Annotated in this window: 54 protein-coding genes and 2 tRNA genes (2 of these 56 cut by a window edge); 20 read left to right on the top strand and 36 right to left on the bottom strand. The window is 68.8% G+C overall.

Annotated features, from left to right (window positions below; genetic code table 11):
• On the bottom strand, positions 1 to 1,136 hold the 5' portion of the coding sequence (locus tag ACP7AS_RS01830; protein WP_426027117.1) for a cation:proton antiporter. 697 nt of this gene lie to the left of the window's left edge; the window shows 1,136 of its 1,833 coding nt (coding positions 1-1,136); its start codon is at positions 1,134 to 1,136; its stop codon lies off the left edge, out of view.
• A 151-nt stretch (positions 1,137 to 1,287) separates the two neighbouring features.
• Between ACP7AS_RS01830 and ACP7AS_RS01835 the strand changes: the two genes are divergently transcribed.
• A complete protein-coding gene (locus tag ACP7AS_RS01835) occupies positions 1,288 to 3,414 on the top strand; it encodes a M13 family metallopeptidase (protein ID WP_426027118.1) in 2,127 nt (708 codons plus the stop codon).
• Positions 3,415 to 3,903: 489 nt separating this feature from the next.
• On the opposite strand, the gene hisS is transcribed toward ACP7AS_RS01835, so the two are convergent.
• From hisS to ACP7AS_RS01860, 5 genes are all read right to left on the bottom strand, one after another.
• Positions 3,904 to 5,397 carry a histidine--tRNA ligase gene (gene hisS / locus ACP7AS_RS01840; RefSeq protein WP_426027119.1) on the bottom strand — a complete coding sequence of 498 codons (1,494 nt, stop codon included), beginning with the start codon at positions 5,395 to 5,397 and terminating at the stop codon, positions 3,904 to 3,906.
• Positions 5,398 to 5,448: 51 nt separating this feature from the next.
• Positions 5,449 to 6,705 carry a DUF418 domain-containing protein gene (locus ACP7AS_RS01845; RefSeq protein WP_426027120.1) on the bottom strand — a complete coding sequence of 419 codons (1,257 nt, stop codon included), beginning with the start codon at positions 6,703 to 6,705 and terminating at the stop codon, positions 5,449 to 5,451.
• Positions 6,706 to 6,794: 89 nt separating this feature from the next.
• Positions 6,795 to 7,364: a phthalate transporter gene (locus tag ACP7AS_RS01850; RefSeq protein ID WP_426027121.1), complete on the bottom strand. Its 570-nt coding sequence runs from the start codon at positions 7,362 to 7,364 to the stop codon at positions 6,795 to 6,797.
• Positions 7,365 to 7,372: 8 nt separating this feature from the next.
• Positions 7,373 to 8,251 (bottom strand): 3-hydroxybutyryl-CoA dehydrogenase, encoded by an 879-nt coding sequence (locus ACP7AS_RS01855; RefSeq protein ID WP_426027122.1) that lies wholly within the window; start codon positions 8,249 to 8,251, stop codon positions 7,373 to 7,375.
• Positions 8,252 to 8,377: 126 nt separating this feature from the next.
• Positions 8,378 to 8,683, bottom strand: coding sequence for a YggT family protein (locus tag ACP7AS_RS01860; RefSeq protein ID WP_426027123.1), 306 nt, complete (start codon positions 8,681 to 8,683; stop codon positions 8,378 to 8,380).
• A gap of 163 nt (positions 8,684 to 8,846) precedes the next feature.
• Here ACP7AS_RS01860 and ACP7AS_RS01865 point away from each other — a divergent pair.
• Positions 8,847 to 8,922 (top strand) — tRNA-Ala (locus tag ACP7AS_RS01865).
• Between the two features lie 88 nt (positions 8,923 to 9,010).
• On the opposite strand, the gene ACP7AS_RS01870 is transcribed toward ACP7AS_RS01865, so the two are convergent.
• From ACP7AS_RS01870 to ACP7AS_RS01910, 9 genes are all read right to left on the bottom strand, one after another.
• Complete coding sequence (locus tag ACP7AS_RS01870) at positions 9,011 to 9,250, bottom strand: ammonium transporter family protein (RefSeq protein ID WP_426027124.1); 240 nt, start codon at positions 9,248 to 9,250, stop codon at positions 9,011 to 9,013.
• 11 nt (positions 9,251 to 9,261) lie between these two features.
• Complete coding sequence (locus ACP7AS_RS01875) at positions 9,262 to 9,645, bottom strand: copper resistance CopC family protein (protein WP_426027125.1); 384 nt, start codon at positions 9,643 to 9,645, stop codon at positions 9,262 to 9,264.
• A gap of 300 nt (positions 9,646 to 9,945) precedes the next feature.
• Positions 9,946 to 11,973, bottom strand: a complete 2,028-nt coding sequence (locus ACP7AS_RS01880) for a TonB-dependent receptor (RefSeq protein ID WP_426027126.1) — start codon at positions 11,971 to 11,973, stop codon at positions 9,946 to 9,948.
• Complete coding sequence (locus ACP7AS_RS01885; RefSeq protein ID WP_426027127.1) at positions 11,970 to 12,944, bottom strand: rhodanese-related sulfurtransferase; 975 nt, start codon at positions 12,942 to 12,944, stop codon at positions 11,970 to 11,972. Before ACP7AS_RS01885 ends, ACP7AS_RS01880 begins: the two co-directional genes overlap by 4 nt.
• A 33-nt stretch (positions 12,945 to 12,977) precedes the next feature.
• Positions 12,978 to 13,250, bottom strand: a complete 273-nt coding sequence (locus ACP7AS_RS01890; protein WP_426027128.1) for an HPr family phosphocarrier protein — start codon at positions 13,248 to 13,250, stop codon at positions 12,978 to 12,980.
• Entirely contained in the window at positions 13,247 to 13,651 is a 405-nt protein-coding gene (locus ACP7AS_RS01895; RefSeq protein WP_426027129.1) for a PTS sugar transporter subunit IIA, read from the bottom strand. Before ACP7AS_RS01895 ends, ACP7AS_RS01890 begins: the two co-directional genes overlap by 4 nt.
• A gap of 112 nt (positions 13,652 to 13,763) precedes the next feature.
• Positions 13,764 to 14,192 carry an HPr kinase/phosphorylase gene (locus ACP7AS_RS01900; RefSeq protein WP_426027130.1) on the bottom strand — a complete coding sequence of 143 codons (429 nt, stop codon included), beginning with the start codon at positions 14,190 to 14,192 and terminating at the stop codon, positions 13,764 to 13,766.
• Positions 14,189 to 15,826 carry a HAMP domain-containing sensor histidine kinase gene (locus ACP7AS_RS01905; protein WP_426027131.1) on the bottom strand — a complete coding sequence of 546 codons (1,638 nt, stop codon included), beginning with the start codon at positions 15,824 to 15,826 and terminating at the stop codon, positions 14,189 to 14,191. Before ACP7AS_RS01905 ends, ACP7AS_RS01900 begins: the two co-directional genes overlap by 4 nt.
• Entirely contained in the window at positions 15,795 to 16,499 is a 705-nt protein-coding gene (locus ACP7AS_RS01910) for a response regulator transcription factor (RefSeq protein WP_426027132.1), read from the bottom strand. The genes ACP7AS_RS01905 and ACP7AS_RS01910 overlap by 32 nt, the downstream gene beginning before the upstream one ends.
• Before the next feature lie 219 nt (positions 16,500 to 16,718).
• On the opposite strand from ACP7AS_RS01910, the gene ACP7AS_RS01915 reads away from it, so the two are divergent.
• Entirely contained in the window at positions 16,719 to 18,437 is a 1,719-nt protein-coding gene (locus ACP7AS_RS01915) for a hypothetical protein (protein WP_426027133.1), read from the top strand.
• Between the two features lie 270 nt (positions 18,438 to 18,707).
• Here ACP7AS_RS01915 and ACP7AS_RS01920 read toward each other — a convergent pair whose 3' ends face one another.
• The 3 genes from ACP7AS_RS01920 to ACP7AS_RS01930 all read right to left on the bottom strand — a co-directional run bounded on the left by ACP7AS_RS01920 (position 18,708) and on the right by ACP7AS_RS01930 (position 20,188).
• Positions 18,708 to 19,043: a zf-TFIIB domain-containing protein gene (locus ACP7AS_RS01920; protein WP_426027134.1), complete on the bottom strand. Its 336-nt coding sequence runs from the start codon at positions 19,041 to 19,043 to the stop codon at positions 18,708 to 18,710.
• A gap of 90 nt (positions 19,044 to 19,133) precedes the next feature.
• Positions 19,134 to 19,751 carry a DUF6655 family protein gene (locus tag ACP7AS_RS01925; protein WP_426027135.1) on the bottom strand — a complete coding sequence of 206 codons (618 nt, stop codon included), beginning with the start codon at positions 19,749 to 19,751 and terminating at the stop codon, positions 19,134 to 19,136.
• The gene (locus ACP7AS_RS01930) at positions 19,748 to 20,188 is read right to left on the bottom strand and encodes a VOC family protein (protein ID WP_426027136.1); all 441 of its coding nucleotides are present in this window, start codon (positions 20,186 to 20,188) and stop codon (positions 19,748 to 19,750) included. The genes ACP7AS_RS01925 and ACP7AS_RS01930 overlap by 4 nt, the downstream gene beginning before the upstream one ends.
• 147 nt (positions 20,189 to 20,335) lie before the next feature.
• Here ACP7AS_RS01930 and ACP7AS_RS01935 point away from each other — a divergent pair, with 147 nt between their 5' ends.
• From ACP7AS_RS01935 to ACP7AS_RS01945, 3 genes are all read left to right on the top strand, one after another.
• Complete coding sequence (locus ACP7AS_RS01935; RefSeq protein ID WP_426027137.1) at positions 20,336 to 20,911, top strand: YqaA family protein; 576 nt, start codon at positions 20,336 to 20,338, stop codon at positions 20,909 to 20,911.
• Between the two features lie 139 nt (positions 20,912 to 21,050).
• Positions 21,051 to 21,584 (top strand): disulfide bond formation protein B, encoded by a 534-nt coding sequence (locus ACP7AS_RS01940; protein ID WP_426027138.1) that lies wholly within the window; start codon positions 21,051 to 21,053, stop codon positions 21,582 to 21,584.
• Complete coding sequence (locus ACP7AS_RS01945) at positions 21,562 to 22,170, top strand: demethoxyubiquinone hydroxylase family protein (protein ID WP_426027139.1); 609 nt, start codon at positions 21,562 to 21,564, stop codon at positions 22,168 to 22,170. Before ACP7AS_RS01940 ends, ACP7AS_RS01945 begins: the two co-directional genes overlap by 23 nt.
• Here the strand turns inward: ACP7AS_RS01945 and ACP7AS_RS01950 are convergent.
• The 3 genes from ACP7AS_RS01950 to ppa are packed head-to-tail and all read right to left on the bottom strand — an operon-like array spanning position 22,154 to position 25,642.
• Positions 22,154 to 23,158, bottom strand: a complete 1,005-nt coding sequence (locus ACP7AS_RS01950; RefSeq protein ID WP_426027140.1) for an esterase-like activity of phytase family protein — start codon at positions 23,156 to 23,158, stop codon at positions 22,154 to 22,156. The genes ACP7AS_RS01945 and ACP7AS_RS01950 overlap by 17 nt on opposite strands.
• On the bottom strand, positions 23,155 to 25,029 hold the full coding sequence (cobT, locus tag ACP7AS_RS01955) for a cobaltochelatase subunit CobT (RefSeq protein WP_426027141.1): 1,875 nt from the start codon (positions 25,027 to 25,029) through the stop codon (positions 23,155 to 23,157). Before cobT ends, ACP7AS_RS01950 begins: the two co-directional genes overlap by 4 nt.
• Before the next feature lie 46 nt (positions 25,030 to 25,075).
• Positions 25,076 to 25,642 carry an inorganic diphosphatase gene (ppa, locus tag ACP7AS_RS01960; RefSeq protein WP_426027142.1) on the bottom strand — a complete coding sequence of 189 codons (567 nt, stop codon included), beginning with the start codon at positions 25,640 to 25,642 and terminating at the stop codon, positions 25,076 to 25,078.
• Between the two features lie 197 nt (positions 25,643 to 25,839).
• Here ppa and ACP7AS_RS01965 point away from each other — a divergent pair, with 197 nt between their 5' ends.
• Positions 25,840 to 26,523, top strand: a complete 684-nt coding sequence (locus ACP7AS_RS01965) for a DUF599 domain-containing protein (protein WP_426027143.1) — start codon at positions 25,840 to 25,842, stop codon at positions 26,521 to 26,523.
• A 246-nt stretch (positions 26,524 to 26,769) separates the two neighbouring features.
• Here ACP7AS_RS01965 and ACP7AS_RS01970 read toward each other — a convergent pair whose 3' ends face one another.
• Entirely contained in the window at positions 26,770 to 27,630 is an 861-nt protein-coding gene (locus ACP7AS_RS01970; protein WP_426027144.1) for an N-formylglutamate amidohydrolase, read from the bottom strand.
• Between the two features lie 126 nt (positions 27,631 to 27,756).
• On the opposite strand from ACP7AS_RS01970, the gene cpdR reads away from it, so the two are divergent.
• The 6 genes from cpdR to scpA all read left to right on the top strand — a co-directional run bounded on the left by cpdR (position 27,757) and on the right by scpA (position 33,196).
• The gene (gene cpdR / locus ACP7AS_RS01975) at positions 27,757 to 28,113 is read left to right on the top strand and encodes a cell cycle two-component system response regulator CpdR (RefSeq protein ID WP_426027145.1); all 357 of its coding nucleotides are present in this window, start codon (positions 27,757 to 27,759) and stop codon (positions 28,111 to 28,113) included.
• A gap of 407 nt (positions 28,114 to 28,520) precedes the next feature.
• Positions 28,521 to 28,595: transfer RNA gene (locus ACP7AS_RS01980), tRNA-Val, on the top strand.
• Positions 28,596 to 28,677: 82 nt separating this feature from the next.
• Entirely contained in the window at positions 28,678 to 28,938 is a 261-nt protein-coding gene (locus tag ACP7AS_RS01985; protein ID WP_426027146.1) for a hypothetical protein, read from the top strand.
• 51 nt (positions 28,939 to 28,989) lie between these two features.
• Positions 28,990 to 29,418, top strand: a complete 429-nt coding sequence (locus ACP7AS_RS01990; protein WP_426027147.1) for a hypothetical protein — start codon at positions 28,990 to 28,992, stop codon at positions 29,416 to 29,418.
• Between the two features lie 239 nt (positions 29,419 to 29,657).
• Entirely contained in the window at positions 29,658 to 31,058 is a 1,401-nt protein-coding gene (locus ACP7AS_RS01995; protein ID WP_426027148.1) for a methylmalonyl-CoA mutase family protein, read from the top strand.
• Complete coding sequence (gene scpA, locus ACP7AS_RS02000; protein WP_426027149.1) at positions 31,055 to 33,196, top strand: methylmalonyl-CoA mutase; 2,142 nt, start codon at positions 31,055 to 31,057, stop codon at positions 33,194 to 33,196. The genes ACP7AS_RS01995 and scpA overlap by 4 nt, the downstream gene beginning before the upstream one ends.
• 16 nt (positions 33,197 to 33,212) lie before the next feature.
• On the opposite strand, the gene ACP7AS_RS02005 is transcribed toward scpA, so the two are convergent.
• The 5 genes from ACP7AS_RS02005 to ACP7AS_RS02025 form a co-directional block, all read right to left on the bottom strand.
• Complete coding sequence (locus ACP7AS_RS02005) at positions 33,213 to 33,629, bottom strand: DUF6491 family protein (protein ID WP_426027150.1); 417 nt, start codon at positions 33,627 to 33,629, stop codon at positions 33,213 to 33,215.
• A 74-nt stretch (positions 33,630 to 33,703) separates the two neighbouring features.
• The gene (gene mnmD / locus ACP7AS_RS02010) at positions 33,704 to 35,473 is read right to left on the bottom strand and encodes a tRNA (5-methylaminomethyl-2-thiouridine)(34)-methyltransferase MnmD (RefSeq protein WP_426027151.1); all 1,770 of its coding nucleotides are present in this window, start codon (positions 35,471 to 35,473) and stop codon (positions 33,704 to 33,706) included.
• 46 nt (positions 35,474 to 35,519) lie between these two features.
• A complete protein-coding gene (locus tag ACP7AS_RS02015; RefSeq protein ID WP_426027152.1) occupies positions 35,520 to 35,810 on the bottom strand; it encodes a hypothetical protein in 291 nt (96 codons plus the stop codon).
• Between the two features lie 175 nt (positions 35,811 to 35,985).
• Positions 35,986 to 36,246: a hypothetical protein gene (locus tag ACP7AS_RS02020; RefSeq protein WP_426027153.1), complete on the bottom strand. Its 261-nt coding sequence runs from the start codon at positions 36,244 to 36,246 to the stop codon at positions 35,986 to 35,988.
• 238 nt (positions 36,247 to 36,484) lie between these two features.
• Positions 36,485 to 37,327, bottom strand: coding sequence for an HAD family hydrolase (locus ACP7AS_RS02025; protein WP_426027154.1), 843 nt, complete (start codon positions 37,325 to 37,327; stop codon positions 36,485 to 36,487).
• Positions 37,328 to 37,429: 102 nt separating this feature from the next.
• On the opposite strand from ACP7AS_RS02025, the gene ACP7AS_RS02030 reads away from it, so the two are divergent.
• On the top strand, positions 37,430 to 37,813 hold the full coding sequence (locus ACP7AS_RS02030) for a hypothetical protein (RefSeq protein ID WP_426027155.1): 384 nt from the start codon (positions 37,430 to 37,432) through the stop codon (positions 37,811 to 37,813).
• 3 nt (positions 37,814 to 37,816) lie between these two features.
• Here ACP7AS_RS02030 and ACP7AS_RS02035 read toward each other — a convergent pair whose 3' ends face one another.
• Positions 37,817 to 40,141, bottom strand: a complete 2,325-nt coding sequence (locus ACP7AS_RS02035; RefSeq protein ID WP_426027156.1) for an ATP-binding protein — start codon at positions 40,139 to 40,141, stop codon at positions 37,817 to 37,819.
• A 161-nt stretch (positions 40,142 to 40,302) separates the two neighbouring features.
• Here ACP7AS_RS02035 and ACP7AS_RS02040 point away from each other — a divergent pair, with 161 nt between their 5' ends.
• From ACP7AS_RS02040 to ACP7AS_RS02055, 4 genes are all read left to right on the top strand, one after another.
• Entirely contained in the window at positions 40,303 to 40,704 is a 402-nt protein-coding gene (locus ACP7AS_RS02040; RefSeq protein WP_426027157.1) for a metallopeptidase family protein, read from the top strand.
• Positions 40,705 to 40,894: 190 nt separating this feature from the next.
• Positions 40,895 to 42,052 (top strand): 23S rRNA (adenine(2503)-C(2))-methyltransferase RlmN, encoded by a 1,158-nt coding sequence (gene rlmN, locus ACP7AS_RS02045; RefSeq protein ID WP_426027158.1) that lies wholly within the window; start codon positions 40,895 to 40,897, stop codon positions 42,050 to 42,052.
• Between the two features lie 455 nt (positions 42,053 to 42,507).
• A complete protein-coding gene (locus tag ACP7AS_RS02050) occupies positions 42,508 to 42,951 on the top strand; it encodes a DUF350 domain-containing protein (RefSeq protein ID WP_426027159.1) in 444 nt (147 codons plus the stop codon).
• 4 nt (positions 42,952 to 42,955) lie between these two features.
• A complete protein-coding gene (locus ACP7AS_RS02055) occupies positions 42,956 to 43,786 on the top strand; it encodes a S1 family peptidase (RefSeq protein ID WP_426027160.1) in 831 nt (276 codons plus the stop codon).
• Between the two features lie 86 nt (positions 43,787 to 43,872).
• On the opposite strand, the gene ACP7AS_RS02060 is transcribed toward ACP7AS_RS02055, so the two are convergent.
• From ACP7AS_RS02060 to ACP7AS_RS02090, 7 genes are all read right to left on the bottom strand, one after another.
• Entirely contained in the window at positions 43,873 to 46,710 is a 2,838-nt protein-coding gene (locus tag ACP7AS_RS02060) for a M16 family metallopeptidase (protein ID WP_426027161.1), read from the bottom strand.
• Positions 46,711 to 46,857: 147 nt separating this feature from the next.
• Positions 46,858 to 47,745, bottom strand: coding sequence for a hydrogen peroxide-inducible genes activator (locus ACP7AS_RS02065; protein ID WP_426027492.1), 888 nt, complete (start codon positions 47,743 to 47,745; stop codon positions 46,858 to 46,860).
• Between the two features lie 103 nt (positions 47,746 to 47,848).
• Positions 47,849 to 50,089, bottom strand: coding sequence for a catalase/peroxidase HPI (katG, locus tag ACP7AS_RS02070; RefSeq protein WP_426027162.1), 2,241 nt, complete (start codon positions 50,087 to 50,089; stop codon positions 47,849 to 47,851).
• Between the two features lie 105 nt (positions 50,090 to 50,194).
• Positions 50,195 to 50,605, bottom strand: a complete 411-nt coding sequence (locus ACP7AS_RS02075) for a VOC family protein (protein ID WP_426027163.1) — start codon at positions 50,603 to 50,605, stop codon at positions 50,195 to 50,197.
• 23 nt (positions 50,606 to 50,628) lie between these two features.
• The gene (locus tag ACP7AS_RS02080; RefSeq protein ID WP_426027164.1) at positions 50,629 to 50,925 is read right to left on the bottom strand and encodes a BrnA antitoxin family protein; all 297 of its coding nucleotides are present in this window, start codon (positions 50,923 to 50,925) and stop codon (positions 50,629 to 50,631) included.
• A gap of 38 nt (positions 50,926 to 50,963) precedes the next feature.
• Complete coding sequence (locus ACP7AS_RS02085; protein WP_426027165.1) at positions 50,964 to 51,227, bottom strand: BrnT family toxin; 264 nt, start codon at positions 51,225 to 51,227, stop codon at positions 50,964 to 50,966.
• Between the two features lie 74 nt (positions 51,228 to 51,301).
• Positions 51,302 to 52,087, bottom strand: a complete 786-nt coding sequence (locus ACP7AS_RS02090; protein ID WP_426027166.1) for an EcsC family protein — start codon at positions 52,085 to 52,087, stop codon at positions 51,302 to 51,304.
• A gap of 110 nt (positions 52,088 to 52,197) precedes the next feature.
• Here ACP7AS_RS02090 and mdh point away from each other — a divergent pair, with 110 nt between their 5' ends.
• On the top strand, positions 52,198 to 53,160 hold the full coding sequence (gene mdh, locus ACP7AS_RS02095) for a malate dehydrogenase (RefSeq protein WP_426027167.1): 963 nt from the start codon (positions 52,198 to 52,200) through the stop codon (positions 53,158 to 53,160).
• 99 nt (positions 53,161 to 53,259) lie between these two features.
• On the opposite strand, the gene ACP7AS_RS02100 is transcribed toward mdh, so the two are convergent.
• The gene (locus ACP7AS_RS02100; RefSeq protein ID WP_426027168.1) at positions 53,260 to 53,808 is read right to left on the bottom strand and encodes a hypothetical protein; all 549 of its coding nucleotides are present in this window, start codon (positions 53,806 to 53,808) and stop codon (positions 53,260 to 53,262) included.
• Between the two features lie 337 nt (positions 53,809 to 54,145).
• Here ACP7AS_RS02100 and ACP7AS_RS02105 point away from each other — a divergent pair, with 337 nt between their 5' ends.
• A protein-coding gene (locus ACP7AS_RS02105) for a hypothetical protein (RefSeq protein WP_426027169.1) crosses the window boundary here: on the top strand, positions 54,146 to 54,442 show its 5' portion. Its footprint extends 498 nt past the window's final position; 297 of the gene's 795 nt are visible here — the first part of the coding sequence; its start codon is at positions 54,146 to 54,148; its stop codon lies off the right edge, out of view.

Consider the following 54,442-nt stretch of genomic DNA (forward strand, 5'->3'; position numbering starts at 1 on the left):
CCCTCGACCAGGCCGGCACCGAGAATGACGAAGGCGAACTCTCCGGCAGGGCCGAGCACGAGCGCCGTCTCGATCGCCGTCCGGTTACCCAGTTTCCAGGCCCGCGCGGCCCCATAGATCAGACCGGCCTTCAGCAAGGTCATCACGGCGGCCAGGCCGAACACGGCGACCGGATCGGCGGCGACGGCGTCGACGTCCAGCCCGATGCCCACACCCACGAAGAAGACACCGAGCAGCAGGCCCTTGAACGGCTCGATCGAGACCTCGACCTCGCGCCGGAACTCGGTCTCGGCCAGCAGCAGGCCGGCGATCAGGGCTCCCAGGCTCATGGACAGACCGGCGGCCTGGGCGGCCAGACCCGAGCCGACCACCACCAGCAGGCTGGCGGCGATGAACATTTCCTGCCCCTGACCCTTCGCCTTGGCCTTGGCGACTGAGCGGAACATCGGCCGCAGCACCAGCCGGCCCAGCAGCACCAGCAGGAACAGACCGACGGCGGCGGGGATCAGGGTGAACAGGGCCGGGCCGAGGGTAGAGGGGTCGAAATCACCGCTGCCGATGCCGCCCTGGGCCAGGGCGGCCAGCACCGTGACGGTGATCAGGATCGGGGCCACCGCCAGGTCCTGGGCCAGCAGGATGGCAAAGGTCGCGCGGCCGGAGACGGTGGAGATGCGGCCGCGCTCGGCCATCACCGGCATGACCACGGCCGTCGAGGACAGGGCCAGCCCCATGCCAAGCACCGCGGCGGAAACCAGCGGCTGGCCCATGGCGACGAAGACCGCGCCCAGGGCGACGGTGCAGGCCGCAACCTGGGTCAGGCCAAGGCCGAACACCAGCCGGCGCATGGCCTTCAGCCGCTCCCACGAGAGCTCGAGCCCGATCATGAACATCAGGAAGGCGACGCCCAGTTCCGACAGGGAGCGGATCTGGGCCGCGTCCGAAATCGTCAGCCAGGACAGCCAGGGCAGGGTATCGGACAGGCGCGCGAGGCCGTTCGGCCCCAGCAGCACCCCGGCCGCCAGAAAGCCCAGAACCGGGCTGATCTTCAAACGGTTGAACAGGGGCACAACGACGCCGGCCGCCGCCAGGAAGACGACCAGATCGCGATATTCGCCGCCGCCGCCGTGAATCGTCATCGCTTCCCCAATGACGCTCAGCCTACAGGCTGAAACGCCTGTCCGCCCGGGTTTCCGTCGCACATGACAAAAAATTCAGGCGACAGGCGGGAACCGGGGCGTAGGGTCGCCGCGACGCTGTCCGTAGAGAAGCGAAGCCGAGGAAATCCCCATGAAGAAACTGCTGATCGGCGCCGCGCTCGGCGCGCTGCTGCTGCCCGCCTCGCTGGCTGCGGCCCAGGATCACGACCACGCCTGCGTCGACGAGAGCTGCACGGTCTTCGAACTGTTCCAGACCCCCGCCGAGGGTGCCACAGTGATGGGTTTCCAGGGTACGGAAGCGCCGAAATACGGCACCTGGGGCTTTGACCTGGCCGGTCGCGACACCTCGGTGAACCCGGGCGACAGCTTCATGCGCTACGCCAACGGCACGGCGCTGGACTCCATGCAGATCCCGTCGGACCGCACCAGCTACGGCTCCTTCGCCCTGCTGCGCGAACTGTCCGACAACCGCGTCAAGGCGATGATCGAGGGCCTGACCGCCCGCACCGACCTGACCGCCGGCTCGGACGAACAGAAGATCGCCGACGCCTACCGCTCCTACATGGACGAGGCCCGGATCGAGGCGCTCGACGCCGCGCCGCTGGCACCCTTCCTGGCCGCCATCCGCGCCGCCAATACCCGTGACTTGGCCGCCGTCTACATGGGCCAGACCCAGGGCCGCCTCGGCAACTCCATCTTCGGCACCGGCATCACCACCGACCAGAAGGCCCCGACCCGCTATGTCGTCTCGACCGGCCAGAGCGGCCTGGGCCTGCCCAACCGCGACTACTATCTGGAAGAGCGCTGGGCGGCCAAGAAGGTCCTCTACCAGGCCTATGTCGCCCGTATGCTGGGACTCATCGGCTGGGAAAACCCCGAACAGTCGGCCGCCGACATCCTCGCCTTCGAGACCCGCATCGCCGAGGCGCACTGGACCGCAGTCCAGAACCGCAACCGCGATGAGACCTACAACGAATACACCATCACCAGCCTGGCCGCCGAGGCCCCCGGCTTCCCCTGGCAGGACTACTACAATGCCGTCGGTGTGGGTGAGGTCCCGCGCCTGATCGTCCGTCAGGACACGGCCATGCCCAGGATGGCCGCCATCTATGGCGAGACGCCGATCGAGACGATCCAGGCCTGGCAGGCCTTCCACACCACGGACGACGCCGCGCCGCGCCTGTCGCGCCGTTTCTCTGACGCCCAGTGGGAGTTCCGCTCGCGGGACCTGAACGGCCAGCCGATGCAGCGCGCCCGTGACAAGCGCGGCATCAGCTTCGCCGAGGGCATGCTGGGCGAGGCCGTCGGCCGCCAGTATGTCTCGGAATATTTCCCGGCCGAGTCCAAGGCCAAGATGGAAGCCCTGGTCGCCAACCTGCGCGTCGCCCTCGGCAACCGCATCCGCACCTACAGCTGGATGAGCGCGGACACCCAGGCCCAGGCCCAGGACAAGCTGGACAAGTTCACGGTCAAGATCGGCTATCCGAACAAATGGCGGGACTACTCCGCTCTGGAGGTCCGTCCCGACGACCTGTTCGGCAACTCTGAACGCGCCGGCATCTTCCAGTGGAACTACCAGCTCAACCGCCTCAATGAGCCGGTCGACAAGACCGAATGGGGCATGACCCCCCAGACGGTGAACGCCTATTACAACTCGACCAACAACGAGATCGTCTTCCCGGCCGCCATCCTGCAGCCGCCGTTCTTCGATCCCGACGCGGACCCGGCCGTCAACTACGGTGGCATCGGCGGCGTCATCGGCCATGAGATCGGCCACGGCTTCGACGATCAGGGCTCCAAGTCCGACGGCGACGGCGTACTGCGCAGCTGGTGGACACCCGAGGATCGGGCCAATTTCGACGGTCTGACCCGGCGTCTGGGCGAACAGTATGACCAGTTCGAGCCGATCCCCGGCTTCAAGGTCCAGGGCGGACTGACCATGGGCGAGAACATCGGCGACGCCGCCGGCAATGCGGTGGGTCTGGAGGCCTATCACCTCTCGCTGAACGGCCAGCCGGCGCCCATCCTCGATGGCACCACCGGCGACCAGCGCTTCTTCTACGGCTGGGCCCAGGTCTGGCAGTCCAAGATGCGCGACGACGCCCTGCGCAACCAGATCGCCACCGATCCGCACAGCCCCGCCGAGTTCCGCGTCATCGGCCCGGTGCGCAACGTCGACGCCTGGTATGAGGCGTTCAACGTCCAGCCCGGCTCGAAATACTACCTCGCGCCGGCCGACCGGGTCCGCATCTGGTAGGGCGTTTCACCCGCTGATCGACGAAGGGCCGGAGCGGCAACGCTCCGGCCCTTTTTCGTTGTGGTTGACCTGCCCTCCACCGTGCACCCCGGCGAATGCCGGGGTGCAGATCAGGACAGGGTGGGCAGGGATGGGCGCCGCGATCCCTGAGCAGATAATGGCGCTCGCCATCTGGACCCCGGCATTCGCCGGGGCGCACGAATATAAAATGCAAGGAAGGGGCGCGACCTGCGCTCAAGCAGCGAGCCGCCGCGCGGCGAGCGATAGCGCCCAAACCGGGGATGAAAAAAAGCCCGCCGCGGGGGATAGATCGCGGCGGGCTTTCTTTCGCTCTTTGACGAGCGGACGTTTCCTCCCCGAAACGCCTTCGAGCCACTGAAGCGTCTGAACGCTGCGTTTCTCGAGTGCGTCAGATTGACGACATTTCATCGTTCAAGTCAATGAAGGCCGAGCGGAACCCACGGGAATTTCAAGGTTATCGGCGATAACCTACGCGCTCGCGCGGGCGCTTTCGACGATCGCCCGGACGTTCGCCACCAGATCCCCGCGCGGCACCAGGCGCTGGCCCGGGCGTTCGGACTTCCAGGCCTCGTTGTCGGTCACACCGGCGGCGAGCGCCCGACCCGCGTCGAGGTCCTTGATCGTCACCTGGCCGGCCGCGATCTCGTCCCCGCCGAGGATGACGGCGGCGGGGGCACCACGACGGTCGGCGTATTTCATCTGCGCCTTCATGCCCGCCCGGCCGAGGTAGAGTTCCGCCGCGATCCCGGCGTTGCGCAGCTCGGACACGGCGTCGAGATAGTGCTGCATGTCGGCGTCAGAGAAGACGATGACCACGACCGGTCCGCGTACGGACTCCGCCGCCCCCCGACCCGCCGCCTTGAGCGCCGAGGCCAGGCGCGACACCCCGAACGAAAAGCCCGTGGCCGGCAGGCGCTCGCCGATGAACCGGGCCACGAGGTCGTCATAACGGCCGCCGCCGCCGATCGAACCGAACCGCACGGCGCGACCCTTGTCGTCGGTCGTGTCCAGCAGCAGTTCGGCCTCGAATACCGCGCCGGTGTAATATTCCAGACCGCGCACGATGGTGGGGTCGAAGCGCACGGTCCCCTCGCCCACCTTCATCGCCGTCAGGGCACGGTCGATGGCCGCCAGTTCCTCCAGCGCCGCCTGGCCGGTCGCGCCCAGGCCCCCGGCCCGCGCGACGGCCTCGAGCGTGGCCGCCCGCGACAGATCCGCGTCGCCCGCCGAGGCGAGGAAGGCCTCGATGGTCGCGGCCACGCCGATCGGCAGGTCGGCCCCCTTGGTATAGTCGCCCGACTCGTCCAGCCGACCTTCACCCAGCAGGGCCGAGACGCCCTCCCAGCCCAGCCGGTCGAATTTGTCGATGGCCCGCAGCGCGGTCAGGCGCTGGCGCGGATCGGTGACGCCGCCGGCGTCGAACAGGCCGTCGAACAACTTTCGATTCGAAACGCGCACCACGGCCTGGTCGGTGCCCAGCCCGGCCGCGCGCAGGCCCTCACAGGCCATGGCGATGATCTCGGCGTCGGCCTCGGGCCGATCCGAGCCGACGGTATCGGCGTCGCACTGGACGAATTCACGGAAGCGACCGGGGCCGGGCTTTTCGTTGCGCCACACGGGGCCGAAGGCATAGCGGCGGAACGGCTTGGGCAGGGTCTCCCACCCCTGCGCCGCGAACCGGGCCAGCGGCGCGGTCAGGTCGTAGCGCAGCGCCATCCACTGATCGTCGTCGTCCTGAAGGGCGAAGACGCCCTCGTTCGGACGGTCGGCGTCCGGCAGGAATTTGCCCAGGGCATCGGCGTATTCGAAGGCCCCGGTCTCGAGCGGCTCGAAGCCCCAGCGCTCATAGACCTCGGACACGCGGGCGACGAGGCGGCGCTCGGCGATCAGATCGGCCCCACGACGGTCGGCGAACCCTCGCGGATTGCGGGCTTCGGGGCGGGTCGGCGTGTCGGTGCTCATGCCGCGCCGCTTAAGCCATCGTCAGCCGCCGGGCAACGACGCCGATCAGCCTCAGGCGACGGAGGCCTTCCGCAACGGCACCATCCGGCCGTAGCTCAGGCAGCGCCACAGCCACTCCAGCGGTCCCATGCTGAACACCGACAACCACAGCGGCGACCAGATCAGCTGGGCCACCCAGACGGCTATCACCACCATCCACATCTCGGCCGGACCATGCGTGCCGAACCACATCGGGCCCCACGGCGCATAGTAGAGGGTGACCATGATCAGGGTCTGGGTCAGGTAGTTGGTGAAGGCCATCCGTCCGACGGGCGCGAAGAGGGCGGTCAGGACCCTCAGTCCGAACCGGTTTATCAGGATCAGAACAGTGGCGTAGAACAGGGTGATCAAGGGTGCCATGCCGCCCGCGGCGGCAGCCAGGCCACGGGTCGGATCCGACCCCTCGGGGGCGATCGCCTCCTGCCAGCCGAACCAGGCGAAGGCCACCAGATTGGCCCCGCCGGTCAGGATCACCAGCAGATAGACCCAGAGCGGCGAACGGCCCGACAGATAGCCGGACTTGAACAGGCCCAGGCCCAGCAGCATCAGCGGCACGGTGACGAGGATGAGGAAGGGGCTGGCCATGAGCTGGAAGGTTGCCCAGGTCTCGAGATTGGCCAGCAGGCCCGCCGGCCAGCCGCTGCGATACAGCTCGATCGCCGCCTGGATGGCCGCGGGATCGGCGGACGGCATTCCGGCCTGCATCTTGGCCGCGAACTCGGCGGGCATATTGGCCATGCCCCACGAGGCGAGCGTGGCGACAACGCCCCACAGCAGGGTGATGGATCCGCCGACCCACAGCAGCCGGCGCGCGCTCCACGAGCGCATCAGCATGACCAGCAGGCCGCAGTAGGCGTAGTGCAGCAGGATGTCGCCGTACCAGAAGGCCGCGCCGTGGATCAGGCCGATCAGCCCCAGCCACAGCAGGCGCCGGCGCAACAGTCGGCCGCGCCCCTCATCGAACCGCTCGCCGCCGACCAGGAAGACCGACACGCCGAACAGCATGGTGAAGAGGGTGCGCATCTTGTCGGCGAAGAAGACGTCGGTGACCCACAGGCCGATGGTGTCGGCATGGCTGAGCGCCCCGGGAGGCGGGCCCCCGGCCATAGTCAGCTGGTATGGCCAGGCGAAGCTGATGGCGTTGACCGCCAGAATGCCCAGAATGGCCCAGCCCCGCAGCACATCCAGATTATAGATGCGGTCTTTCGGCTGGACAGGCGTCAATCCGGGCTGCGCCCGTGGCGCGGTTTCGACGTCAATAGCGGCCATGTTGTTCCCCCCGGTATGGCGAGACCCAGCTTGGCGGAATCGGCGGCGGTCTGAAACTGAATTCGCTGTAACCGGCCCCGCGGACGGCGTCAGCCCGACTCGCGGTCGCGCAGGACCCCCAGCCGGTCGCGGACCTCGGGCTGGGGCATGAAGGCGATGAAGGCGGCGCACAGGCCCGCCCACAGGGCATAGCTGACGCCCAGCAGCACGGCGATCGGCAGGCCGCCGACGCCGTAGATCAGCAGGGTCGTCTCGGTCGCGCCGGCCGCCTGGGCGACGTCTCCGGCCTCAAACCAGCCGACCACGGACACGATCAGGGCCAGCATGGCCTGAAGCCCCGCCGACAGCAGTCCGCCGAAGAACATGAAGCGCCAGACCACGCCCAGCCGCGTCGACGGTCGGCCGGTCAGATCGCGCTCGCGCGACAGCAGCCACAGCCCGCCCGGAACAGCGGCCAGACCGATGATCAGCACGATCAGCCGCCAGTCCGTCTCGAGACCGGGCAACCAGTTCTGCGGCGGCCAGATCATCAGGGTGATGACCAGTGGCGGCCACAGCGCCCCGGCGATCGCCGCCAGCACGATGCGATGCGGTTCGCGCCGCCAGGTGACGCGCTGCTGGCCGGGAAAATCCTCCGGCCGCTCGAGCGAGGGGATCATCGGCGCCTTCACCGGGTCGGGACCGGCTCGGCGCCGGAATAGTCGTAGAAGCCGCGCCCGGACTTGCGCCCCAGCCAGCCGGCCTCGACATATTTCACCAGCAGCGGGCAGGGCCGGTATTTGCTGTCGGCCAGACCGTCGTAGAGCACATTCATGATCGCCAGAACGACATCCAGGCCCATGAAGTCCGCCAGCTCGAGCGGCCCCATGGGATGGTTGGCGCCCAGTTTCAGCGCCTGGTCGATCGAGGCGACGTTGCCGACGCCCTCGTACAGGACATAGACCGCCTCGTTGATCATCGGCACCAGGATGCGGTTGACGATGAAGGCCGGAAAATCCTCGGAATTGGTCGTGGTCTTGCCCAGGCTCTCGGCGAAGGCGACGGCCGTTTCATAGGTGTCGGCCGAAGTGGCGATGCCGCGGACGATCTCGACCAGCTTCATCACCGGTGCCGGCTTCATGAAATGCAGGCCGATGAAACGCTCGGGCCGGTCGGTGGCCGAGGCCAGCCGGGTGATCGAGATCGAAGACGTATTGGAGGCCAGCAGAGTGTGCGCGCCCAGATGCGGCGTCAGGTCGGAGAGGATGGCCTTCTTGACCGCCTCGTCCTCGAACGCGGCCTCGATCACCAGATCGGCCTTGGCGGCGGCGGCGAGCGACGGGGCCGGGGCGATGCGTGACAGGGTGGCGTCGGCGGCGGCCTGGTCGATCAGGCCGCGCGCGACCTGACGCGCCAGGCTGGCGGCGATCGCGGCCTGCGCCTGGGGCACGCGGTCGGCGGCGGCGTCGTACAGCAGCACCTGATAGCCGCCCGCGGCCACGGCCTGGGCGATGCCTGCGCCCATCTGGCCTGCGCCGACGATGGCGACGGATCGGATCGTGGTCATGAAGTCCGGTTGGCTGGCAGGCACAGGGCCCGTTCGGAGCGGCACCTTAGGACCCTCGCCGGACGGCGCAAGGCCGGAAGCGCGGGTCCATGGCGAAGACGACAGGCCGTGTCGCCGCGGTCGCGTTTATCCCAGCATCTGGATCAGGAAGGGCGCGGTCATGCGGTTGAACAGGATGCGCACGAAATTGATCAGCAGCAGCACCACGATCGGCGAGATGTCGATCCCGCCCAGCGGGGGAATGATGCGGCGGAACGGCTCCAGCAGCGGGGCGGTGATCCGGTCAAGAAGATCGGCCACCTGATTCACGAACCGGTTGCGCCGGTTGATGACGTCGAAGGCGAACAGCCAGCTGATGATGGCCGACAGAATGATCGACCAGGTCATGATCGACAGGATCGTATTGACCAGCCAGACGATGGCGTAACCCATTCAGGGTCTCCCGAAACAAAATCAGTTCCGGTTCTAGCGTCGCCGCGCCGCAGGTCCAGCGATTCCGGTGCCGCAGGCCCGCAAGCGGCCAAGCCCGTTGACCACCGGGCCCGCCCCTCGTATGTCGCTCGCTCGCCTGCGCCCCACGGAACCGTGGGCAAGGGGGGCCGTAGCTCAGTTGGTAGAGCGCGTCGTTCGCAATGACGAGGTCAGGGGTTCGACTCCCCTCGGCTCCACCAGGCGTTATCAAACCCGGCCCCGGCTGGCGAGCCGGCTCGGTTCGGAGGCAGCGGCCAACCCGGTTGGCTGCGGCGCGACCCGCCGTCGTTATGGGTGATGGCTCTGTTCGGGTGCGTCCGGCGCGGCCTCATCCGCGCCGGGAGCGGGGGCAGGAGCCGCACCCGGAGCCGAAGCCGGAGCGGGTTCCGCCTTCATCTTGTCACAGCAGGACATCGCGGCGTCAGCCGCCATGTCCTTGCAGCATCCGCAGCCCTCGGCGGCGAGCGCCGCGCCGGCGCTCAGGGTCAGGATCGCGCCGGCGGCGGCGAGCAGGTTGGAAGCCTTCATCGTCGTTGTCCCTAGTGAACCATGAAACTGATGGAGCCCGACATCTTGTGGCCGTCGGCTCCTTCGGCGGCCCAGGCGGCCGTCCAGGTTCCCGGTGCGAGGCGAGGCAGGGCCACGCCGACGGTCGAGGCGGCGGGTGCCGCGGGCGCGGTCACGACGACGGGTGCCTGACCTTCGGCGGTCAGGGTCACGGTCTTGAGCAACATCGGGTGCGGGAAGGTCGCGGTGAACCGTTCGGGTGAACCCTGGGTCATGGCGCCGTCCGAGGGAACCGTGGCGATGCCGGACTGCGGCGTCGCCGCCTGGGCCTGCGGGTGGTGGCCGGCATGGGGATCCTGGGCAGCGGCTGTTCCGGCGAGGGCCAGTGCGGTGGTGAGGGCGAGCGTGCGGATCATGGGATAGTCTCCTTCAACAAGAGTCGGCCTTTGGGGCCAGCGACGAAGCGGGTGTCTTCAGGCTCTCCGTGTAGACCTTCTATACGCGCCGACCGGGCGCTCCCCTCACGAACGGCGATCGCGACCGATGGCATCATGAGCCCGGAAGAGGGGCTCTCCGGGACGAAGTCCAATCGGCGGCTGATTTCGCGCCGTCACCCGATCCGCCGTTGGGGCGCTGGTCCGGCTTCAGACCATGGGCAAGCTCGAACCTGACCATGGCGATGGCGTCCTGTCAGTGACAGGCAACCGGCCCCGGCCTCACCAGCGCATTGAGACGCCGGCCCGCAGGGTTCGCGGAGGGCCGAAGCCGGCGACGCCGTCGGCGGTGGCGGACACCGCGACATCCCGGTCGAACAGATTGTCGGCCGCGACGTACAGGACGACCCCGTCCGCCAGCTGCAGGTCCGCGCGTAGATCCGCCGTGACGGCGGGGCCCAGAACACGGCTGTTCAGATCGTCGTCGAACCGCCGGCTCTCGTAGCGGGCCCGGGCCCCGAGGGTCAGGCGATTGGCCACGCGCCAGTCCACGCCCGCCGTGGCGCTGACGACCGGGGCCTGGGCCGGCCGAAGTCCCGTCAGTTGCGGAGCGGCCGCGCCGCCGTCCAGAGTCGCGTCCGTCACCGAAATCGCGCCGACTAGGGTGGCCGTCTCAACCGCATGTTCGGCCGTCAGTTCCAGCCCGGTGGCGTCGATCACGCCGGCGTTCTGCCGCTGTCTCAGCACCCCGCCCGCAGGAATAAAGCCGGCGCGCGGCAGGGCGGCCACAATCCCCGGCCCCTGGCCGAGGGTGACGTTGACGATCGCATCGTCAATGCGGTTCCAGAATACGGTGGCGCCCAGGCGGGTGCCGCCCCCCTGCCATGACAGGCAGGTTTCGACGCCTTGCAGCGTTTCCGGCTCGAGCGCCGCATTGGCCTCGGTCAGGTCGTTGCCGACCCGGAACGGGCGGTGAAGCTCATTCAGCGTCGCCGGCCGGAAGCCGGAATAGGCCGCGGCCCGGACCGCCAGACCCTCAGCCAGATCGCGGCGCACGGCCAGCCGGGCACTGACCACGTCTCCGGATCGGTCGGGGTAGGTCTCGTCCAGGGTCGGCAGCCCCGTGGCCCTGTCCCGTTCCAGCCGGCGGCCGTCCACGGTCGTCCAGCGGTCGAGGCGGAGGCCGCCGGCGATCAGCCAGGGGCCGCCCGTCCACGACCCCTCGCCATAGCCGCCGATGACCGACGTCTCGCCGCCGGCGAACCGGTCGCGCGTGAACTGCCCGCCGAGGTAGCGGAACCGCTCCTGCGTCTCGCCCTCGGCGAAACGGGCGTCGGCGCCGACCTCCCACTCCAGCCGCCCGTTGCCGACCGTCAGGCCGGACCGGCGCAGGGCGAGATTGCCGCCCCAGCCGCTGGCCGGGGTGGCGTACTGATCATTGGCGGGCGTCGTCCCGATCCGCCCGGGGGCCACGGCCACGGCGGTGTTGGCGAAATCGCTCTCGCGCCGCCAGACCCGGGCGCGCCAGCCGAAGCGGTTCGGGCCCGACGTCCGTGCCAGGGCGGCGCTGTAGCCCTGACCACTGGCCGTCGACCGCGCCCCGGCCAGACCCGAGCCACGATCTTCCTCATAGGCCGCAACCCGCACGGACAGGGCCGTGGCGGAATCGAGGCCGAGATCGGCGCGCAGGGCGGCGCTGCGGGCCTCGAGGTCCAGCGGGGTGTCTGCGGCGCCCGCGGCGGCACCGCGCACCGGGACATAGCCGTCGGACCGGTCGTACAGCGCCGATCCCGTGATCGAGAGGCGGCCTTGGGTCAGGGTCGTCGCGGCCCCGAGGCGACCGCCCCCGTATTCGCCCGCTGAGGCGTCCAGCACCCCGCCTTCGCGGTCGCGCTCCCGCAGGGTGATCACGCCGGTCAGGGCCCCGGCGCCATAGGGGCCCGCGCCCGCTCCCCGCACGATGTCGACGCTTTCGAGGGATTCCGGCGCGACCTGGGACCAGATCACCCAGCCGCCGAACGGATCGTTCAGGGGTTCGCCGTCGAGGGTCACCAGCGTCCGGCCCGCGCCGGAGGGGGCGATGGCGCGCAGGCTGATGCCCTGGGTGGTCGGATTGGCTCCGAGGCTGGAGGTCCGCCGGAACAGCGACACGGCCGGCACCGTCGCCAGCGCCTCGTCAAGCCGCGTGGCGCGATCCAGTACGGCCTGGTCGAGCCGGATGACGGAAAAGGCCGCGTCGCCCGCGGCCGGCGGCAGGCGCGCGGCGGTGACGACGACCTCGGGAAGCTGGGTGGGAATATCCTGGATCATGTCTTGCGTCCGACCGCCGCCCCGATGTGAGCCACACCCCGGCCCGTCGCGATCGTCACCTGCCGGGCCCGTTCCAGATAGCGGGCGCGGTCCGCCCCGGTGCGGGCGTCGGCGCACCGGTCGCAGCTCACACCGTCGACAAAGCGGGGTGAGGCCCGACCGGCCTCGCTGACCGGCATCCGGCAGCCCCGACACAGGGAATGGCTGCCCGTCGCCAGACCGTGGCCGACCGCGACACGCTCATCGAAGACGAAACATTCGCCCGCCCACAGACTGTCCGCCTCGGGCGTCGTCTCCAGATAGCGCAGCACCCCGCCCTGCAGATGGAAGACGTCGGGCACGCCCTCGGCCTTCAGGAAGGCGGTGGCCTTTTCGCAGCGGATGCCGCCGGTGCAGTACATGGCCACCCGCTTCGCGCCCGTCTGGTCCAGCAGGGCCCGGCCCTCGGCGCGGAACCAGTCGGGAAAGTCCCGGAAGCTGACGGTGTTCGGCTGCACCGCCCCGGCGAAGGCCCCGACCGCGCCCTCATAGTCGTTGCGCGTGTCGATGACGAGGGTGCCGGGATCGCGGATCAGGGCATTCCAGTCCTGCGGTTCGACATAGGTGCCGGCGTTCCTGGCGGGATCGAGGTCCGGCAGGCCTATGGTCACGATCTCGGGCTTGATGCGGACCTTCATCCGGTGAAACGGCATCTCGCCCGCGGTGGCGCGCTTGACGTCCAGATCCGCGAAGCCGGGCAGGGCGCGGATGCCGTCGACCACCCGCTCGACCGCGGCCTGCGGTCCCGCGATCGTTCCGTTCAGGCCTTCATCAGCGACCAGCAGGGTACCCCGCACATCCGGCGCACACAGCGCTTCGAGGCGATCCCGCACCGCCTCCCGATCCGCGATCGCGGCGAACCGGTAGAGGGCGAGGATGTGGATCGCGCCGGCGCTCGGATCGGGGTCTGTTCGGTCGGCGGTCTGGGTCATGGCCATCAGGATCGCGGGTGCGCGCGGGCGAGGTTACTGATCTTCGTCGAAACGGCGTCCGACCAGATCGGTCAGCGCCGCCACCGCCGCGGCGGCGTCCGGCCCGTCGCCGGTGATGGCGATCTCGCAGCCGTTGCCGGCCCCCAGCATCAACAGGCCCATGATCGACAAGGCGTTCACCGTCACCCCGTCCCGGGTGACGTGGATCTCGGCGTCGAAGCCGGACGCCAGTTTGACGAATTTGGCCGAGGCGCGGGCGTGAAGACCCCGGGTGTTGCAGATGTTCGCCGTGGCCGTGACGCTCATTTCTCGCCCTGAAGCACCCAGCTGGCCACCGAAATATATTTCCGGCCGGCGTCTTGGGCATGGGCCACGCAGGCTTCCAGAGGTTCGCGGCCGCGCACGCTGGCCAGTTTGATCAGCATCGGCAGGTTCAGCCCGGCGATGACCTCGGCCTGGGTCTCTTCCATCACCGAAATGGCCAGGTTGGAGGGCGTGCCGCCGAACATGTCGGTCAGCAGAATCACTCCGTCGCCGTCGTTCACGGCATTGGCGGCGTCGACGATGTCGCGCCGGCGGCGTTCCATGTCGTCGTCGGGGCCGATGCAGATGGCCGCGACCCCGCGCTGCGGGCCCACGACATGTTCCATGGCCGCGAGGAATTCCGAGGCCAGTCCCCCGTGGGTGACGATCACCAGCCCGATCATGAAGGCATTACCAAAGCTCGCGCCCCAAAGTCCGCGCCCCCGTTCGACCGCCTGTTCGACCGGCGCTTGAGCGCATCGCAAGCGGGGCGGAATAGCCCAAGTCCGCGTCGGGTTAAAGCGGGCTGGTCAGCAGTGTGACCTTTTCGACCGCCGACGGCTCAAAACCACACAGCCGCACGCGCGGAAGCCGGACCCCCGCGATCCCGATATCGGCGGGCTCGGGCAGGCGTTCGACCGGGCCCGCCGACAGCTCGACCGCCAGCACCAGCCGAACCAGACCGAGGGCGCAGACGGGCACCACGCCCACGCCGCGGGCCTCAATGCGACCCACGATGGTCGTCGGGCAGGTGGCGTACAGAGCTCCGCCGGAGGCGAACACATGGGCATAGTCGTCGGCCACCAGCCGCCAGCCCGCGCCGATCAGACGCAGGGCCAGATCGCTCTTGCCCGCGCCCGACGGGCCGGTGATCAGAACCCCGCGCCAGCCCGCGGCCGGGGTCCAGCGCGCCGCGACCGTGCCGTGCAGCGGCGCATCCCTCACCCGCGCCGGCCCGCACCGGCCAGCGGCAGGGCCACCTCGAAGCGCGCACCCTGCGTCTCGCCGGTGCCGTCCGCCCGGTTTTCGGCCCGGATCGTGCCCCCATGGGCCTCGATGATCTGGCGCGCGATCGACAGGCCGAGGCCGGAATTGGCACCAAAGGCCGTGCCCTTGGGCCGGGCGGTGTAGAAGCGCTGGAACACCGTCTCGAGGTTTTCCGCCGGAATGCCGGGGCCGTCGTCGTCGATGCGCACCCGGGCCGGCCGCAGCGGGTCGACCGTGTCGCGCTCAAGGGTGATCCGGACATCGCCGCCGTCCGGGCTGAACGAGCGGGCGTTGTCGATCAGGTTGCGGAACACCTGACCCAGCGGCCCGTCCCGTCCCGTGACCATCAGGTGATCGCCCGCCGGAGCCGCAAACACGATGCGCGGTTGTCCGGCCTTCCGGCCCGCCTCATAGACTCCCACGATCTCGGTCAGCAGGGTGGTCAGATCCAGCGTCCGCGGCCGGTCACGCGCCAGTTCGGCATCGAGCCGCGAGGCGTTGGAGATGTCGGTGATCAGCCGGTCCAGTCGCCGGACGTCCTGCTGCAACAGGACCGTGAGCCTTTCCCGTTGGGCTTCGGTCTTGACCAGCGGCAGGGTTTCCAGCGCCGACCGGATCGAGGTCAGGGGATTCTTGATCTCGTGCGAGACGTCGGCCGCGAACCGCTCGATGGCGTCCATGCGGTCTGACAGGGTTTCGGTCATGGTCTCCAGCGATCGCGCCAGATCGCCGATCTCGTCCTTCCGGCCTTCGAGATCGGGCAGGGAGATGGCCCGGGCGCGCTGCAACCGGACCTCGTCCGCCGCCGCCGACAGACGCATCACCGGCCGGGCCACGAACAGGTGCAGCAGCAGAGACCCCAGCAGGTTCACAAACAGGGCGACCAGGGCGAAGGGCATCAGGGCGCGGCGCTGGGCGGCCAGGGTCTCGTCGACGTCGCCCGCCTCCAGCGTCAGGACGCCCAGCACCTGCCGCACGTGGCGCACGGGGATGGAGACCGAAACCACCCGGTCGCCGCTTTCGGAGCGTCTCAGGCCGGACTGGACCTCGCCACCCAGGGCTGCCTCGACCTCCGCAGCCAGCTCGGCGCGGGCCGCCTCGACACCGATCTCGTTGCGGCTCTCCTGAGCAGGTTTGACCTCTACCGGCGGGCTGCCGGCGGGCCGGGCGGGCGGGAGAGGCCGGCCAGGAATATTCTCGGTCACCGCATAGCTGTCGGCGACCAGCAGGCCGTCGAGGTCGAACAGGCGGGCCCTCTGTCCTTCCGGGATGAAGTCATCGACCAGCTGCCGCGAGGCCTCCACCGGATCGAAAGCGGGCGTGGGTTCGCCGGTAGTGATGCTCAGCTTGCTGAGCACGTTGGACAGAAGCTCAGCCTGGGCGACGAGGGTTTCTTCCCGTGCCGCGATCAGGCCGCGGCTCCATTCGTTCAGCAACAGCGCCCCGACGAACAGGATCAGCAGGCTGAGCAGGTTCAGCGCCAGAATCAGGCCGCCGAGCCGCGACCCCCCGAAGCGTTTCAACGGGCGGCGCGGTTCGTCCTCTCCCGACGGGAGCGGATCAGCTTTCGCGATAGCGGTATCCGACGCCATACAGGGTCTCGATGGCGTCGAACTCGGGGTCGACCACCCGGAACTTCTTTCGCATCCGCTTGACGTGGCTGTCGATGGTGCGGTCATCGACATAGACCTGATCGTCGTAGGCGGCGTCCATCAGGTTGTCGCGGCTCTTCACGAAGCCGGGGCGCTGGGCCAGGGCCTGAAGCAGCAGGAACTCGGTCACGGTCAGCTTGACCGGCCGACCCTCCCAGGTGCTCTCGTGCCGGGCAGGGTCCATCGACAGCTTGCCGCGCTTGATGGCCTTGGCCGAATTCTCGCCAGCGGGTTCGGGTTCGCCACCGTCGGCACCGGTCCGGCGGAGCAGCGCCTTGACGCGCTCGATCAGCAGCCTCTGGCTGAAGGGTTTGTGGATATAGTCGTCGGCACCGAGGTTGAAGCCGAGGATTTCGTCGATCTCCTCGTCGCGCGACGTCAGCATGATGACGGGGATCTGCGAGGTCTGGCGCAGGCGGCGCAGCACTTCCATCCCGTCCATGCGGGGCATCTTGACGTCGAGGATGGCCAGATCCGGCGGGCTGGCCTCCAGCGCCTCAAGCCCGGCCGCGCCGTCGTGCCAGGCCGTGACCTTGTGGCCATGGCTCTCCAGCGCCAGCGAGACCGAGGCGACGATGTTCTCGTCGTCGTCGACCAGGGTGATATTGGCCAAAGGCTATCTCCTTGCAGACTGTTCGTTCGCTGTGACAACGCGCGGCAAGCGGTACCGTTCTAATCCATGATTGTTCCGGGCCGGTCGACCAAAATCCCGGAACACCACCCCCGGACGCCGGGATGAAACGCAAAGATGGGGCGCATCGCCATAATCCACAACGAAACCCCGCCTTAAAGCCTTTGCGCGATGATGAGGACGAACAGTTAGAGCGTTTTGATGTCCGGCGCCGTCCACTACGAAGTCTATATCCGCAAGACCGCCCCGGCGCCCTGGACCCTCCAGATGGCGACGGAAGACCGTGCGATCGCGATCGAGACGGCCGAGGACATGCTGGCGGACCGTCGCGCCGCAGCGGTGCGGGTGACCAAGGAAACGCTCGACCCCGACACCATGGAGTTCGCCAGTTCGACCCTGTTGACCCGCGGCGCGCCCGAGGTCCGGCACAAGCGGGTCATACCCGAAGACCAGAGCGGGCCGCGCTGCAACGGCCCACAGGACCTCTACGCCGCACAGGCGCGCGAGACGATCGGACGGGTTCTGGAGGACTGGCTGGCGAGACAGGGGGTGACGGCGTTTGAACTTCTGCACCGCCCGGACCTGGCCGAGCGGCTGGAAGCCTCGGGTGTCGAACTTCAGCACGCCATCCAGAAGATCGCCGTGCCTGAAAGCCAGGCCGTGGGTCAGCCGGTGCACGATCTTCTGCGTCATTATCAAAAACTGGCGGACGCCGCGATCGAGCGCGTCATCGCCGCCGGCCGCCGCGGTCAGTTCCCCGATCTCGAAAACTGTTCGATCGCCGATCTGGCGCATCGGCTGGCCGGCCAGCCGGACCGCGGTTTCGTCATGGGCGGCGTGGTGTCCGGGGCCCTGAACGGCATCCGCGGCAGTCGCGCCCGGCTGGATCGGCTGATGGACATGGCCGATCGGGCACCGATGGACGGCCCCCCGCGCGCCATGGTGCTGGTGCCGATCGAACAGCTGCTCTGCGAGATGCTGGCGGCGCGGACCAGTCTGGCGAACCTCCTCGGGCCGGCGCTGGATCAGGGAGCCTCCCTGGCGGCCGTCGTGCGCATGGTCGCGCCCAATGAAATCGCCGCCCTGATCAGTCAGGACAGCCGTATGGCCCTGCAGGTCCCGACTGTCGAAGGACCCGCGGCCCGTCTCGGGGCCAGGCTGGAAGCCGGTGAGTTTCCGCTGCTGGCAGCGGCCCTGGCGCGGATGGTGCTGCGCGAGCTGATGAGCCCCCGACGCCTGCGGCCCAACGATGCCGCCGGCGAGATCGATATCCTGCGAACCCTGGCCATGGCCCTGACCGTCACCGCCGGTCGTCTGCTGACGCTCGAGGAGGTCCAGACGGCGTTCAACGAGCGGTCCAAATCCATCGTCACCGCGGACTTCGTCGCCGCCTACGCCAAGACCTGCGAAACCGTGTTGTGCGAGGCCGAGGCCCTGACGCGCCTGTGCGAGAACGTCACCGGCACGGCCAACAAGCGCTCGGCGGCCCGCTGGCTCTCGGCCTGTGTCGGCTCACTGCGGTTCGAATCCGAAATGCGCGCCGCCGCTCTCGGCCAGAGCGCGGCCCAGAAACTGGGCATTCTGGCCAATCTGCAACGATCGGCCCGCGGCTGCGGCCTCAACGAGCGAGACGAGGCCGAGATCACGGCCGCCATCGGCACAGTGGGCGGTGTCGTCGAGAGCGAGGCAAGGATTGTGATGATGGTGGCCCGGTCGCCCGCGCCCCTGATCCAGAAACTGTCGGTCCTGCTGCGGATGGCGGCCGGCGAGACGGCCCCCCTGGGCCCGGCGGCGGACCGCGGCAAGATCGAGGCGATCAAACTGTTCCGGACCCCGGAATCGCGCGCCGCCCTGTCGGCGACGCCACAGGCACTGGAACCCCTGAAGGGTCTGATCAGGGCGGCCGGCCTGGCCGCCTGATCAGCCGCGGGGCCGGCCCTCGGGTTGCCCGGCGCTGCGCCAGGTTCAAGCGACATTCAGCAGAGCCGCTGGTCGTCTATCAAACACCGTCTTTCCGGGGCCGCAGAGCGGAACCCGGAATCCAGGGGACTGGACTCGATACTGGAACGTGGGGCGGACGGCGGCGTCCAGACACCTGGATTCCGGGTTCTTGTCCCGGCTGCGCCGGTCCCAGCCCCGGAATGACGGGGGAGGGATGGCGGGGTACCGACGTCTGAATGTCGATTGAACCTAGTCGAAGATGTCGAAGATGCTGTCGCGCTTCTTTTTCTTGTAGCGATGGTCGTCGTCATCGCGGCTGCGATATCGCTCGTCGCGATAGGCTGGCTGCGGCTGCCCACCCCACGGCTGCTGCGGCGAATAGGGCTGCTGGGGCTGCGCCTGTGGCGGAGGGGCGGCCTGCGGGGCCGACGCCCGGGCGTCCTGGGCCGCGGACTCCATCAGTTTTTCCAGCTCGCCCCGGTCCAGCCAGACTCCGCGACAGCTGGGGCACATGTCGAACTGCACGCCGCCCCGTTCCAGCGTCTGCATGGCGGCGTTGTCGTTGGGGCACATCAAGAGCGGCATCAGAGGGTCCTTCCACGGAGTCCAGACGCAAGGCTACGGCGCGTGCGCGGTTCCGCCAACGCGACCAAGGGCCGCGTCACGGCAGAACCCCTAGAACTGCCGCCAGCTGTCGCCGGGGTCGCGCTCGCCGGGGTCGACGCTCTGCTGGCCCCAGGCGACGATCATCAGCAGCTTGTGGCTGCGGATACGGAACGCGCCCGTCATCGGCACGACCGCCCCCAGCGGAGCGCCGGTCTTCGGCTCGTAGAGGAAGCCGGAAAACTCGGCGACGCCGACCCGGTCGCGGCGGCTGTAGATCGACAGTTCCGGCACCGGGACGACGTTGAAACTGTCGTTGATCGGGACCCGCACCTCGGGCAGGCCGAAGACCCGGCGCATCTGCTCCAGCGACAGGGCCCCGGCGCGCAGTTCGAACACCGCCTCGGCCTCGGCCTTGGACGAGGCCAGCGCATAGCCTGCGTCGGACAGGGCCGCGCGGATGGCGCTGACGGCATAGGCCGCGTTCTCCGCCTGGAAGAAGGTGGCGTCGACGTACACCCGCGAGCCCGATGGAACAGGCAGGGTCAGGCCCTCGACCGCGCGATCGGCGGCGCGGGCGACCAGCAGCTGTTTGGTCGCAGTCCGCGCCGGATAGGTCTCGGACGTCGAGGCGCAGGCCGACAGGACAGCTGCCGTGGCCAGAACGCCGCCCAGGGCTTTCAGGATCACCAGACTCCGGTGTTGGGCATCGACAACCACGGCTCGGCGGGGGCCAGCGCCTCCCCCTCCTGCAGCAGTTCGATCGAGATGCCGTCGGGCGAGCGGACAAAGGCCATGCGGCCGTCGCGCGGCGGGCGGTTGACCACCACGCCGCCGTCCATCAGCCGCTGGCAGGCCGCATGGATGTCATCGACCTTGTAGGCCAGATGGCCGAAATTGCGCCCGCCGTCATAGGGCTGGGGGTCCCAGTTGAAGGTCAGTTCGACCTCGGGCGACCGTTCGGTCTCGGCGCGGGGCCGGTCTGCGGGCGCGGCGAGGAAGATGAGGGTGAAACGCCCGGCCTCATTCTCCATCCGCCGCGTCTCCACCAGACCCAGCAGGTCACAATAGAAATGCAGCGAGGCGTCGAGGTCGGTGACCCGGACCATGGTGTGCAGATAGCGCATGAAGATGTCCGTCCCGGGGGAGAGGCTGCAAGCCGGCCTCTATAGCGACCCTTGGCCGCGATCGCGAATAACGGACGGTTTCGGTGGATGCGTGCGTCGTCGTCGCCTGCTAGACGCCTCCGGTCCGGCCGCCACCGAAGGAAGCCCATGTTCCGCAAACTCTACGACTGGGTCTTCGCCCTGGCCCGGAGCAAACATGCCACCCCGGCCATGGCGGCGGTGTCGTTCGCCGAGAGTTCCTTCTTCCCGATCCCGCCCGACGTGGTTCTGGCTCCGATGATCTTGGCGCGCCCGGACCGGGCCTATTTCTACGCGACGGTGTGCACCGTCGCCTCGGTGCTGGGGGCCATGTTCGGCTATGCGATCGGCTATTTCCTGACCGACGTCGGCATGATGATCCTAGCCTGGCTGGGCAAGGCGGACACCTTCGAGGCGTCCAAGGCCCTGTTCCAGCAATACGGGGCCTGGGTCATCCTGATCAAGGGCCTGACGCCCATCCCGTTCAAGCTGATCACCATCGCCTCGGGCATTTTCCAGTTTAATTTTGCCCTGTTCGTCGCCCTGTGTGCCCTGACCCGCGGCGCGCGATTCTTCGCCGAGGCCTTCATCCTGAAACGCTGGGGCCCCGTCATGCTCGAGATGGTCGAGAAGCGACTGGCGATGTGGAGCATCATCGGCATTGTGGTGCTGGTCGGTGCCTTCGTCGCGGTGAAGATGATTTGAGTGACGAGTGGCGAGTGGCACCGGAGCCTGCCGCAAGCCGTGAGCGTCAGCGTGCGAAACGCACCCTGACCACTCACCACTCACCACTCACCACTCGCCACTCGCCACTCGCCTCAGGCCCAGCTATGAACATCGTCCGATGAGAGCTCTCTATCGACTTCTGACGCGGTGGTGGACCGCCTTCGCCCTGGCCGCGTCCCTGGCGCTGCTGGGTGCCGCCCATGCGTTCGAGCAGTTCGGCGGCCTGGCCCCCTGCAACCTCTGCCTCAAGCAGCGCGAGATCTACTGGGGCGCGGTCGGCATCGCCCTGATCGCGACCCTCTGGCATCTGATCAGCCGCGGCAGCCGCGGCACGCCCCGTATCGCCGCCTTCCTGCTGGCCGTCGTCTTCACCGCCGGCACGGTGACGGCCGTCTTCCACTATGGCGGCGAGATGAAGTGGTGGGACCTGCCCGCGACCTGCGCCGGCGGCGGTGAAGTCAGTCTCGAAGGCCTGGCCGCCCTGGCGCTCGGCACGGGCCCGATCGAGACGCCGGTCTTCTGCGACACGGTGACATGGCGGTTCCTCGGCCTGTCGATGGCAGGATGGAACGCCCTGATCTCGGCCGCCCTCGCCGTATTCAGCCTGCTCGCTGCAAAGAGACCCAAGGATGCCAGAGCGCCCCGTAGCTGAGACCCCGGAAGCGAATCCGGCGGTCGACCGGCGCATTCCGCTGGCCCGGCCCGGACGCGGCGCCAGCCGGCGTCGCCGGGCCGAAATCCTGCGCATCGACCACGCCGGCGAATACGGAGCCGTCCACATCTACCGCGCCCAGAATGCGGTGTTCGAGGGTCGCGCCGGCAAGTCGGCGATCGCCGCCGACATGGCTGGAATGCGGGATCAGGAAGCCGTTCACCTGGCGCGGTTCGAGGCCTTGCTGAACGCCGAACGCATCCGTCCGACGATCCTGACGCCGCTCTGGCGCCTGGCGGCGATGGCGCTGGGGACCGGCACGGCCCTGATGGGCGAAAAGGCCGCCCACGCCTGCACCGAGGCGGTCGAAAGCGTGATCGAGGAGCATTACGCCGACCAGATCGCAGAACTGAGCGACCGTGACCCTGCCCTCGCGGCTGAACTTTCGGCCTTCCGTGACGAGGAGCTGGCCCACCATGATCACGCGGTCGAGCACGGGGCGAGAGAGGCCGCCGGCTACGGCCTGCTGAACGCCGTCATCAAGGCCGGCTGCCGGGTGGCGATCAAGGTCAGCGAAAGGGTCTGACCGGGTCACCATCCGCCCCGGCGGCCGGTGCATCGACGTCGAAGGCCAGGATCAGGGTCCTCTGTCGCGGGTTGTCGTTGTCGTCGGACACGATGTAGAGCCGCGTCCCCGACGCGCCCTCCACCGCGGCCACGCCCTCGAAATTATCGGTCGTCGACGGCAGGCTGAGGCTCACCAGAACCGGGCCCGGCCGACCCGACGCATCCATGCGGCGCAGGCGCGCGCGCATGTCGAAGGGTTCGCGATACAGGCGCTCGACCACGAACCAGCCGTCGCCCGCCCTGTCCCGATCCAGGCCGGTAACGCGCCAGTCTGACCCGGCCGGAGACGTCTCCGGCGGGGCCGCGACCTCGACGCAGCGCGCCACAACACAATCCCAGACGCCACCGCCTTCTCCCGCGGCCCGAAGGCCATCGGGCCCCGATGCCAGGGCTTCCAGACCTTCATTTCCCGGCGGAACGGGCGGCGCGGCGCGGGCCGACGGACGCGGGGTGATCCGGTCCAGCGGACCATAGGACCAGAGGCGCGGCCGCTGCTCGAAACCGACGATCAGGTCTCCGTCGGCGGTGATCGCCAGACTTTCGGCATCGCCGTCCGACTTGGTCGGGAACGCCCGTCCGTCCTCGCCCGTGAGACCGCGCAGGCGAAGGCCCGTCAGGCCCGCCAGCCGCCCCCGTCGATCCAGCAGGATCCGTGCCCGCACCAGGTCGCCGGCGTCGGTCACCGCCACCACATCATCGCCCGCCAGCTTCAGGTCGGAGAGGCCGTGCATCCGGTCACCACGCGGCGCGAGGATCTCGAGCCCGCCGGCGAACCGGACCCCCGGGGCCAGCCGGACCCCGCCGGGCAGGCCGAGACCGACGGGTCGAACCCCGGCGTTCACAGCGGTCCAGCCGTCGGCGGTGCCGCGCCACGGTTCCTGAACGACGCTGGAGCCGGCGCAGGCGGCCAGCAGCAGGATCAGGGCCGTCGCGGCGAACCGCCTCACGCCGCCTTGCGGCGGCGCCCGCCCGCCACGGCCTTGGGCTGGGCCTCGAACAGGGCGGCCAGATTCTCGACCATGGCCCCCGCCAGCTGCTCGACATCGACGATGGTGACGGCGCGTCGATACCAGCGGGTCACGTCGTGGCCGATGCCGATGGCCATGAGCTCGACCGGAGACCGGGTCTCGATCTCGGCGATGACCTGACGCAGATGTTTGTCCAGGTACAGGGCGGCATTGGCCGACTGGGTGGAATCATCGACCGGCGAGCCGTCCGAGATCACCATCAGGATGCGACGCGCCTCGGTCCGGCCCAGCAGCCGCTCGTGGGCCCAGGTCAGGGCCTCGCCGTCGATGTTTTCCTTTAGCAGCCCCTCGCGCATCATCAGGCCGAGGCTCTTCTTCGCCCGCCGCCAAGGCGCATCGGCGGACTTGTAGATGATGTGGCGCAGGTCGTTCAGACGGCCCGGATTGGCGGGTTTGCCGGCCGTGATCCACGCCTCGCGCGACTGGCCGCCCTTCCACGCCCGGGTGGTGAAGCCCAGGATCTCGACCTTGACCCCGCAGCGTTCCAGCGTCCGCGCCAGGATGTCGGCACAGACCGCGGCGACCATGATCGGTCGCCCGCGCATCGAGCCGGAATTGTCCAGCAGCAGCGTCACCACCGTGTCGCGGAACGGGCTTTCGCTCTCGGCCTTGAAGCTGAGCGGGCTGGTCGGGTCGGTGATGATCCGGGTCAGGCGGGCGCTGTCCAGCACCCCCTCCTCGAGATCGAAATGCCAGCTGCGGTTCTGCTGGGCCATCAATCTGCGTTGAAGCCTGTTGGCCAGGCGCGCGACCACCGACGACAGGGCCGTCAGCTGCTGGTCCAGCAGGGCCCGCAGTCTTTCCAGCTCACTCGGGTCGCACAGGTCGGCGGCGTCGATCACCTCGTCAAAGGCGGTGGTGAAGACGCGATAGGCGTCGATGGCCCGGCCGTCGTCGGCGGTCTGCTGCCGGTTGGGCAGGGAGCCCTCGTTGACATCGGGACCGTCGTCCGAGGCCTCGCCGTCAGGATCGCCGGGCGCGCCGTCGGGGCGGCTGTCGCGGTCCTCGCCCTGTTCCTTGTCCTCGGCCGAGCCGTCCATCGACTGGCCCTCGCCACCCCCGGCGTCCTCTTCCTCGTCCTGATCGTCGGCGGCGTCGGGATCCTGGGGGTCGGGGGCCTCCTCGCCCTGATCCTCGCTGGTGTCGTCCCCGCGGCCGTCGCCCGGATCCATGTCCAGCGCGCGCAGCACCTCCTTCAGCCGCTCGGCGAAGGCGGTCTGGTCTCCGGCCACCTCGGCCAGGGCATTCAGCTTGGCACCGGCCTTGTCCTCGATGCCCGTACGGACCAGGTCCAGCATCGCCCCGGCCCCGTCGGGCGCGCGCTGGCCGGTCAGCCGTTCCCGCACCAGCAGGGCCACCGCCTCGGCCACCGGCACGCGCTCGGCGTCGGCGATGCGCAGGGCTCCCATCTTCTCCAGCCGCGTCAGCAGCGCCGCGTTCATGTTCGCGCGGACGCCGGCCAGGGCATTTGAACCGACCGCCTCGACCCGGGCCTGTTCGACGGCCTCGAACACCTCCGAAGCGCGGCGGTCGACGGGCCGCAGACGGGCGTGCAGGCCTTCATCGTGATTGGCCAGGCGCAGCGCCAGCCGGTCCGCCTGGCCGCGCAGGGTCGCATTTCCCGACGCCCCGGGCTCGCGCGCGGGGTGCGGCAGGGTCAGAACCCCGTTGGACAGCTTCGGCCCATCCGAGCCGAACACGACCTCAAGCTCGGACTGCTCCGCCAGCGCCCGCGCCGCATGGGCGAGCGCACGTTTGAAAATATCGGCGGGCGTATCGGCAGAGGCCATGGGGTCAGATATCCCTTCTCCCCTTGCGGGAGAAGGCCTTGGGACATCAGGCCGCGTTGGCCGCCTTGGAGACCGCGGCTTTGATCTTGTCCTGATGCGCGCGCATGCCGGTCGCGATCAGCTCGGCGGCCTCGCCGGCGTCGCCCCAGCCCTTGACCGTGACCGACTTGTTCTTCTCCAGATCCTTGTAGCGGGTGAAGAAATGCTCGATCTGCTCGACCATGATGGTCGGCAACTGCCGGTAGCTGGCGATGTCCGTGTAATAGGGGTTCAGCTTGTCGACCGGCACGGCGAGGATCTTCTCGTCGCCGCCGGCTTCGTCTTCCATCTTCAGCACGCCGATCGGGCGCGAGCGGATGATACAGCCCGGCACCACCGGCGTCGGGTTCAGCACGATGACATCGCACGGGTCACCGTCATCCGACAGGGTGTGCGGGATGAAGCCGTAGTTGCCCGGATAGTACATGGCAGTGTGCAGGAAGCGGTCGACGAACAGGGCCCCGGACGCCTTGTCCATCTCGTATTTCACCGGCAATCCCCCTTGAGGAATTTCGATGATGACATTGATGTCCCAGGGCGGGTTGGGCCCGACGGGGATGGCGTCGATATTCATGGCGCGCTCGGTTATGCTGCAGTGCGATACGAAGTGGTGGGCGTGATAGGCTCGGCGCGCGGCGGAAGCAAGGCGGCGCGGCGACCGGTGAAGAGTGCTAGTGAGCAGGCGGTGAGCGGGAGCGTGCTCGGTTTCGATGCCGGAGGCTCACCCCTTGCTCACCAGCACTCTTCACACCGGGCCCGGCGGAGCACGAAATGACCCTGTTCGACTGGCTGGCGCTGGCCCTCTTTATCGTTTGCTGGCTCGGCTACGGCCCGATGCTCAGCCTGCTGGCACGGCGCAGCGGCACGCTGAATGACGACATGCTGGTCATCCGCCGCGTCTGGATGACGGCCATGACCCACCGCGAGACCCGTCTCGTGGACAGCAATCTGCTGGGCCACACCCTCAATTCGGGCGGCTTCTTCGCCTCGACCAATCTGCTGCTGATCGCGGCGGTGGCCAGCGTCCTGTTCGGCGGCGAACAGGCGTTACAGGGCTTTGCCTCGGTCGGGGCCGAGGCTGTGCCGACGAAACTGCTGGAGGCCAAGCTGGCGCTGGTGCTGGTCTGCCTCGCTCGCGGCCTGCTGGATTTCATCTGGTCGATCCGCCAGCTGAACTATGCCCTCGCCCTGATCGGCGCCGCCCCCGAGGTCCACAGCGAGGCGGACCGCGTGGCCCTCGGCGATGCGGCGGCCGGCCTGCTGAACCCCGCGCTCAGCGCCTTCAGCCAGGGCGTGCGCGGCTATTATTTCGCCCTGGCGGCGTCGGCCTGGCTGTTCGGGCCGCTGTGGCTGGCGCTCGGGGTCGCGGCGGCCTTCTGCCTGATGGCCTGGCGTCAGGCCGGTTCGCCGGCCGCCCGGGCGATCCGCAGCGCGCGGCGCCTGATGGAGCCCTGAGCGCCAAACTTCAGGCTTGTTCGCAGATGCGCTGCAATCTTGAAAAGTTTTACCGCAGAAACCGGTTTCAAGGCGTTCCTACAGACCATTCGTGCCGTAACACGGCGTGAACGCAGGTGCGAACTACCTTCTTGACGATTTGTGCACCGCACACTAACTTGATCTTCGACGCCTCCGGGCGTCATGCCCTTTCCTGGGCGTTTCCTCCCTATAGACTTCATGCCGCGCCCTCGGGCGCGGCTTTTTTTATGCCCGGTCGTCCAGAAGGGCGGCGATCGCGCGGGCCACGCCCTTCTGCGTGCGGGACCAGCCCGGGGACGGCTCCCGCGCGACCTCATCGAAATACAGGGCACGGTTCAGCTCGACCTGGATGGCGTGGAACCCGTCCTCCGGCTGCCCCCAGGTCTGGGTGGTCCAGCCGCCCGCATAGGGCTGGTTCAGCGCCACCCGCCAGCCCAGCGCCTCGAACGCCCGTCGCAATCGCCGGGTCAGATCGGTGGCGCAGGACGCCCCGTGCCGGTCACCCAGCACCACATCCGGCCCGGGCGCACCACCGGCCCCGCGCGTCGCCCGCGCCGGCATCGAATGCCAGTCCACCAGCACCGCCTCGCCATGCCGGTCCCGCGCCGCCCGCATCTGGTCCGCCAGGGCCGCGTGATAGGGGGTGTGCACCCGGGCGATCCGCGCCCGCGCCTCCTCCAGACCCGGCCGCCGCACGTACAGCGGCCGACCGTCGCCGCTCAGCCGGGGGATGACGCCATAGCCCGCCACCGTCCGCGGCGAGACCGGCCCCTCCTCCAGCCCCTCGATCAGGGCGGGATCGAGGTCGCCGGGATCCCGGTTCAGATCGACATAGGCCCGGCCCAGCCGCCCCAGCACAAGGACAGCCCCGCCCTCCACGCCCGGCGCGATCAACCGGTCGACCAGGGCATCCTCGGCGCTGCGCAGACTGGCCTCGGGCAGAGCGGGATCGGCAGCCATGTCAGCCGGATAGAGGCTGCCTGAATGGGGCGAGGCGAAGATGAACCGACCCGGCGTCGGCGGCCGGACCACGGCGAACGCCGTCGCATGGTCCGTCTGATCCTCGCCGGCAGTCCCTGAACCCATACCGCTGCCATAGCCTGTTTTCGTCGCTCATCCACAGATGCGGCAATCGCCGGCCCGGGGATTTTCATGGCGGGTTTACCAGTGCGGGCCTAGCGTCATGGAAAGAAGACCCGGGGCGAACACCACATGGCGCGCATTCTACTGGCCGAAGACGACCACTCCCTGCGAGGATTCCTGACCCGCGCGCTCGAGCGGGCCGGCCATTCCGTGGTCGATTGCGAGAATGGCGACGACGCCATCGACGCCCTCGACCAGGGGCCCTGGGACCTGCTGCTGACCGACATCGTCATGCCCGGTGCCGACGGCATCGAGGTGGCGCGGGTCGCCGCGGCCCGCCAGCCCGGCATCCGCATCATGTTCATCACCGGCTTCGCCGCCGTGGCCCTGTCAGCCGCCCAGGCGACGCCGCAGGCCAAGGTCCTGTCCAAGCCGGTCCATCTGCGCGACCTCGTCGGTGAGGTCGAACGGATGGTGGCGGCCTAGGGTCAATCGACATTCAAACGTCGGTATTCCGTTCTCCCTCCCCCGTCTTTCCGGGGATGGGACCGGCGTAGCCGGGACAAGAACCCGGAATCCAGTTGTCTGGACGCCGCCGTCCGCCTCACGTTTGAGTGTCGAGTCCAGCCCCCTGGATTCCGGGTTCCGCTCTGCGGCCCCGGAAAGACGATGCTTGATGGACGATCAGCGGGTCTGTTGAATGTCGATCAAGCCTGGATCAGGGCGCTATCGCTCGCGACGCGGTCGCTCGCTGCCTGAGCGCCAGGCCGCGTCGGGTCGACAAGGCAGAGCCTTGTGACCGCGGCCCACCGGGAATGCCCCTTGCGGTCGGCGGCCCCATGGGGTTATAGACCGCTCCTTCCCGTTCCGGACCTGTCCGGAACCGTCTTGGCGGATGCGTAGCTCAGCGGGAGAGCACCTCGTTGACATCGAGGGGGTCACAGGTTCAATCCCTGTCGCGTCCACCATTCCTTCCCAAAATCAGAGACTTGCCGGAACGCCGCGAAAAACGTGCGTTTTTGCGGCGTGTCGCGTGAAACGATCCCGCGCGTGACGGCTTGTCTTGCCATGCCCCTCGACCTCGACACCCTTCTGGAAGGATCTCCCGCTTACGGCGTCATCGACGCCCGGGACGGGGTAATGCTGTTCCGACGCTCCGGACACGAGGCGGCGTTCGAGGCCATGGCCGCCGCTGTGCTCGATGCTTCGGGTGACGATTTCGAGGTCATCCTGCTGACCGACGCCGCCGAGCGCTGCGACCGTTTGTTCGTCGCGCCCCTGCGGGACCGTGACACGCCCGCCCCTCACTGACGCCCGCGTCCGTTCGTTGACATCGGGCCCGGCACGGGTTCAACCGCAGCCATGAACAGCCAGCCCAAGCTTCGACGCCTGCTCGACCTGCCCGGCGTCGCCGATCTGGAAATGAAGGCGCTGATGAAGCCGCGCCACGCCGATCCCGACGCGCGTGCCGAGTTCCCCGACATCGATGAAACGGCCCGGGCCGCCTTCGGCCTGGCGGTCGAGGCCGCCGAAGCCTTCGCCCTGCCCGCCGACTGGGACGGCATCGAGCGGCTGGACGGATTCGACCTCACCGACGCCTTCGCCGCCGAGGGCTGGGACGTCGCCGACGACCGCCGCAAACCCCTGCGCATGCTGCCCCATTTCGCCCTTCCGCTGGCCCTGGCCATGCGCGGCCTCGCCGGCGAACTGCCCTTCCAGCCCGAGGACACGACGCCCGAGCCCTGGGGCGCCGGCATGGCCGCCGACGCCAAACGCTTCCGGAAACGCTAGAGTCCGGCCTCAATCCGGATGGAGCGTGATCCGTGGCGATCCTGGCGGGCCGGCGAAACATGAGACGTCCGCGTCTGACGTATCCCGCGGCTAGTCTGTTCCGGAGCGAAATCGCGCACAGGATTTCAGACGATTCAGACGATTCAGACCCGGTTTTTTTCCACCCGGAGTCTGAATCCGGCCGGCCCGACCCGATCTCCGGTCTGGACCGAACCGCAACGGAGACGCATTAAGCCGCCATGTCCGATCTGTTTCCCGCCCCCTCTCCCGCCGCCTGGCGCGACCTCGCCGAAAAGGCGCTGAAGGACCGGCCGCTGGAAAGTCTGGTGCATCTGGACGCCGACGGTCTGGCGGTGCGGCCTCTCTATGCGGCGGCGACGGGTGGGGCCGCGATCTCGGCCCCCCGACCGTCGGACGCAGACGGCCGGGCCTGGGACCTGCGCACCCTGATCGAGGGTGACATCCCCGAAACGGTCAATGCCGCCGCCCTCGCCGATCTGGAAGGCGGCGCGGCCTCCATCCTGCTCAGGGGCGCGGTGCTGGCCGATTCCGAGCCCTTGGCCCGCGCGCTGGACGGCATGGCGCTGGAGCTGGCGGCGGTCGGGCTGGACGCCGGCCTCGACGGGCCCGACGCCGCCAATGCCCTGGCCGTGGCGGCCAAGGGCTCGCCGCGCGCGAAGCTGATGTTCCACATGGATCCCCTGTCCGCCTTCGCTGAAACGGGCGTCCCGCCGCGTCCGGTCGAGGAGCATCTGACGCTGGCGGCCAATACGGCGGCGCGCCATGCGGGGGCATACCCGAATGCCTGCTTCTTCCTCGCCGGCGGCCGCGTCGTGCATGAGGCCGGCGGTTCGATCGGCCAGGAGCTGGGCTTCGCCGCCGCCAACGCCGTGGCGCTGGTCCGGGCCGCGGTCGTGGCGGGAATGGGTCTGGAGACGGCGCTGCGTGGCACGGTCCTGGGCGTCTCGGTGGATCAGGAATATTTCGACAGCCTGGCCAAGGTCCGGGCCCTGCGGCTGATCTGGCGTTCGATCAGCAAGGCCTTCGGGGTCGAGACCCCGGCCGTCATCGAGGCCCGCTCCTCGCGCCGCATGCTGTCGGCGCGCGATCCCTGGCCCAATCTGCTGCGATTGACGGCGGCCGGCTTCGCCGGGGCGGTCGGCGGAGCCGACGCCGTGGTGCTGGACGGGCTGTCGCGCGCCAACGGCCGCTCCGACGCCTTCGCCCGGCGGCAGGCGCGCAACACCCAGGCCGTGCTGATGGAAGAGGCCCATCTGGGCCGGGTCGACGATCCGGCCGCGGGGTCGTGGTTCCTCGACGCCCGCACCCATGATCTGGCCGAGGCCGGCTGGGCCGAGTTCCAGCGCATCGAGGGCGAGGGCGGGCTGATCATCGCCCTGCGCACCGGCGACATTCAGGACCGCGTCGCCGCCGCCCGCGCCGAGCGCGAGGTGGCGCTCGCGAGCGGGGCGGCCCAACTGGTCGGCGTGACCAAATTCGTCGATCATGATCCCCGGCCCGCCCCGTTCGAGCCCGTGACCGAGGCCCGGCCTCACGGTCGTGGCGACGCCTGCGAGCCCCTGATCCCCGTCCGGTTTGCCGCGCCCTTCGAGACCCAGAGCTGGGAGGCCGGCCGATGAGCACGCCCGACTTCACCCGCATTCCGCTCGACCTCGGCCCCACCGGCACCGGTCCGACCCGCGACGCCTGGAAAACGCCCGAGGGCCTGACCGTCGAAACCGCCTACGGGGCCGAGGCGGTCGAGGGCCTCGACTTCATCCACGGCCTGCCCGGCATCGCCCCCTATGTCCGGGGCCCCTATCCGACCATGTATGCGGGCAATCCCTGGACCATCCGCCAGTACGCCGGCTTCTCGACCGCCGAGGCGTCCAACGCCTTCTACCGCCGCAACCTCGCCGCCGGTCAGAAGGGGCTGTCGATCGCCTTCGATCTGGCCACCCACCGGGGCTATGACTCGGACCATCCGCGGGTGAAGGGCGACGTCGGCATGGCCGGCGTGGCCATCGACAGCATCTACGACATGCGCACCCTATTCGACGGCATCCCGCTGGATCAGATGTCGGTGTCGATGACCATGAACGGTGCCGTCCTGCCGATCCTGGCCCTCTATGTCGTCGCCGCCGAGGAACAGGGCGTCGCGCACAAGGACCTGACCGGGACCATCCAGAACGACATCCTCAAGGAGTTCATGGTCCGCAACACCTACATATACCCGCCCGAGCCCTCGATGCGGATCGTCTCGGACATCTTTGCCTGGACCGCCGAGCACACGCCGAAATTCAACTCCATCTCGATCAGCGGCTACCACATGCAGGAGGCCGGGGCCTCGGCCGATCAGGAGCTGGCCTACACCCTGGCCGACGGGGTCGAATATCTGAAGGCGGGCGTCGCGGCGGGCATGGACGTGGACCGGTTCGCCCCGCGCCTGAGCTTCTTCTGGGCCATCGGCATGAACTATTTCATGGAGGTGGCCAAGCTGCGCGCCGGTCGGCTGCTGTGGGCCGAGGCCGTGTCGAAATTCGGCGCGAAAGACCCCCGCTCCCTGTCCCTGCGGGCCCACTGCCAGACTTCGGGCTGGTCGCTGGCGGCCCAGGACGTGTTCAACAATGTGCCCCGCACGATGGTCGAGGCCATGGCCGCGGCGGGCGGCCAGACCCAGAGCCTGCATACCAACGCGCTGGACGAGGCCCTGGCCCTGCCGACCGACTTCTCGGCCCGGATCGCGCGCAACACCCAGCTGCTGCTGCAGATGGAAACCGGCCTGACCCGCGTCATCGACCCGTGGGGCGGCAGCTTCTACGTCGAGCGCCTGACCCACGAACTGGCGAACAAGGCCCGCGTCCTGATGGCCGAGGTCGAGGCGCTCGGCGGCATGGCGAAAGCCATCGAGGCCGGCGTGCCCAAGATGCGGATCGAGGAGGCTTCGGCCCGGACCCAGGCCCGGATCGACACCGGCCAGCAGACCGTCGTGGGGGTGAACCGCTACCTGTCCGACGCGGTCGACGACATCCCCATGTTGAAGGTCGACAATGCCGCCGTCCTGACGGCCCAGATCGACAAGCTGAAACGGCTGCGCGCCGAACGCGACGAGGCGAAGACCCAGGCCGCCCTGACCGCCCTGACCGAGGGCGCGCGCGGCACCGCCAATCTGCTGGAGCTGTCGGTCCAGGCCGCCCGCGCCTATGCCACCGTCGGCGAGATTTCCGACGCGCTGGAGGCCGCCTTCGGCCGCCATGTGGCGACCGTAAAGACGGTGTCGGGCGTCTATGCGCGCGAGGCCGGACATGATCCGAAGATCGCCCGCGCCCGCGACATGGTCGCCGCCTTCATCGAGAATGACGGCGGCCCGCCGCGCATCCTGATCGCCAAACTGGGCCAGGACGGCCACGACCGGGGCCAGAAGGTCATCGCCACCGCCTATGGCGACCTCGGCCTTCAGGCCACCGCCGGCTCGCTGTTCCAGACTCCTGCCGAGGCGGCCCGGGAAGCCGTCGAGCGCAACGTCCACGCCGTCGGGGCCTCATCCCTCGCGGCCGGCCACCTGACGCTCGTGCCCGAGCTGAAGGCCGAGCTGGAAAAGCTGGGACGCCCCGACATCATGATCGTGGTCGGCGGCGTCATCCCGCCGTCGGACGTCCAGACCCTGATCGACATGGGCGCGGCCGCCGTCTATCCGCCCGGCTCGGTCGTCGCCGACACCGCCATCGACCTGATCGACAAGCTGAACCAGCGCCTCGGCTACGCCCAGAAACCCTGAGGCCGGCTCCGCGGCGTCAGGGCCGCTGCCGGGGCGGCAGGGCGGCGACCTGGGCCTCGGTCAGCTGGCGGCTGATGCGGACGCGACAGACCGTCGCCGCCGAGGTCGATCCGGGCACGACGACGCGGGCCCTGTCATCGCTGCACAGCCGCGAGCCGGCCATCCCGCCGTCGGGGATCAGGGCGACCTGCCGGGCGAAGTCCAGGTCCGGGCAGTCCCCCGCCGCGTTCAGCTCAAAGACCGCATTGCGGCCGACGCGCAGGAACAACTGGTCCTGACGGCCCCGTGTGTAGTTGTTGACCTGACCGACATTGAAACACTGGCGGGCGCTCGACGCGCCGCTTTCGGCCATGCCCGGGGTCCCTCCGCCGCCCGTGGGGGCGCAGGCTGCGAGGACGAGGGCGGCGGCGCTGATTGTGAAGGCGGCACGCATGGCGAACTCCGGTGGTTGAGGCTTCGACACGCCGACCGTCCGCCTTGCCGAACGCCTGCGCAAGGCCGCCGTCTTCACAATCGCGCCGGATCGACCCGGGCCGCCAAAGCGCGGGGCAGGGGCGACGGCGCGCCCAGAACCAGGGCGGCGACGTGCTCGGCCAGCAGCGGCGCGGCGCAGAATCCGCGCGAGCCGAGGCCTCCCAGCACAAACAGCCCCGCCTGCCCCGGAACCGCACCGGCCAGCGGCAGGCGGTCCGGCGTCGTGGCCCGGACGGCGGCCCGGGCGCGCACCGACCCGACCGCCTCCACCCGCGCGGCGAGCCCGGGCAGGCCGGCGGCCAGCGTCGCCAGGTTTCGGGCACTGTCCGCGGCCCGGACATCGGTCGCGACCTCGCCCCGCTCATGGGTCGCCCCGAACAGCAGGCCCTCGCCCGTGGGAACGGCGTAGCCACCCCAGGCGACCGCCGGTGCCGTGACCCCCTCGACCCAGTCGGCCTGACCGCGCACGGGTGCCAGCGCCCCCTCCGGCCAGAGCGCGGCTGTTCCCCAGCCGCCGGCGAACACGACCCTGTCGGCCTCAAGGATCAAGCGCCCCGCACCATCGACCAGACGCCAGCGCCGGTCATGGGGCTCCAGCCCCGCGACCTCGGCCGTGATGACGGCGGCGTCTTCCAGCCACTGTTTCAGGACCGGCGCCGGTCGCACGGCCAGCGCCCCGGCCATGAACAGGCCGCCGCCGACCGGTTCGGCGAGCCGGTCCGATGCCGCAGGCTCCTGCAGCACGGTCATCGCCCTCGCCGGCCAGACCGGCTGGCCGCTGATCTTGCCAAAGCGGCCCGTGTCGCGCGGCTGCTGCGCCAGCTGGACCACCCCGCTGGCCACGACCGCTCCCGGCACCGCGGCATAAAGATCTCGGGCCCGATCGAGCGCCTGGGCGAACAGGCCGGCGATGGCGGCATCGCCCACATCGAGCCTCGGCGTCACCAGCGCGGCGGGGAACCCCGACCCTCCCGCTCCCGGATGATCGGCCTCGACTACCGTCGCCCGGAGCCCGAGCGCGGCGAAGGCCCGGGCCAGCGCCGCTCCGGCGATCCCCGCGCCGACGATGGCCACCGACGGGGCCGCTTCGACGCCGGGTACCGGATCCGGCAACCAGGCCTCCAGCCGCTCGCGCTTGCGACCGTGACCGGGCCGTTTGGCAACCGAAAAGCCCCGATCGGCCAGCCCGCGCCGGACCGATCCCGCCACGGTGAAGGTCGCCGCCCGGGCACCGGGGGCGGACCGCGCTGCGATCCCGTCGATCACCGCGTCCGACCACATGGCGGGATTGGTCGAGGGGGAAAACCCGTCCAGGAACCAGGCGTCCGCCAGCCCCGACCATTGCGCCAGCGCCCACGCCACCTCGCCGACGGCCAGATCGAGAGTGGCGTTGAACGCCGGAAGGTCCAGCCGGTGAAAGCCGGGGGTCGGCTCGGGCCAGGCCGACAGAAGGGCCTCTGACGCCTCCGCCAGCTCGGGCCAGGCCGACAGCGCGCGTTCGGCCTCGGCCCGCATAAGCGGAAACCCCTCGACCGAGAAGACATGCAGGTGCGCGCCCGTCGGCCCTTCGCGTCGCCACAGATCCAGCAGGGCCGCGATGTTCAGACCGGTACCGAAGCCCAGCTCCGCCACGGTGAACCGGTCGCGACCGGCCCAGGCCCCGGGCAGGCCGCAGCCGGTCAAAAAGACCGCACGAGTCTCGGCCAGACCGTCCTGTTGCGAGAAATAGACGTCATCGAACCGGCCCGAACGCGGCGCGCCGTCATCGGTCCAGATCAGGCGGGGCGAGCGGTCTTCGGCCATGAGCCCGGCCTATACGCGTCCCGCGCCTAAGCAAGGACAAAGGAACTTATTGAGCGGCGGCGGGGGCCTCGGCACCCGGCGTCGCGGTGCCGTCCGAGGGCGATTCATCCGAGGTCGGAGCCGTGGCTTCAGGGCCGGCCGCCGATGTCGGCGCGCCCGCATTCGCTGCGGCAGCGGCCGCGGCGGCGGCACCTTCAGCGGTCATCACCCCGGTATCGGCGGCACCCGAGGCTTCGGCAGCTTCGGTCGAGGCGGCGGGGGCCTCTTCGGCGGGCTTGCTGCAGGCGGACAGGGCGAAGACCGCGGCGGCGGTCAGGATCAGGGCGGCGTTGCGCATCGGAAAATCCTTGAAGCTGCAGGCTGTGGTGCCCGCAGGATGACGACGGCGAAGCTTGAGGCACAAGCGAAATTCACCCCGCCGTGCGGTCGCCGTCGTCGCACAACGAAAAAGGGCCGCCCGTGAGGGCGACCCTTCGTTCAACAAGGCCCGAGGGCCCGTGTCGATGTCGCTCTTAGTGAGCGGCTTTTTCTTCAGCAGCCGGGGCGGCCGGGGCCATGGCGGCGTCGGCAGCCGGAGCGGCAGCGGCGTCGGCAGTGGCGGCAGCGGCAGTCGCGTCAGCGGCGGCAGCGTCGGCGGTCGCAGCAGCGTCCGTGGCGGTGTCGGCAGCGGCCGAGGCGTCAGCAGCGGCGGCGTCGGTCTTTTCAGCGGCGGGGGTGCAGGCAACCAGGGCCAGAGCGGCGACGGAAGCGGCAACCAGAGCGGTGATGCGCATAATATTTATTCCTTCAGAAGGGTCATACGAGGTCATGAACTCCTCGCCAGTGGGAGATAACGGATTCGTGAGCCTGAGCGCAAGCGAAATTCTCACGGATTCGTGAACCGCGGTGACGCAACCAAACCGACCGCGACAACGTGCAAGGGCCAGGCAGCTGTTCCTGCTCGCTATTCCTGCACAGAACAGGGCAGCGGCAAGGCTGTGGATCGCACGGGGCGGCGTCTGACCTGCGGGTTCAGCGGTCGGCCGGCATCCGGCCCGCATTGACCGCGATCCGGCCGATCAGCCCCTTGACGATCAGGTCGACGGGCGAGCCCTCGCGATAGTCGGCGGCAGCGACGAAATTGACCCGGTCCTCCGAGATCAGCCGATGGATCTTGTTGGTGTCGCGCGGCGTGTTCTCGGGATCATAGACGGCGATCGAGAAGCCGCCCTTGGTGTGCATCATCTTCATGGTCGGCACGTCGGTGTCGCCGTCGCCGAGGAAGATCATCCGCTCGAACGGGATCGGCCGCTCGTCGTCCGGGATGAAGCGATTGATGCGCTCGTCGTCCCAGTGGTTGAACACGCCCTTGTTGATGCGGAACAGATACTGGGTCTTGGTCGTGTAGTTGACGCCGACGGCCGGCCAGATGGCCACGTCATTGTCATCATAGACGTATTTCGAGGCGTAGACGTGCTTGAACGCCTTTGCGATCGGGCAGCCCTCGATCATCTCCGTCAGCCCGGCCGAGATGATGTAGTGCTCGATTTCAAGCCCGAACTGGTCGCCGAAGGCGTCCATCCGCTCGAACCAGCTCATGTCCCTGAGGCCCTCGAACAGGGCCACGTCCCGGCCGTGGTCGCGCAGGGCCTGTTTCGTGACCGGCTGACCCACCCGCTGGGCGGCGGCCAGCATCATCTGCATATACATCAGGATGCCGTCGCCGTCGGCCTTCTGGGTCTCTGGATAGACGCTGTCCCAGAACTGTTTCGGCGTCATCCCGATCGACGGGATGAAGCTGACCTCCTGCATATTGCCGCGCGCCAGCGTGCCGTCGAAATCGTAGATCAGCGCGGTCTTCAAGCGTTTGGCCATGGGGGCGTTCCGAGGATTGCCTGCGAGAGGCTGCGGTGATGGAGCTATCCCTTGGGTGGACGAACGGCAAGCAGTCGTCCCGTCAGCAAGGACGGAGTCGTCATGTCGATGCGCGCTTTCGTGGTCCTGATTTTGGGAATGCTGGGAGCTTGCCAGTTCGGCTCATTGTCGGACGAACGAAAATATCCCAACGCTGCAGCGACGGCGTCACTTGTCATTCAGGTCGAAGATCTGGGGGCTTTCGTGGTGAACCACGTCAGCCTCGAAGTCGGCGCGGTTCGGAGGCCTGACATCCGGACCCTGGAGCATATGTCCGATGTGGCGGTGACTTGGGAAACGGATACCCGGGCCCGGTTCTGCTATGTCGGCTCCATGGACCAAGGCGCTCCCGTCTGGCGAGGCGAGATCGCCGGACGCCAGTACGAGGTGATTTTCGACGACACCGGCGAAGATCACATGTGCGGCGCGGTTCCAGCCGACGCCTGAGCCCTAGCCCAGCCGCAGCTCCGGCGCCGCCGCCACCCCCGCAGCTTCCAGCGGCAGGTGCAGGATGAAGGCCGCGCCCTTGCCGGGCTCGCTTTCCACCTCGGCCCAGCCGCCGTGCAGCTCGACCAGCGCCTTCACCAGGGCCAGTCCGACACCCGGCCCGCCGCGCTCGCGCCGGACGAACCGGTCAAAGACGTGGGCCTGCAGGTGATAGGGAATGCCCCGGCCGCTGTCCTCGACGCGGATGCGCAACTCGGACGTATTGGCCTCGGCGGTCAGGGCCACCACGCCGCCCTCGGACACCGAGCGGGCGGCATTGTCCAGCAGATGGTCCAAGGCCTGACTCACCCTCTGGGCGTCGGCGCGGATCGGCCGCAGCCCCTTGGGACAGGCGACCGTCAGGGTCGCGCCCCGGCCCTCGATCTTCGGCCGGTGGGTGGCGACCGCGGCGGCGAACAGATCCCGCACCCGCACATCTCCCAGCGACAGCTCCATCTCGCCGGCGTCGATCTGGGCCATGTCCAGCACATCGTCGATCGACCCGGCCAGCTGGCTGGCGGCGACCCGGATGGCCCCGGCGTGCTGGCGGCTGCGTTCCGGCAGGTCGGCCTGCATCTCCAGCAGTTCGGAATAGCCGACGATGGTCGTCAGGGGTGTGCGCAATTCATACGAGACACTGCCCACGAACTCGCGTTTCAGCGCCGTCGATTCCTCCAGCGCCTGGGCCTTGGCGGCCAGGGCCTGCTCCAGCCCGCGCTGTGCCGTCACGTCGGAAAAGGCCACCAGAGTCGCGCCATCCGGCAGGGGCCGGGTCAGCCAGGAGGCGATGCGCCCGTCGGTCGTGCGTCCCTCGCCCGCGATCGGCACCCGGCTTTCGGGATCGGGATCGGCCACCCGCGCCTTCAGCCCCAGCCACAGCGCCGGGTCGGGCATGGTCGACTGGCACAGGCCGGCGACCGCATCGAAGTCTCCCGCCGCGTCGATCGCTTCGCCGGTCAGGCTCCAGAATTTGTCGAACGCCTCGTTGTGCAGGCGGATGCGGCCGTCCGAGCCGAACACGGCCACCGCGTCGTTCAGCTTGTCCAGAGTGGCGGTCTGCACCTGGATCTGGGCGTTGAACCGGCTGCGCAGCTTGAGCTCGTCGGTGATGTCCGAGAACAGCAGCAGCACGCCGCCCAGCGGGTGCGGCTGGCGCACCACGCGCAGGGTGCGCCCGTCAGGCAGGGACCAGCTGTCGTCGGGTGCCGCTTCGGATGCCCCGTAGAAGTCCAGTTCATTGGCCTTCCAGCCGGCGTAGTCGATCACCTCGGGCAGCAGCCGGCGCTGTCGCAGCTTGTCCAGAAGCTCGGCGTGGGTCGGCCGCTCGTCCAGCCAGGCCGGATCGATGTTGAACAGGGTCTGGAAGGCGGTGTTGTGGAAGGCCAGCCGCTTGGACGGACCGAAGATGGCGACCGCGTCGGCCAGATGGTTCAGCGTCTCGTCATGGGCCTCGACGTGTCGGCGCAAGGTGTCGCGCGTCTCTTCCGCCTCGGTCATGTCGAGCGCAAAGGCCAGCACGGCCCCCGCCCCGCCCTGCACCGGCTCGGCGACAATGCGCCAGGCCCGGCGCCGACCGCCGCCGGTGGTCCAGCGGAAGCCGTCCTGATGCTGGCGGGTCCGCCCGGCCTCGGCGACGATGGCGTCGGCCCCGCGGTCGAAGCTCAGCCTCTGGTCGCGCGCCGCCTCGACGCTGTCGGCCTTCATCTCGGTCAGCCAGGCCTTGTTGGCCCAGGCCAGCCGCCCGGCCGCATCGGTGATCCAGGTCGGGGCCGGATAGGAGTCGGCCAGCAGTCCCAGCCCGCTCTCGGTCGCCGTGCCGACCAGTCCCAGCCGCGCCAGCTTCAGCCAGGCCGCCCCGGCCGAGGACCGGCCCTCGACGGACCAGGCCCCGGCCGCGCCTTCCAGCACCGCGTCAAAGGCCTCGCCCTGGTCGATCAGGGCATCCAGCCGCGCCCCCGCCGCCTCGCGCACCGCGTCCAGCACGACCAGCGCCGGATCGCCGGGAGCCTCGCCGTCGGCCGCCAGATCGCGCACCACGGCGTCCCACGCCCCGGGCGCGCCCAGCCGCCGCGTCCGACCATCGGGTGCCAGCGCCAGCCGGACGTCTTCGAAGGCGGCGAGCGCGCCGTCACAATCGGCCAGATCGGCGCGCGTCCGGACCAGATCGGCCTCGGCCAGGCGATGGCGCACCGCCAGCCGACCGCGCAGACGCGCGGCCCAGGCGCTGAGCGCCAGCGCCAGCCCCGCGGCACCCGCGGTCGCGACATAGGCGATGTCGGCCTCGGCCATCGTGTTCGTTCAGCTCCCGCGCCCTGATTCGGTAACCATACCTGAAGAGGGAACAGGGACTAGGGATTAGGGAACAGGGAGCGGGAAATGGCGGAGATCGTGCCCATCCGCGTCCCCACACGCTTTCCAACCTAATCCCTAGTCCCTAATCCCTAGTCCCCATGTCCTGGACCGACCAATCCGCCCCCTCGCTCGACGACTTCGCCCGGCTGGCGCGCCAGGCCTTCGACGCCCTGCCCGAGCCGTTCCGGTCGCTGGCCGGTGACGTGGTCATCCGCGTCGATGATTTCGCCGACGAGGAAACCCTGGCGATGATGGAGATCGAGGACCCGTTCGAGCTGACCGGCCTTTACCACGGCGTCGATATCGGACTGCGTGACCAGATGGGTCCGGCGGCCGAGCCCTCGCGCATCTTCCTCTACCGCCGCCCCATCCTCGACGAATGGTGCGAGCGCGGCGACGTCGGCCTCTCCGAGATCATCGCCCACGTCCTGATTCACGAAATCGGCCACCATTTCGGGCTGGACGATGACCGGATCCATGAGGTGGAAGACGAGGACTAGAAATTCTCCCTCCCCTTCATGGGGAGGGATGTCGGCGCAGAGCGTCGACAGGATGGGGTTCGGCTGGACGGTTCCCCACCCGGTCGCTGCGCGACCACCCTCCCCACTTCGGGGGAGGGAGAACGCCGGCCTTAAATCCTTCCCGATCTGTGGTATAAGCCCCGTCTCCCTCTCCTGCAGGACTGACCCTTTGAGCCTCACGCTCGACCTTTCGCGCACGTCCGCCGCAAAGCCGGCGGCCCCCGTCAACCTGTCCGGTCTGACGCGCGCGGGCCTGCGGCAGGCGCTGATCGACGCCGACATCTGCCCGCCCGAGAAGGCGAAGATGCGCGCCTCCCAGGTCTGGGGCTGGATCCACCATTTCGGCGTCACCGACTTCTCCGCCATGAGCAATGTGGCCAGGGACACCCAGACGAAGCTGGCCGCCGCCTTCACCCTCGCCCGCCCCGAGATCGTCGAGCGCCAGGTCTCGAAGGACGGCACCCGCAAATGGCTGATCCGCACCGCCCCGGGCATCGAGATCGAGACGGTCTACATCCCCGACGTCGGCCGCGCCGGGGCCCTGTGCGTCTCGTCCCAGGTCGGCTGCACCCTGAACTGCACCTTCTGCCACACAGGCACCCAGGCGTTGGTGCGCAACCTGACCGCCGCCGAGATCGTGGCCCAGGTCCAGGTCGCCCGCGACGATCTCGAGGAATGGCCGTCGCCGAAAGAGGACCGCCGCCTGTCGAACATCGTCTTCATGGGCATGGGCGAGCCGCTCTACAATCTGGACCACGTCGCCGACGCCATCGACATCATTTCCGACAATGAGGGCATCGCCCTGTCGCGGCGCCGGATCACCGTCTCGACCTCGGGCGTGGTTCCGCAACTCGACGCGCTGGGAACCCGAACCCAGGCCATGCTGGCGATCAGCCTGCACGCCACCAACGATCCCCTGCGCGACGTGCTGGTGCCGCTGAACAAGAAATATGACCTGGCCCAGCTGATGGCCGGCATCCGCGCCTATCCCGGTCTGTCCAACGCCCGCCGGGTGACCTTCGAATACGTCATGCTCAAGGGCGTCAATGACAGCCCCGACGAGGCACGCGCCCTGCTCAAACTGATCGAGGGCATACCGGCCAAGGTCAATCTGATCCCGTTCAATCCCTGGCCGGGCACGGACTATGAATGCTCGGACTGGAAGACGATCGAGCGGTTTGCGGCCATCCTCAACAAGGCCGGCTACGCCTCGCCGATCCGCACGCCGCGTGGCCGCGACATCCTCGCCGCCTGCGGCCAGCTCAAGTCCGAGAGCGAGAAGGTGCGCGCCTCGGCGGTGCGGAAGGCAGCAGCTGAAGCAGCTTGAAGACTAGTGGCTGGTGGCTGGTGGCTGAGAATTGGCACAGGCCTTCCGGATGCCCCGGCTCCGACAGAAGCTCCAGCCTACCACGAGCCACCAGGCTCAATCGGCATTCAGCAGTGCCGCTGATCGTCCATCAAGCATCGTCTTTCCGGGGCCGCAGAGCGGAACCCGGAATCCAGGGGACTGGACTCGCCATCGGGCCGTGAGGCGGGCGGCGGCGTCGAGACTCCTGGATTCCGGGCTCTTGTCCCGGCTGCGCCGGTCCCAGCCCCGGATTGACGTGGGAGGGATGGCGGTATCGCCTTCTGAATGTCGATTGAACCTAACCACGCGCCACTCGTGCTCGATCTCCCCGACCTACCGCGTCACAGTTCTTGACCGCCTGTGGCGCCGGTGCGCTTGCGGATTGGGGCGGAATCCGGGCAATCGTCCAGCATTCTCCTGTGCTCCGGATTCCCATGGACGCCTCGTCCCTTTCCACCGTGCTCGAAAGCGCCGAGGTCCAGGCCTTCGCGACGGGCTTTCCCACGACCATGGCGCATCTGGGTGTGACCCTGGCGCTGATGGTCGGCGGCGCGGTCATCTATGCCCTGTTCACGCCGTGGAAGGAGATCACCCTGATCCGTCAGGGCAACGCCGCCGCGGCCGTGGCCTTTTCCGGCGTTCTGGTCGGCCTCGCCATTCCCCTCGCCGTCAGCCTCAGCGTCTCGACCTCGATCAATGACATCGTCCTGTGGGGCGTTGCCACGGTCTTCATCCAGCTGCTCGCCTTCCGCATCGTCGACATGATCCTGACCGGCCTGCCCCAGCGCATCCGCGAGGGCGAGATCGCCGCCGCCGTCCTGCTGGTCGGGGCCAAGCTGTCGACCGCCCTGATCCTCGCCGCCGCCCTGACGGGCTGACGCCATGGGCTTTTCCCGCCCGCCCGACTGGCTGATCTATTCAACGGTCCTCGCCGCCCTGTTGCTGCTGTCCCTGGCGCGGCGCGAGAACGCCGACGCCCCGCCCGCGCCACCGCCCCCCGACGAGGCCGAGGGTGCCCTGCTGGGGCCGGTGACGCCGTTCGATCCGGCCGTGACGGTCAATGCCCCGGACATCCCGTTCCAGCCGGCTTCGGGGACCGCCTTCTCCATTTCGCGCGATGGCCGCTGGGTCACCGCGCGCCACGTCGTCGAGGGCTGCCGACGCCCGGCCATCATGGTCGGCGGCGGCCGCGCCGTCGCGGCGGACGTGCGCCTCGCCCCGCGCGCCGACATCGCCGTGCTGATCACCCAGGGCGGGGCGGACGCCGTTCCGGTGTCGAGCGTTGAAGGCCTGCACACCGGCCAGCGCGCCTTCCATCCCGGCTATCCCCAGGCCCGCGCGGGCGAGGTCACCTCGCGCCTGCTCGGCCGCGAGACGCTCAAGGTGCGCGGACGTGGCCAGCGCGATGAGCCGGTCCTCGCCTGGGCCGAAGTCGGCCGCACGGATGGACTGGGCGGCACGCTGGCGGGCCTGTCGGGCGCGCCGGTGCTCGACCGCCAGGGCCGCGCCATCGGCGTCACCATCGCCGAAAGTCCGCGCCGTGGACGGATCTACACCACCTCGCCGGACACCTTCGGCCCGGCCATCCGCGGCGTGCAAAAGGCCGACGAGCCGCTGACGGGCCGCACCGTCACCATCGACAACTACGGCCTCGTCGCCGACGACCTGCGGCGCGAGCTCAGGGTCGCCCAGGTGGTGTGCCTGTCGGCGTGACTGACGCCTCTCCCCCCCTTCATGGGGAGGGTGGTCGCGCAGCGACCGGGTGGGGAATGCAGACAGACCCCACCCTGTCGTCGCGACTACTTCAATGCCGCGCTGTCCAGGTTCAGGCTCGACAGCGGGATGACCTCCACGTCCGGATGCTTCGCCCGCAGGGCGTCGAGGAATTTCGACGCGTCGCCGACGATGACCAGGCTGGCGCGGTCGACCGGAAGGTGGCGGGCGAAGGCGGCCTCGACCGCCGGGCCGTCGATGGCCTCGACGTTGCCGACATAGTCCGCCAGTTCGCTCATCGGCAGGTCATAGAGCGCCAGACCGGCGACCAGCCCGCCCAGACCGTCCACCGTCTCCAGCGAACTGCCGAAGGCGCCGGTCAGGATCGCCTGACGGGTCGTCAGCTCGGACGGGCTGGGCCGGGTCGTCGACAGGCGCGTCACCTCGGCCAGGATCAGGTCGGCGACCTCGGCGGCGGCGTCATTGCGGGTCTGGGCGCTGGCGGTGAACAGACCGTCGTCGCGCCGGACGCCGAGCGATGACCGCGTGCCATAGCTGAGCCCGCGCTTGATGCGGATTTCCTGGTTCAGCCGCGAGGTGAAGCTGCCGCCCAGCAGGGTGTTGCCGAGCGTCAGCGGGAAATAGTCGGCATCGGTCCGCGACACGCCGCGCAGGGCGACGGTCACGGCCGCCTGACCGGCACCCGGCTGGTCGATGACGACGATGCGCGGCGGCAGGGTCGGACCCGCTGGATTGTTGGCAGCCGCGACAGCGGATGCGCTGGTCCAGTCCCCAAATGCGCTCTGGGCCAGTGCCCTCGCTTCTGCCTCGTTGATGTCGCCGGAGAAGACCAGGGTCGCATCGATCGGGCGATAACGCTGGCTGTGGAAAATCGCGACGTCCTCTCGCGTTATGGCCGGAATGGTCGTCAGGGTTCCCGAAGCGGGGCTGCCGTATTGCGCGTCGCCGTAGACGATCCGCGCGGCGGCCTGGGCTGCGACCGGGCCGGGCGTGGTCAACGCGATGCGGAGCGCGTCCAGCGCCTGGGTGCGCTGACGGTCCAGTTCTTCCTCGGCGAAGGTCGGGTTGCGGACCAGATCGGCCATCAGGGCGAGGGCCTGGGGGAAGACATTGGCCGGGGCATTGGCGAAGACGTTGGAGAAGTCGGCCCCGGCCCCCGCGCCCACCGTGGCGCCCAGTTGTTCGATCTCGGTGGCGATCTGCGGCGCGGTGCGGGTGGTGGTCCCCTGGGTCAAAAGGGCGGCGGTCATGGAGGCGACACCGGCCTTGCCGGCCGCCTCATTGGCCTGACCGGCATCGAAGCTCAGGCGGGCCGAGACGAGCGGAAGGCCGTCCTTTTCGACGACGAGAACCCGCAGGCCGTTGTCGAGACGGAAATCAGCGACGGGCGGCGTCACGGGTGACACGGCTTCGGCGATCCCCGGCAGGGCGGCGCGCTCGGCCTCGGGCAACAGGGTCAGGATTTCGCCGACCGGGGCGAGGTCGGCGATCTGCACCGGGGCCGTGACCTCGGTCACCTGCTGCGAGACGGGATTGGCCTCATCGGCGGTCAGATAGCGGATGGTGACGCTGCGCTGGTCGGTCAGATAGCGGCGGGCGACCCTCTGGATGTCGGCGGCGGTCACGGCCTGGATGCCCGCGATCTCGCGGTCGGCGACCGAGGCGTCATTGGTCTGGATCAGGGCAAAGCCCAGCACATTGGCGCGGTCGTCCACGGTTTCGCGGCTGCGCAGGGCGTCCGCCACCAGCTCGTTCTTGGCCTCGGCCAGTTCCGCCTCGGTGACGGGCTCGTCGCGGAAGCGGGCGATCTCGGCGCGCAGGGCGGCGATGCCTTCGTCGGGCGTCTTGCCCCCGGCCATGATGGCGAAGGTAGACATATAGCCCGCCTGCTTGGCGAAGTCGGGGCTGGACGAGGCCTGGGCCGCCAGCTGCTGCTCATAGACCAGCGAGCGATAGAGCCGCGAGCTCTCGCCGGTCGACAGCACGCCGTCCAGGACGGTCAGCGCGATCCGGTCGGCGTCGCGATAGGCCACGGTCGGCCAGGCCAGGACGACGGCCGGCAGCGGCACGTTCGGCGCGTGGAAGGTGACCTCGCGCGGACCGGTCGGCTCCGGCTCGACCACGCGATTGGCCGGCAGCGGCCGGTCGGGGTTGGGCAGGGGGGCCAGATACTGGTCGATCCAGCCGTCCAGCTGCGCCTGGTCGAAATTGCCGGCCACGATCAGGAAGGCATTGTCGGGCCGGTAGTAGGTGGCGTGAAAGCGGCGGACGTCCTCGATGGTCGCGGCGTCGAGGTTCTCGATCGAGCCGATGGTCGAGCGGCGGTAGGGGCTGTCCTGATAGACGGTCGCCGGCACGAACAGGCTGAACAGGCGGCCATAGGGCTGGGCCAGGACGCCCTGGCGGTATTCCTCCTTGACCACATCGCGCTCGCTTTCGAACACGTTCTCATTGACCACCAGCGAGCCCAGACGGCTGGCCTCGGCGAAGATCAGCCGCTCCAGGTGATTGGCCGGAATGGTCTCGTGATAGGCGGTGACGTCATCACTGGTGAATGCGTTGTTGTTGCCGCCCACGTCCTCGGTCAGGCGGTCAAAGGTCTCGTCCGGGAAGTCCTTGGTCGCCTTGAACATCAGGTGTTCGAACAGGTGAGCGAAGCCGGAACGCGCCTGGGGGTCATCCTTGGAGCCGACGCGGTACCAGACCTGGACCGTGACGTTGGAGGTCGAGGTGTCGCGCGCCGTATAGACATCCATGCCGTTCGGCAGGGTCCGCTTGACGAAGCCCAGCGGCGGCACGGCGACGGCCGCGGTCTGCGCCGCAGCCGGAGCGGTCTGGGCGGCGGCCGGAAGGCCCAGCAACAGGGCCGCGGCGGCGACCGTCAGAATCAGGCGGGACTTCATGGACGCAAGCTCCGAACGCCCGACGCATCCGGGCCGGCGGACCCTAACAGCGGGACCGTCGGGCGCACGTTACGGTGTCGTAATGCTAGCGCCGCCTCGATCCCGCTCATGCCGGCGAAAGCCGGGATCAGCGGAGCACAGGGACCCTCAGTCCAGGGTCAGCGCCTCGGCCAGCAGTTTCGCCTCGGCCGCCCGGCTGGAGCCGGTGCGCCAGGCGACCACGATCTCGCGGCGGGGGGCCCTGGCCGCGATGGGGCGCACCACGACGCCGGGCATGTCGGCCAGACCGGCCCGCACCGCCATCTCGGGCAGGAAACTGACCCCCAGGCCCGCCGACACCATCTGCACCAGCGTATGCAGCGACGTCGCCGCGAACACGTCGTCGCCCTTGGGCGGGACGATGTCGAAGGCCGCCAGCGCTTGGTCGCGCAGGCAGTGGCCGTCTTCCAGAAGGATCAGGTCCTCCGCCTTCAGCGAGCCCGCCGGGATCGGTCCGGTCCCGGCCAGGGGATGGCCCACCGGTGCCGCGGCCAGAATCTCGTCGTCGCCGATGCGCGCATGGTCGACGCCGCTGGCGCTGTAAGGCAGGGCGATCACCGCCGCGTCCAGCTGGCCCGCCTTCAGACCGGCGATCAGCCGCGGGGTCAGGTCCTCGCGGATGAACAGCCGCAGCGCCGGCCAGGCCAGTTTGATCCCCGGCAATTTGGTCGGCAGCAGGAAGGGCGCGACGGTGGGGATGACGCCCAGCCGGAACCGGCCGGACAGCGGCTTGCCCGCGTTCTTGGCGGCCTCGACCAGGTCCTCGGTCCGCGCCAGCACGTCCTCGGCCCGTCTGACCGCCTCGGCCCCGACAGCCGTCAGCTGAACATTGCCCCGCGTCCGCTCGACCACCGGCGCGCCGAGGATCTTCTCGAGCTCCTGCACCCCCGCCGACAGGGCCGGCTGGCTGACATGGGCCGCCTCCGCCGCCCGGCTGAACGAGGCATGCTCGGCCAGAAGCTTGAGATACTGGAGCTGGCGCAGGGTGGGGAGCATGGCCGACAGATAGGGTTGCACTATGGAGAAATCAAAGACAATCGGCTGTATCTATCGACCGGACTCCCGCCGCCGCGCGAGCGGCGCGGCGGCGGGGGCGGCGTCAATGGACGGGCTGATGCCGTTCCGCGCGCGGCAGGTCGAAGCGGTCAGCGTTCATCACCTTGACCCAGGCACCGATGAAATCCTTGACGAACTTCTGTCCCGCATCGGCCGAGGCATAGACCTCGGACAGCGCCCGCAGCTGCGAGTTGGAGCCGAACACCAGATCGGTTCGCGTCGCAGTCCACAGGCTCGCGCCCGTGATCCGGTCGGTGCCGACAAAGGTTTCGTCACCCTCACTGTCGACCTTCTTCCAGCCGGTCTTCATGTCCAGCAGATTGACGAAGAAGTCGTTGGTCAGCTGGCCCGGACGATCGGTCAGCACGCCCTGTTTCGAGTCCTGATAGTTGGCGCCCAGCACCCGCAGCCCGCCGACCAGCACCGTCATCTCTGGTGCGGTCAGGCCCAGCAGTTGCGCCCGGTCGACCAGCAGCTCCTCGGTCGGCACGTTGAACCGTACCTGCAGATAGTTGCGGAAGCCGTCGGCCTTGGGCTCCAGCACGGCGAAGCCGTCAACGTCGGTCTGCTCCTGCGAGCCGTCGGTGCGGCCGGGCGTGAACGGCACCTCGACGGCATGACCCGCCGCCCTGGCCGCCTGCTCGATCCCGACCGAGCCGCCCAGCACGATCAGGTCGGCGATGGAGACCGGAATGCCGGACGCAGCCCTGATGTCCTCATAGACCTTGAGCACCCGCGCCAGCTTCGCCGGCTCATTGACCTCCCAGTCCTTTTGCGGGGCCAGCCGCAGACGTCCGCCATTGGCGCCGCCGCGATGGTCCGAGCCGCGATAGGTCGCCGCCGCCGCCCAGGCGGTCGTGACCAGTTCGGCGACCGACAGGCCCGAGGCCGCGATGTGGGCCTTCAGCGCTGTGACGTCGCCGGCGCTGATGGCCGGTCCGGTCGGCGCGGGGATCGGGTCCTGCCAGATCAGGTCCTCGGCCGGCACTTCCGGCCCGAGGTAGCGGACCTTCGGCCCCATGTCGCGGTGGCACAGCTTGAACCAGGCGCGGGCGAAGGCGTCGGCAAAATGGGCCGGATCGGCGCGGAATTTCTCCATGATCGGGCGATAGGCTGGGTCGAATTTGAACGCCATGTCGGCCGTGGTCATCATCGTCGGGACCTTCTTGCCCGGCGTATGGGCGGCCGGTGCCAGGGTCTCGGGCGGATTGCCGACCGGCTGCCACTGTTTGGCCCCCGCCGGGCTGCGGACCAGCTCATAGTCGTGGTCCAGCAGCATGTTGAAATAGTCCATGTCCCAGGTGATCGGCGTGGGCGTCCACGCCCCCTCGATGCCCGAGGTGATGGTGTGGTCGCCGATGCCGCTCTCGTGGCCCGAGATCCAGCCCATGCCCTGCTGGGCGATGTCCGCGCCCTCGGGGCTGATCCCGACCAGCTTTGCGTCGCCGGCGCCGTGCGCCTTGCCGAAGGTGTGACCACCGGCCGTCAGGGCCGCCGTCTCCTCGTCGTTCATGCCCATGCGAGCGAAGGTCTCGCGGATGTCGCGCGCCGACTGCAGCGCATCGGCCACACCGCCGGGGCCTTCGGGATTCACATAGATCAGTCCCATCTGGATGGCCGCCAGCGGGCTCTCCAGCGCCATCTGCTTGTCGGGCTGGATGCGGGTCTCATTGCCCTCGGAGCCGACCCACTGTTCCTCGGTGCCCCAGTACACGTCCTTCTCGGGCTCCCACACATCGGCCCGGCCGCCGCCGAAGCCGAACACCGGTCCGCCCATGCTCTCGATGCCGACATTGCCGGCCAGGATCATCAGATCGGCCCACGACAGGCTGGCCCCGTATTTCTGCTTGATCGGCCACAACAGGCGCCGCGCCTTGTCGAGGTTGCCGTTGTCCGGCCAGCTGTTCAGCGGCGCGAACCGCTGCTGCCCCGCGCCGGCACCGCCGCGCCCGTCGCCGGTGCGATAGGTCCCGGCCGAGTGCCAGGCCATGCGGATGAAGAAGGGGCCGTAGTGGCCATAGTCCGCCGGCCACCACGGCTGGCTGTCTGTCATCAGGGCGGTCAGGTCGCGCTTCAGCGCGGCATAGTCCAGCGTCTTGAAGGCCTCGGCATAGTTGAAGCCGTCGCCCATTGGGTCGCCCGACTTTCCCTGCTGATGCAGGATGTCCATGGTCAGCTGATTGGGCCACCAGTCGCGGTTGGTCCGCCCCAGCAGGCTGCGCAGCGCCGCCGGCTCTTTCTTCGGATCATTCAGGGGCGAGGGTCCGCCAGCGTTTCCGTCCATGGTGCTTCTCCCGAGGGTGTGGTTCGGGATGAGGCTATGCCTGCGGTTCCAACAAAGATAATCGATAAACTTTGTCGTCAGGAACAGAAAAATCTATGTTTGGACTCAAGCTACCGCGCCCTGCTCCATCATGAAGGCGTTCAGCTTGTTGCCGTCCGGATCGCGGAAATAGGCGGCGTAGAAGGTGTCCCCGCGCGGTCCGGGCGGCCCCTCGCAGCGCCCGCCATACGCCAGGGCGATCTCATGCAGCCGGTGGATCTGCTCGCGCGACGCCGCCTCCAGCGCCACCATAACGCCGTTGCCGACGCTGGCGGCCTCGCCGTTGAACGGTTTGGTCAGGCCGATGCCCGCCCCGCCGCCCGGCGTACCCCAGGCGATCGCCCCCGGCCACTCCATCATCCGCGACGTGCCCATTTCCGCGGCGATCGCATCATAGAATTTCGCCGCCCGTTCGAGATCGTTGGTGCCCAGTGTCACATAGCCGATCATGTCGAAGCCCTCCGTTTCCGTGATCATCAATGCATGAACAAAACAGGAACTCAAGCGCGGCGTTTCGATGATGATCGGGCTGGCTTGGAGCCGACCGACGGACCCGATGTCGCGTCCCGAAGGATACTGTTGATCCGCGTCTGCCAGCCGTCGCCCGTGGCCTTGAAATGATCGACGACATCCTTGTCGAGCCGGATAGAGACCGGGACTTTCGGATTGTCGGCCGGCGGCCGTCCGGGGCCGCGCCTGAATTGGGCGAGCACCGCTTCCGGAAGCACATTCCGACCGCGTGATGCCCGCTTTATCATGTCCCGGGTCAGCTCCGGGGCGTCATCCTTGTCGTCCATCTGGACCTCCCTGGCTCGACGGGTCGCAACGGCGGCCCTCACTCGGTGTAACGCTTCACTTCCTTTGGCCTCGCCCTGCGAAGGCTGATCACGCGCACGCCGTCACCGCGCAGGGTGAAGGTCATCGCGTGCAGTGTCTCGCCGATCAGCCCGTAGGCGTTGAATCGCTCTTCGCCGTAGTCGAAGCGGGTGTCCGCAACGATCACGGCATCGTCGAGGACCATTTCGCTGGCTGCCGAAAGGGACACGCCGTGTTTGGCGATGTTGGCGGCGTCCTTCCCGGGATCGAAGTCAATGGCCATCAGCCGTAAGCGTATATACAAAAACGCGGAATCACAAGAATTTTTGTATATACAAAGCCTTCGGCTGGCGGCGCCTAGCCCTCCGCCATCCACCGCATCCGGCAGGCCATCATCGCCGTCTCGCCGAGCCGGTCGACCAGCCGCCAGTTGACCGCCGCCCCGATCGGCGCGCCGACGACGGGGATCAGCTGGGCCAGCTTGGCCAGGTCGATATAGTCGCGGTACTCGATCTGGAACCGCCGCCAGTCATAGTCGGTGACCGCCTGCGGCTGGTCGACCCCGGCGATCCATCGCTCCAGTTCGGCCAGCGCCTCGGGCCGTCGTTTGGCGCTGGCGAAGGCCAGGTGGAAGATGTGCAGCAGGAACAGCCGCTCCCGGACCGTATCGTCGCCCCAGCCATAGGCGCCGACGACATCGCCCAGCATCCGCACCTTGATCGCCATCAGGGCCGGAAAATCCACCGCCGCCAGTACGAAGCCGCCAGCCCCGGCGACTCCGCCCTCGACGCTGGCTGTCGTGCGGTACGCCTTGATCTTCGCCCGCGCACGCAACTCCCGCGCGGCCAGCGAGCCGTCAGCCATGGGCCGCGCCGGGATCAGGTCCGAGCCGAACAGGATTCCCTTCGTCATCGCCTCGACGCCGGCGGTGATGACGGCATGCACCCGCTCCGGGATGATGCGGTTGATCCGCTCCTGGGTCCCGCGCGTGGCCCTGTCCCACAGGCCCGGCCGCTTGAGCATCCTTGTCCGCCAGGCCGCGACCCCGGCGCGCACCGTCGTCTCGTCCACGACCGTGATCAGGTCGGCGGGCACGGCCTCGGCGGCGACGAACTCGGGACGGGTTTCGGGCGGGCGGGCCATAGGTGCTCCGGTGACGCGGCGTCACGGTTGCAGGCCCGCGCTCGCGGGTCTAGACCCCGCCCGACCGCGGTTCGCAACCGCAAAGATCCACCCTCCCGGAGAAGACTCTCATGGCTCGCGCGAAAATCGCCCTTATCGGTGCCGGCATGATCGGCGGCACCCTGGCTCATGTGGGCGCGCGCGAAGCGCTGGGCGACGTCATCCTGTTCGACATCGCCGAGGGCACCCCCCAGGGCAAGGCGCTGGATATCGCCGAGGCCACCGCCGTCATGGGCTCCGACGTCACGCTCAAGGGCGCCAATGACTATGCCGACATCGCCGGTGCCGACGTCTGCATCGTCACCGCCGGCGTGCCGCGCAAGCCGGGCATGAGCCGCGACGACCTGATTGGCATCAATCTGAAGGTCATGAAGGCCGTCGGCGAGGGCATCAAACAGCACGCCCCGAACGCCTTTGTCATCTGCATCACCAACCCGCTCGACGCCATGGTCTGGGCCCTGCAGAAATTCTCGGGCCTGCCGAAAGAGAAGGTCGTCGGTATGGCCGGCGTGCTCGACTCGGCCCGCTTCGCGTATTTCCTCGCCGAGAAGACCGGCGTCTCGGTGCAGGACATCCACGCCTGGACGCTCGGCGGTCACGGCGACGACATGGTGCCCATGGTGCGCCATTCGACCATCGGCGGCCTGCCCCTGCCCGACGCGGTCAAGGCCGGTTTCCTGAGCCAGGCCGAGCTGGACGCCATCGTCGACCGCACCCGCAAGGGCGGCGGCGAGATCGTCGCCCTGCTCAAGACCGGCTCGGCCTTCTACGCCCCGGCCGAGAGCGCCATCGCCATGGCCCGTTCCTATCTACTGGACCAGAAGCGCGTCCTGCCTTGCGCCGTCTGGCTGTCGGGCGAATACGGGCTGAAGGACCTCTACGTCGGCGTCCCCGCCATGATCGGCGCCGGCGGCGTCGAGAAGGTCGTCGAGTTCACCACCAACGACGAGGAAAAGGCCATGTTCGCCAAGTCGGTCGAGTCGGTGAACGGCCTGATCCAGGCCTGCAAGGACATCGACGGCAGCCTCGCTTAAGGGCGCTATCGCTCGCGAGGCGGTCGCTCACTGTTTGAGCGCGAACCGCACCGTATGAAGAAGGCCCCGGAGCGATCCGGGGCCTTTTTGACTTGGGCTCTAAGGTCGCGCGCAGCGCCGTTGCTGGGCGATGCCTTTCAGGAATCCGCGTCGAACCAGACCGGCCCGGATCGCGGCCTGGACCGCCCGGTCATAGGCCGCCGCACCCGACAGCCTGCGGACCCAGCTGCGCAGGGGAATGAAATCGGTCGCGGTGTCACGGACCATGTCGAGAGCCGCGTTCGCCGCCTGATCGCCCGTGCCGGTCGCAGGGACAGGTTGGTCGACGTCAGGCCCGAGCGCCTCGTCCAGGTCATCGATTTGAGCGATCACGTCGCTGCACCGGCGCAGACCGACGGTCGCATAGGGCGCGGCCCGCGCGGCAATCAGAATTTCCGGCACCGCCTGGCGGCGGAGGTTCAGATCATCCAGTGGCGTCGTAACCGCCATTCCCACGCCTTCTCTGAAGGTCGCGCCCCCCTGGTTCGCCTGTGCGCGGTTGAGCTCGAGCGTGGGCAGTCCGGGCATGGAGGCGCATGCGCCGAGGCCAACGACCCCGGCGACGCACAGGATCGGCAGAACGGAACGATGGGCACGGACCGATGTCATGGGCGGTCTACAGTTCAGCGGTTTCGGATCGAATTCACCGGGCGCGGCCTCCAGGGTCTGTCCCCGGCAAGACGCGCGACTACCGAACGACCTTTCCATTGCGCCTGTCCAGTCCCGCCACCGCAATCCCTCAACAGCCGTGGTCCCGTGGTGCTGAGGACCGGCCGACAGCAGGATCGCAGGTCGACCGCCGCCCGTCCGGCGATGCCGCCACAATCCCCGCCGGATCAACGACAGCACCGGTGGCCAATCCCCGGCCGAAATCGGGCCTCAAATTCAGCGAACCTTGAATTTCAGCCCCGGGAGACTAGGCTCCCTTCGACATCGGGGGGTGGCCATGACGACGGTTTCAAACAACGCCTTTGCGCCGAAGGCGGGCAACGAGCGCTTCTTCATGGGCGCATCGCTCGCCATGGTTCTGGTGATCGTGGCCGGCTTCTCACTGCAGCTCGGCATGGGCCGGTCAAGTTTCTCGGCACCGCTGCTGGTGCACGCCCACGCCGTCGTCTTCATGGGCTGGGTGGTTATCTATCTGCTGCAGAACACCTTCATCGCCACCGGCCGCATGGCGCTGCACCGGCCGCTGGGATGGATCGCGGCGGCGTGGATCGTGCCGATGCTGGTGCTGGGATGC

Origin of the sequence: Brevundimonas sp. TWP2-3-4b2 (assembly GCF_049897345.1) — a bacterium.
Classification (GTDB): domain Bacteria; phylum Pseudomonadota; class Alphaproteobacteria; order Caulobacterales; family Caulobacteraceae; genus Brevundimonas.

What these genes read in the sequence shown, in the direction of transcription:
- ACP7AS_RS01855 (WP_426027122.1), bottom strand. Translation starts at nt 8,251, where the DNA reads ATGACCACGATCCGATCCGTCGCCATCGTCGGCGCAGGCCAGATGGGC.
- ACP7AS_RS02015 (WP_426027152.1), bottom strand. Translation starts at nt 35,810, where the DNA reads ATGCGCAACGCCGCCCTGATCCTGACCGCCGCCGCGGTCTTCGCCCTG.
- ACP7AS_RS01895 (WP_426027129.1), bottom strand. Translation starts at nt 13,651, where the DNA reads ATGATCGGGCTGGTGATCGTCACCCACGGGGGACTGGCCTCGGAATTC.
- ACP7AS_RS02055 (WP_426027160.1), top strand. Translation starts at nt 42,956, where the DNA reads ATGGGCTTTTCCCGCCCGCCCGACTGGCTGATCTATTCAACGGTCCTC.
- ACP7AS_RS01890 (WP_426027128.1), bottom strand. Translation starts at nt 13,250, where the DNA reads ATGAGCGTCACGGCCACGGCGAACATCTGCAACACCCGGGGTCTTCAC.
- ACP7AS_RS01870 (WP_426027124.1), bottom strand. Translation starts at nt 9,250, where the DNA reads ATGAAGGCTTCCAACCTGCTCGCCGCCGCCGGCGCGATCCTGACCCTG.
- ACP7AS_RS01965 (WP_426027143.1), top strand. Translation starts at nt 25,840, where the DNA reads ATGACCCTGTTCGACTGGCTGGCGCTGGCCCTCTTTATCGTTTGCTGG.
- ACP7AS_RS01845 (WP_426027120.1), bottom strand. Translation starts at nt 6,705, where the DNA reads ATGGCCGCTATTGACGTCGAAACCGCGCCACGGGCGCAGCCCGGATTG.
- ACP7AS_RS01930 (WP_426027136.1), bottom strand. Translation starts at nt 20,188, where the DNA reads ATGCGCTATCTGCACACCATGGTCCGGGTCACCGACCTCGACGCCTCG.
- ACP7AS_RS01995 (WP_426027148.1), top strand. Translation starts at nt 29,658, where the DNA reads ATGTCCGATCTGTTTCCCGCCCCCTCTCCCGCCGCCTGGCGCGACCTC.
- ACP7AS_RS02060 (WP_426027161.1), bottom strand. Translation starts at nt 46,710, where the DNA reads ATGAAGTCCCGCCTGATTCTGACGGTCGCCGCCGCGGCCCTGTTGCTG.
- ACP7AS_RS01920 (WP_426027134.1), bottom strand. Translation starts at nt 19,043, where the DNA reads ATGCCGCTCTTGATGTGCCCCAACGACAACGCCGCCATGCAGACGCTG.
- ACP7AS_RS02065 (WP_426027492.1), bottom strand. Translation starts at nt 47,745, where the DNA reads ATGCTCCCCACCCTGCGCCAGCTCCAGTATCTCAAGCTTCTGGCCGAG.
- ACP7AS_RS02085 (WP_426027165.1), bottom strand. Translation starts at nt 51,227, where the DNA reads ATGGCCATTGACTTCGATCCCGGGAAGGACGCCGCCAACATCGCCAAA.
- mnmD (WP_426027151.1), bottom strand. Translation starts at nt 35,473, where the DNA reads ATGGCCGAAGACCGCTCGCCCCGCCTGATCTGGACCGATGACGGCGCG.
- cobT (WP_426027141.1), bottom strand. Translation starts at nt 25,029, where the DNA reads ATGGCCTCTGCCGATACGCCCGCCGATATTTTCAAACGTGCGCTCGCC.
- ACP7AS_RS01990 (WP_426027147.1), top strand. Translation starts at nt 28,990, where the DNA reads ATGAACAGCCAGCCCAAGCTTCGACGCCTGCTCGACCTGCCCGGCGTC.
- ACP7AS_RS02090 (WP_426027166.1), bottom strand. Translation starts at nt 52,087, where the DNA reads ATGGCCCGCCCGCCCGAAACCCGTCCCGAGTTCGTCGCCGCCGAGGCC.
- ACP7AS_RS02100 (WP_426027168.1), bottom strand. Translation starts at nt 53,808, where the DNA reads ATGACATCGGTCCGTGCCCATCGTTCCGTTCTGCCGATCCTGTGCGTC.
- ACP7AS_RS02050 (WP_426027159.1), top strand. Translation starts at nt 42,508, where the DNA reads ATGGACGCCTCGTCCCTTTCCACCGTGCTCGAAAGCGCCGAGGTCCAG.
- ACP7AS_RS02035 (WP_426027156.1), bottom strand. Translation starts at nt 40,141, where the DNA reads ATGGCCGAGGCCGACATCGCCTATGTCGCGACCGCGGGTGCCGCGGGG.
- ACP7AS_RS01875 (WP_426027125.1), bottom strand. Translation starts at nt 9,645, where the DNA reads ATGATCCGCACGCTCGCCCTCACCACCGCACTGGCCCTCGCCGGAACA.
- ACP7AS_RS02005 (WP_426027150.1), bottom strand. Translation starts at nt 33,629, where the DNA reads ATGCGTGCCGCCTTCACAATCAGCGCCGCCGCCCTCGTCCTCGCAGCC.
- ACP7AS_RS01945 (WP_426027139.1), top strand. Translation starts at nt 21,562, where the DNA reads ATGCCAGAGCGCCCCGTAGCTGAGACCCCGGAAGCGAATCCGGCGGTC.
- ACP7AS_RS01880 (WP_426027126.1), bottom strand. Translation starts at nt 11,973, where the DNA reads ATGATCCAGGATATTCCCACCCAGCTTCCCGAGGTCGTCGTCACCGCC.
- ACP7AS_RS01835 (WP_426027118.1), top strand. Translation starts at nt 1,288, where the DNA reads ATGAAGAAACTGCTGATCGGCGCCGCGCTCGGCGCGCTGCTGCTGCCC.
- cpdR (WP_426027145.1), top strand. Translation starts at nt 27,757, where the DNA reads ATGGCGCGCATTCTACTGGCCGAAGACGACCACTCCCTGCGAGGATTC.
- ACP7AS_RS02020 (WP_426027153.1), bottom strand. Translation starts at nt 36,246, where the DNA reads ATGCGCATCACCGCTCTGGTTGCCGCTTCCGTCGCCGCTCTGGCCCTG.
- ACP7AS_RS02040 (WP_426027157.1), top strand. Translation starts at nt 40,303, where the DNA reads ATGTCCTGGACCGACCAATCCGCCCCCTCGCTCGACGACTTCGCCCGG.
- ACP7AS_RS01885 (WP_426027127.1), bottom strand. Translation starts at nt 12,944, where the DNA reads ATGACCCAGACCGCCGACCGAACAGACCCCGATCCGAGCGCCGGCGCG.
- ACP7AS_RS01935 (WP_426027137.1), top strand. Translation starts at nt 20,336, where the DNA reads ATGTTCCGCAAACTCTACGACTGGGTCTTCGCCCTGGCCCGGAGCAAA.
- ACP7AS_RS01850 (WP_426027121.1), bottom strand. Translation starts at nt 7,364, where the DNA reads ATGATCCCCTCGCTCGAGCGGCCGGAGGATTTTCCCGGCCAGCAGCGC.
- mdh (WP_426027167.1), top strand. Translation starts at nt 52,198, where the DNA reads ATGGCTCGCGCGAAAATCGCCCTTATCGGTGCCGGCATGATCGGCGGC.
- ACP7AS_RS02075 (WP_426027163.1), bottom strand. Translation starts at nt 50,605, where the DNA reads ATGATCACGGAAACGGAGGGCTTCGACATGATCGGCTATGTGACACTG.
- ACP7AS_RS01905 (WP_426027131.1), bottom strand. Translation starts at nt 15,826, where the DNA reads ATGGCGTCGGATACCGCTATCGCGAAAGCTGATCCGCTCCCGTCGGGA.
- ACP7AS_RS02030 (WP_426027155.1), top strand. Translation starts at nt 37,430, where the DNA reads ATGTCGATGCGCGCTTTCGTGGTCCTGATTTTGGGAATGCTGGGAGCT.
- ACP7AS_RS02025 (WP_426027154.1), bottom strand. Translation starts at nt 37,327, where the DNA reads ATGGCCAAACGCTTGAAGACCGCGCTGATCTACGATTTCGACGGCACG.
- hisS (WP_426027119.1), bottom strand. Translation starts at nt 5,397, where the DNA reads ATGAGCACCGACACGCCGACCCGCCCCGAAGCCCGCAATCCGCGAGGG.
- ACP7AS_RS01915 (WP_426027133.1), top strand. Translation starts at nt 16,719, where the DNA reads ATGTCCGGCGCCGTCCACTACGAAGTCTATATCCGCAAGACCGCCCCG.
- katG (WP_426027162.1), bottom strand. Translation starts at nt 50,089, where the DNA reads ATGGACGGAAACGCTGGCGGACCCTCGCCCCTGAATGATCCGAAGAAA.
- ppa (WP_426027142.1), bottom strand. Translation starts at nt 25,642, where the DNA reads ATGAATATCGACGCCATCCCCGTCGGGCCCAACCCGCCCTGGGACATC.
- ACP7AS_RS01970 (WP_426027144.1), bottom strand. Translation starts at nt 27,630, where the DNA reads ATGGGTTCAGGGACTGCCGGCGAGGATCAGACGGACCATGCGACGGCG.
- ACP7AS_RS01860 (WP_426027123.1), bottom strand. Translation starts at nt 8,683, where the DNA reads ATGGGTTACGCCATCGTCTGGCTGGTCAATACGATCCTGTCGATCATG.
- scpA (WP_426027149.1), top strand. Translation starts at nt 31,055, where the DNA reads ATGAGCACGCCCGACTTCACCCGCATTCCGCTCGACCTCGGCCCCACC.
- ACP7AS_RS01940 (WP_426027138.1), top strand. Translation starts at nt 21,051, where the DNA reads ATGAGAGCTCTCTATCGACTTCTGACGCGGTGGTGGACCGCCTTCGCC.
- ACP7AS_RS02080 (WP_426027164.1), bottom strand. Translation starts at nt 50,925, where the DNA reads ATGGACGACAAGGATGACGCCCCGGAGCTGACCCGGGACATGATAAAG.